The sequence below is a fragment of the Mesorhizobium sp. J8 genome (assembly GCF_016591715.1).
Taxonomy (GTDB): domain Bacteria; phylum Pseudomonadota; class Alphaproteobacteria; order Rhizobiales; family Rhizobiaceae; genus Mesorhizobium.
In genome coordinates this window covers 4,958,774-5,015,334 of record NZ_AP024109.1, presented here as the reverse complement: position 1 = coordinate 5,015,334, position 56,561 = coordinate 4,958,774, and the positions used below count along the sequence as shown (strand labels likewise).

53 protein-coding genes (1 of these 53 cut by a window edge) are annotated in these 56,561 nt (G+C 61.6%); 29 read left to right on the top strand and 24 right to left on the bottom strand.

Features of this window, described 5'->3' with window-relative positions; translation table 11 throughout:
• Positions 1–583: 583 nt before the first annotated feature.
• Positions 584–2,971, top strand: coding sequence for a membrane-bound PQQ-dependent dehydrogenase, glucose/quinate/shikimate family (locus MJ8_RS23960; RefSeq protein ID WP_201411159.1), 2,388 nt, complete (start codon positions 584–586; stop codon positions 2,969–2,971).
• 144 nt (positions 2,972–3,115) lie between these two features.
• On the opposite strand, the gene MJ8_RS32830 is transcribed toward MJ8_RS23960, so the two are convergent.
• From MJ8_RS32830 to MJ8_RS23940, 4 genes are all read right to left on the bottom strand, one after another.
• Positions 3,116–3,268, bottom strand: a complete 153-nt coding sequence (locus tag MJ8_RS32830; RefSeq protein ID WP_412177128.1) for a hypothetical protein — start codon at positions 3,266–3,268, stop codon at positions 3,116–3,118.
• A gap of 148 nt (positions 3,269–3,416) precedes the next feature.
• Complete coding sequence (locus tag MJ8_RS23950) at positions 3,417–3,803, bottom strand: hypothetical protein (RefSeq protein ID WP_201411157.1); 387 nt, start codon at positions 3,801–3,803, stop codon at positions 3,417–3,419.
• A 336-nt stretch (positions 3,804–4,139) separates the two neighbouring features.
• Positions 4,140–4,892 (bottom strand): DUF4336 domain-containing protein, encoded by a 753-nt coding sequence (locus MJ8_RS23945; protein WP_201411156.1) that lies wholly within the window; start codon positions 4,890–4,892, stop codon positions 4,140–4,142.
• A gap of 4 nt (positions 4,893–4,896) precedes the next feature.
• Positions 4,897–5,349 carry a MarR family winged helix-turn-helix transcriptional regulator gene (locus MJ8_RS23940; RefSeq protein ID WP_225248017.1) on the bottom strand — a complete coding sequence of 151 codons (453 nt, stop codon included), beginning with the start codon at positions 5,347–5,349 and terminating at the stop codon, positions 4,897–4,899.
• 160 nt (positions 5,350–5,509) lie between these two features.
• Here MJ8_RS23940 and MJ8_RS23935 point away from each other — a divergent pair, with 160 nt between their 5' ends.
• Positions 5,510–7,351: a chloride channel protein gene (locus MJ8_RS23935; protein WP_201411154.1), complete on the top strand. Its 1,842-nt coding sequence runs from the start codon at positions 5,510–5,512 to the stop codon at positions 7,349–7,351.
• Between the two features lie 608 nt (positions 7,352–7,959).
• Here MJ8_RS23935 and MJ8_RS23930 read toward each other — a convergent pair.
• From MJ8_RS23930 to MJ8_RS32095, 5 genes are all read right to left on the bottom strand, one after another.
• Positions 7,960–9,504, bottom strand: coding sequence for a Do family serine endopeptidase (locus MJ8_RS23930; RefSeq protein ID WP_201411153.1), 1,545 nt, complete (start codon positions 9,502–9,504; stop codon positions 7,960–7,962).
• Positions 9,505–9,708: 204 nt separating this feature from the next.
• Positions 9,709–10,668, bottom strand: a complete 960-nt coding sequence (locus tag MJ8_RS23925) for an ABC transporter permease (RefSeq protein ID WP_201411152.1) — start codon at positions 10,666–10,668, stop codon at positions 9,709–9,711.
• The gene (locus tag MJ8_RS23920; protein WP_201411151.1) at positions 10,652–11,593 is read right to left on the bottom strand and encodes an ABC transporter ATP-binding protein; all 942 of its coding nucleotides are present in this window, start codon (positions 11,591–11,593) and stop codon (positions 10,652–10,654) included. Before MJ8_RS23920 ends, MJ8_RS23925 begins: the two co-directional genes overlap by 17 nt.
• Positions 11,590–12,663, bottom strand: a complete 1,074-nt coding sequence (locus MJ8_RS23915; protein ID WP_225248016.1) for an NEW3 domain-containing protein — start codon at positions 12,661–12,663, stop codon at positions 11,590–11,592. The genes MJ8_RS23920 and MJ8_RS23915 overlap by 4 nt, the downstream gene beginning before the upstream one ends.
• Before the next feature lie 157 nt (positions 12,664–12,820).
• Positions 12,821–13,072, bottom strand: coding sequence for a hypothetical protein (locus tag MJ8_RS32095; RefSeq protein ID WP_210345613.1), 252 nt, complete (start codon positions 13,070–13,072; stop codon positions 12,821–12,823).
• A 367-nt stretch (positions 13,073–13,439) separates the two neighbouring features.
• Here MJ8_RS32095 and MJ8_RS23910 point away from each other — a divergent pair, with 367 nt between their 5' ends.
• On the top strand, positions 13,440–14,024 hold the full coding sequence (locus MJ8_RS23910) for a sigma-70 family RNA polymerase sigma factor (protein WP_201411149.1): 585 nt from the start codon (positions 13,440–13,442) through the stop codon (positions 14,022–14,024).
• A 125-nt stretch (positions 14,025–14,149) separates the two neighbouring features.
• Here the strand turns inward: MJ8_RS23910 and MJ8_RS23905 are convergent, their stop codons facing one another.
• Complete coding sequence (locus MJ8_RS23905; protein ID WP_225248015.1) at positions 14,150–15,028, bottom strand: 3-keto-5-aminohexanoate cleavage protein; 879 nt, start codon at positions 15,026–15,028, stop codon at positions 14,150–14,152.
• A 58-nt stretch (positions 15,029–15,086) separates the two neighbouring features.
• On the opposite strand from MJ8_RS23905, the gene MJ8_RS23900 reads away from it, so the two are divergent.
• The 5 genes from MJ8_RS23900 (at position 15,087) to MJ8_RS32580 (ending at position 21,167) form a co-directional block, all read left to right on the top strand.
• Complete coding sequence (locus MJ8_RS23900) at positions 15,087–15,971, top strand: MurR/RpiR family transcriptional regulator (protein WP_201411148.1); 885 nt, start codon at positions 15,087–15,089, stop codon at positions 15,969–15,971.
• Positions 15,968–17,314, top strand: a complete 1,347-nt coding sequence (locus MJ8_RS23895; protein WP_201411147.1) for an aspartate aminotransferase family protein — start codon at positions 15,968–15,970, stop codon at positions 17,312–17,314. Before MJ8_RS23900 ends, MJ8_RS23895 begins: the two co-directional genes overlap by 4 nt.
• A gap of 62 nt (positions 17,315–17,376) precedes the next feature.
• Positions 17,377–18,327, top strand: coding sequence for a TAXI family TRAP transporter solute-binding subunit (locus MJ8_RS23890; protein ID WP_263649711.1), 951 nt, complete (start codon positions 17,377–17,379; stop codon positions 18,325–18,327).
• A gap of 87 nt (positions 18,328–18,414) precedes the next feature.
• Positions 18,415–21,024 (top strand): TRAP transporter permease, encoded by a 2,610-nt coding sequence (locus tag MJ8_RS23885; RefSeq protein WP_201411145.1) that lies wholly within the window; start codon positions 18,415–18,417, stop codon positions 21,022–21,024.
• A gap of 11 nt (positions 21,025–21,035) precedes the next feature.
• Entirely contained in the window at positions 21,036–21,167 is a 132-nt protein-coding gene (locus MJ8_RS32580; protein WP_263649254.1) for a hypothetical protein, read from the top strand.
• A 198-nt stretch (positions 21,168–21,365) separates the two neighbouring features.
• Here MJ8_RS32580 and MJ8_RS23880 read toward each other — a convergent pair whose 3' ends face one another.
• Positions 21,366–21,746 (bottom strand): EF-hand domain-containing protein, encoded by a 381-nt coding sequence (locus tag MJ8_RS23880; protein WP_225248014.1) that lies wholly within the window; start codon positions 21,744–21,746, stop codon positions 21,366–21,368.
• Between the two features lie 523 nt (positions 21,747–22,269).
• Here MJ8_RS23880 and MJ8_RS23875 point away from each other — a divergent pair.
• Genes MJ8_RS23875 through hxsA form a run of 4 tightly spaced genes read left to right on the top strand, consistent with a single transcriptional unit; the run spans position 22,270 to position 25,605 of the window.
• Positions 22,270–22,545, top strand: a complete 276-nt coding sequence (locus MJ8_RS23875; RefSeq protein ID WP_201411143.1) for a hypothetical protein — start codon at positions 22,270–22,272, stop codon at positions 22,543–22,545.
• On the top strand, positions 22,542–23,951 hold the full coding sequence (gene hxsB, locus MJ8_RS23870; RefSeq protein WP_201411142.1) for a His-Xaa-Ser system radical SAM maturase HxsB: 1,410 nt from the start codon (positions 22,542–22,544) through the stop codon (positions 23,949–23,951). Before MJ8_RS23875 ends, hxsB begins: the two co-directional genes overlap by 4 nt.
• On the top strand, positions 23,948–25,057 hold the full coding sequence (gene hxsC / locus MJ8_RS23865; protein WP_201411141.1) for a His-Xaa-Ser system radical SAM maturase HxsC: 1,110 nt from the start codon (positions 23,948–23,950) through the stop codon (positions 25,055–25,057). The genes hxsB and hxsC overlap by 4 nt, the downstream gene beginning before the upstream one ends.
• Positions 25,054–25,605, top strand: coding sequence for a His-Xaa-Ser repeat protein HxsA (gene hxsA / locus MJ8_RS23860; RefSeq protein WP_201411140.1), 552 nt, complete (start codon positions 25,054–25,056; stop codon positions 25,603–25,605). Before hxsC ends, hxsA begins: the two co-directional genes overlap by 4 nt.
• Positions 25,606–25,684: 79 nt before the next feature.
• On the opposite strand, the gene MJ8_RS23855 is transcribed toward hxsA, so the two are convergent.
• Positions 25,685–25,876 (bottom strand): hypothetical protein, encoded by a 192-nt coding sequence (locus MJ8_RS23855; RefSeq protein ID WP_041005256.1) that lies wholly within the window; start codon positions 25,874–25,876, stop codon positions 25,685–25,687.
• A 227-nt stretch (positions 25,877–26,103) separates the two neighbouring features.
• Here MJ8_RS23855 and MJ8_RS23850 point away from each other — a divergent pair.
• Positions 26,104–27,052, top strand: a protein-coding gene (locus MJ8_RS23850) for an IS630 family transposase (RefSeq protein ID WP_201410559.1) whose coding sequence is annotated in 2 segments (ribosomal slippage) — positions 26,104–26,439 and positions 26,441–27,052 — 948 coding nt in all. Because the reading frame shifts where the segments join, the coding sequence is not laid out codon by codon here.
• Positions 27,053–28,768: 1,716 nt separating this feature from the next.
• On the opposite strand, the gene MJ8_RS23845 is transcribed toward MJ8_RS23850, so the two are convergent.
• On the bottom strand, positions 28,769–29,437 hold the full coding sequence (locus tag MJ8_RS23845) for a DUF1236 domain-containing protein (protein WP_201411139.1): 669 nt from the start codon (positions 29,435–29,437) through the stop codon (positions 28,769–28,771).
• 254 nt (positions 29,438–29,691) lie between these two features.
• On the opposite strand from MJ8_RS23845, the gene MJ8_RS23840 reads away from it, so the two are divergent.
• Positions 29,692–30,042 carry an antitoxin Xre/MbcA/ParS toxin-binding domain-containing protein gene (locus MJ8_RS23840; protein WP_201411138.1) on the top strand — a complete coding sequence of 117 codons (351 nt, stop codon included), beginning with the start codon at positions 29,692–29,694 and terminating at the stop codon, positions 30,040–30,042.
• An 11-nt stretch (positions 30,043–30,053) separates the two neighbouring features.
• Complete coding sequence (locus tag MJ8_RS23835) at positions 30,054–30,548, top strand: RES family NAD+ phosphorylase (RefSeq protein WP_201415568.1); 495 nt, start codon at positions 30,054–30,056, stop codon at positions 30,546–30,548.
• 316 nt (positions 30,549–30,864) lie between these two features.
• On the opposite strand, the gene MJ8_RS23830 is transcribed toward MJ8_RS23835, so the two are convergent.
• Positions 30,865–33,024: an amylo-alpha-1,6-glucosidase gene (locus MJ8_RS23830; protein ID WP_201411137.1), complete on the bottom strand. Its 2,160-nt coding sequence runs from the start codon at positions 33,022–33,024 to the stop codon at positions 30,865–30,867.
• A 948-nt stretch (positions 33,025–33,972) separates the two neighbouring features.
• Positions 33,973–34,158: a DUF3606 domain-containing protein gene (locus MJ8_RS23825; RefSeq protein ID WP_201411136.1), complete on the bottom strand. Its 186-nt coding sequence runs from the start codon at positions 34,156–34,158 to the stop codon at positions 33,973–33,975.
• A 39-nt stretch (positions 34,159–34,197) separates the two neighbouring features.
• Here MJ8_RS23825 and MJ8_RS23820 point away from each other — a divergent pair, with 39 nt between their 5' ends.
• Both MJ8_RS23820 and MJ8_RS32090 read left to right on the top strand, forming a co-directional pair.
• Complete coding sequence (locus MJ8_RS23820; protein WP_225248012.1) at positions 34,198–34,545, top strand: enolase C-terminal domain-like protein; 348 nt, start codon at positions 34,198–34,200, stop codon at positions 34,543–34,545.
• 760 nt (positions 34,546–35,305) lie between these two features.
• Entirely contained in the window at positions 35,306–35,560 is a 255-nt protein-coding gene (locus MJ8_RS32090) for a DUF6894 family protein (protein WP_210345612.1), read from the top strand.
• A 631-nt stretch (positions 35,561–36,191) separates the two neighbouring features.
• Here the strand turns inward: MJ8_RS32090 and MJ8_RS23815 are convergent.
• The 3 genes from MJ8_RS23815 to MJ8_RS23805 all read right to left on the bottom strand — a co-directional run bounded on the left by MJ8_RS23815 (position 36,192) and on the right by MJ8_RS23805 (position 38,573).
• On the bottom strand, positions 36,192–36,629 hold the full coding sequence (locus MJ8_RS23815; protein ID WP_225248011.1) for an EF-hand domain-containing protein: 438 nt from the start codon (positions 36,627–36,629) through the stop codon (positions 36,192–36,194).
• A 706-nt stretch (positions 36,630–37,335) separates the two neighbouring features.
• Positions 37,336–37,611, bottom strand: coding sequence for a hypothetical protein (locus tag MJ8_RS23810; RefSeq protein WP_225248010.1), 276 nt, complete (start codon positions 37,609–37,611; stop codon positions 37,336–37,338).
• Positions 37,612–37,646: 35 nt separating this feature from the next.
• The gene (locus MJ8_RS23805; protein ID WP_201411134.1) at positions 37,647–38,573 is read right to left on the bottom strand and encodes an NAD(P)/FAD-dependent oxidoreductase; all 927 of its coding nucleotides are present in this window, start codon (positions 38,571–38,573) and stop codon (positions 37,647–37,649) included.
• Positions 38,574–39,025: 452 nt separating this feature from the next.
• Between MJ8_RS23805 and MJ8_RS23800 the strand changes: the two genes are divergently transcribed.
• Positions 39,026–40,984, top strand: a complete 1,959-nt coding sequence (locus MJ8_RS23800) for a sensor histidine kinase (protein ID WP_225248329.1) — start codon at positions 39,026–39,028, stop codon at positions 40,982–40,984.
• 216 nt (positions 40,985–41,200) lie between these two features.
• Here MJ8_RS23800 and MJ8_RS23795 read toward each other — a convergent pair whose 3' ends face one another.
• Entirely contained in the window at positions 41,201–41,782 is a 582-nt protein-coding gene (locus tag MJ8_RS23795) for an amino acid synthesis family protein (protein ID WP_201411132.1), read from the bottom strand.
• A gap of 160 nt (positions 41,783–41,942) precedes the next feature.
• Here MJ8_RS23795 and MJ8_RS23790 point away from each other — a divergent pair, with 160 nt between their 5' ends.
• The 9 genes from MJ8_RS23790 (at position 41,943) to MJ8_RS23750 (ending at position 51,195) form a co-directional block, all read left to right on the top strand.
• A complete protein-coding gene (locus MJ8_RS23790) occupies positions 41,943–43,736 on the top strand; it encodes a helix-turn-helix domain-containing protein (RefSeq protein ID WP_201411131.1) in 1,794 nt (597 codons plus the stop codon).
• Positions 43,737–43,892: 156 nt separating this feature from the next.
• On the top strand, positions 43,893–44,870 hold the full coding sequence (locus tag MJ8_RS23785; RefSeq protein WP_201411130.1) for a flavin reductase family protein: 978 nt from the start codon (positions 43,893–43,895) through the stop codon (positions 44,868–44,870).
• Positions 44,871–44,892: 22 nt separating this feature from the next.
• Positions 44,893–46,404, top strand: a complete 1,512-nt coding sequence (locus MJ8_RS23780; protein WP_201411129.1) for an aldehyde dehydrogenase — start codon at positions 44,893–44,895, stop codon at positions 46,402–46,404.
• Between the two features lie 33 nt (positions 46,405–46,437).
• On the top strand, positions 46,438–47,514 hold the full coding sequence (locus MJ8_RS23775) for an LLM class flavin-dependent oxidoreductase (RefSeq protein ID WP_201411128.1): 1,077 nt from the start codon (positions 46,438–46,440) through the stop codon (positions 47,512–47,514).
• Between the two features lie 2 nt (positions 47,515–47,516).
• Complete coding sequence (locus tag MJ8_RS23770; protein WP_201415566.1) at positions 47,517–48,344, top strand: alpha/beta fold hydrolase; 828 nt, start codon at positions 47,517–47,519, stop codon at positions 48,342–48,344.
• A gap of 18 nt (positions 48,345–48,362) precedes the next feature.
• Positions 48,363–48,596: a hypothetical protein gene (locus MJ8_RS23765; protein WP_201411127.1), complete on the top strand. Its 234-nt coding sequence runs from the start codon at positions 48,363–48,365 to the stop codon at positions 48,594–48,596.
• Positions 48,593–49,426, top strand: coding sequence for a transporter substrate-binding domain-containing protein (locus tag MJ8_RS23760; protein WP_201411126.1), 834 nt, complete (start codon positions 48,593–48,595; stop codon positions 49,424–49,426). Before MJ8_RS23765 ends, MJ8_RS23760 begins: the two co-directional genes overlap by 4 nt.
• Before the next feature lie 54 nt (positions 49,427–49,480).
• Positions 49,481–50,455 carry an amino acid ABC transporter permease gene (locus MJ8_RS23755; protein WP_201411125.1) on the top strand — a complete coding sequence of 325 codons (975 nt, stop codon included), beginning with the start codon at positions 49,481–49,483 and terminating at the stop codon, positions 50,453–50,455.
• Positions 50,452–51,195: an amino acid ABC transporter ATP-binding protein gene (locus MJ8_RS23750; protein WP_318528192.1), complete on the top strand. Its 744-nt coding sequence runs from the start codon at positions 50,452–50,454 to the stop codon at positions 51,193–51,195. The genes MJ8_RS23755 and MJ8_RS23750 overlap by 4 nt, the downstream gene beginning before the upstream one ends.
• A 155-nt stretch (positions 51,196–51,350) precedes the next feature.
• Here MJ8_RS23750 and MJ8_RS23745 read toward each other — a convergent pair whose 3' ends face one another.
• Positions 51,351–51,545, bottom strand: a complete 195-nt coding sequence (locus MJ8_RS23745) for a hypothetical protein (RefSeq protein ID WP_201411124.1) — start codon at positions 51,543–51,545, stop codon at positions 51,351–51,353.
• Positions 51,546–52,583: 1,038 nt separating this feature from the next.
• Between MJ8_RS23745 and MJ8_RS23740 the strand changes: the two genes are divergently transcribed.
• Positions 52,584–53,771 (top strand): NADH-quinone oxidoreductase subunit D, encoded by a 1,188-nt coding sequence (locus MJ8_RS23740; RefSeq protein ID WP_201411123.1) that lies wholly within the window; start codon positions 52,584–52,586, stop codon positions 53,769–53,771.
• 199 nt (positions 53,772–53,970) lie between these two features.
• Here the strand turns inward: MJ8_RS23740 and MJ8_RS23735 are convergent, their stop codons facing one another.
• From MJ8_RS23735 to MJ8_RS23720, 4 genes are read right to left on the bottom strand one after another with little or no spacing between them, the layout of a single operon-like run.
• On the bottom strand, positions 53,971–54,453 hold the full coding sequence (locus MJ8_RS23735) for a hypothetical protein (protein WP_201411122.1): 483 nt from the start codon (positions 54,451–54,453) through the stop codon (positions 53,971–53,973).
• Entirely contained in the window at positions 54,428–55,012 is a 585-nt protein-coding gene (locus MJ8_RS23730) for a hypothetical protein (protein WP_201411121.1), read from the bottom strand. The genes MJ8_RS23735 and MJ8_RS23730 overlap by 26 nt, the downstream gene beginning before the upstream one ends.
• Positions 54,979–55,371, bottom strand: coding sequence for a hypothetical protein (locus tag MJ8_RS23725; RefSeq protein ID WP_201411120.1), 393 nt, complete (start codon positions 55,369–55,371; stop codon positions 54,979–54,981). Before MJ8_RS23725 ends, MJ8_RS23730 begins: the two co-directional genes overlap by 34 nt.
• 23 nt (positions 55,372–55,394) lie before the next feature.
• Positions 55,395–55,865 (bottom strand): hypothetical protein, encoded by a 471-nt coding sequence (locus tag MJ8_RS23720; protein WP_201411119.1) that lies wholly within the window; start codon positions 55,863–55,865, stop codon positions 55,395–55,397.
• Between the two features lie 554 nt (positions 55,866–56,419).
• Here MJ8_RS23720 and MJ8_RS23715 point away from each other — a divergent pair.
• A protein-coding gene (locus tag MJ8_RS23715; RefSeq protein ID WP_201411118.1) for an antitoxin Xre/MbcA/ParS toxin-binding domain-containing protein crosses the window boundary here: on the top strand, positions 56,420–56,561 show its 5' end (the start). The gene runs 209 nt beyond the window's last position; the window shows 142 of its 351 coding nt (coding positions 1–142); its start codon is at positions 56,420–56,422; its stop codon lies beyond the right edge, outside the window.

Below are 56,561 nucleotides of genomic sequence, written 5' to 3'. Positions count from 1 at the left end.
GGCCGCAGCGCTGTTCGCCCTCTTGACTGTGTCAGCTCGTCAAAGCGGCACTGGGGCGCGCCGCAAATTTAAAAAGGCTCCCTTGGTCTTGTGAGCCTCGAGCCGGGCGAGTGCGGGGTTGCACGCCACACGGCGAGGTACCCGTGCGCTTGAGCTCGCGGCGGCCCCTAGCCCGGCATTCCCTTTCGAGCCCTTGGCGAACCTGGCGAGGTGCGTTTCGCTCGCCACCGGCAAGAGCAAGGAACCTTATGATGTCGGCGCAGTTTGGGGCAGGGCTGCGAAAGGACGAAACTCGGATCCAACGGCATGCGCTTCAACGGCCTGCGGCCTGGCCCGATCCGAGAGTGCCCCAGACAAAAACGGAGGCAAGTCGGAAGGGACGTGAATCCGATGGCTACCACCGCGCGAGCTCGGGCCCGCCCTGTGCTCGGTGGCTGCTTCGCAGCTAGAAGATCTGCGGTCGGCAGGGACCAGCGATAACCGCAAACCCGCAAGCAGGGACACCACGGTTGGCGGTCCCGCAACCCCTGAGTTCCTGTTCATAGGAGGGCAATTGCGCCAACCGGAAACGATGGAGGTTACGATGCGCGCCCGATTCCTGAGCCTTACCGGGGTGACGGGCCTATTGGTCGCTTTAATTGGCGCCGTGCTTGCGGTGGGCGGTGCTGATCTTGTGTGGCTCGGCGGCACCATCTACTACGTCGTGACCGGGCTCCTCCTGATCGCCTCGGGAGTTTTGATCCTTCTGCAGCGACCGCTCGGGTTTTGGCTCTACGGGGTCGTCCTTGCCTTCACCCTGGTCTGGTCGCTTTACGAAGTCGGCCTCGACGGTTGGGCGTTGCTGCCGCGGCTGGTAGCGCCAGCAGTCTTGGGTCTGTGGATAGCAATGCCCTGGGCCGCCGGACGGCTCAGACTTCGCGCGGCACACCGCTGGATCGGCGCCGGCGTCTGCGTTGCGCTGATCGCGCTCGTGTTCGCCGCCGGTTGGATGACAACCGCCCAACGCTGGCGGCAGAACGGCCAGATCGCATCGGCCTCCGCCGTGAGCAATCCCGACTTCGGGATCGCGCCTGGCGACTGGATGTATTACGGCCGCACGGCTGACGGGCATCGATACTCGCCTCTGACGCAGATCAGCCCCGCCAATGTCAACCAGCTTAAGGTCGCCTGGACTTTTCACACAGGCGACATGCCCCGCCCTGGGGAGAACGCTCATGGCCACGAGTTCAACTTCGAGGCAACGCCGATCAAGGTCGGCGACACCATGTACCTGTGCACGCCGCACCGCGACGTCGTGGCGCTCGACCCCGTGACCGGTGATCAGCGCTGGCGTTTCCACCCGCAGAACGACACCAGGTCCAATATCTATCTCGCCTGCAGAGGCGTCGCGCACGCGACGGTCGGCGCAACAGGGGACACTTGCTCCGAGCGGATCATCTCGACGACAGCCGACGCGCGTTTGTTCGCATTGGATGCGCGGACGGGCCAACTCTGTCCGGATTTCGGCGAGAACGGCTATGTGGACCTGAGGCAGGGCATGGGTGTGGTGCCACCCGGTTTCCACTTCATAACCTCGCAGCCGATGATCGCCCGCGGCAAGATCATCCTCTCCGGCTGGGTTTACGACAATCAGACGGAGGGCGAGCCGTCGGGCGTGATTCGTGCCTTCGATGCCCGGACCGGCAAGCTCGCCTGGGCCTGGGACATGGGTCGCGACGATCCGACCTCGGCCCTCAAGCCCGGCGAAATCTATACACGCGGTACCCCGAACGGCTGGGGCGCGTACACAGCGGACGACAAGCTCGGGTTGGTCTACGTGCCTATGGGCAATGCCACGCCTGACTACTGGGGCGCCAAACGACGGCCGTTCGACGAGAAGTACAGCTCCGCCATCGTGGCGCTCGAGATCGACAGCGGGCGTGAGCGTTGGCACTTCCAGACTGTCCATCACGACGTGTGGGATTTCGATCTGCCGATTGCCGGCAGCCTTGTCGACCTGCCTGACGGCACGCCTGCTATGGTGCAGACCACGAAGCATGGACAGCTGTTCCTGCTCGATCGGCGCGACGGCCATCCGCTCGCCGCCGTTGAGGAGAAGCCGGTGCCGCAGGGCGGCCTGCCCGGCGACAGGCTCTCTCGGACCCAGCCCTATTCCGTGGGAATGCCAAGCCTGACGCCCGCCAGGCTGACGGGTGCAGACACCTGGGGTGTGACCCCGATCGATCAGATGCTGTGCCGCATCAAGCTCGCCGGCAGCCGAAACGACGGGCTCTTTACGCCGCCGACGACGAAAGGCTCCATCCTCTACCCGGCTTTCGACGGCGTGATCGACTGGCAGGGCGGAGCTATCGACCCCGCGCGCCATCTATTCATCGCCAACACCAGCTATATCCCTTTCACCTCCAAAGCGACGCCGCACGATGAGGCAGTGAAGAAGGGACTGATTTACCCTTGGGCCGGGTGGGAGAGCGGCCAGCCTTATCCGCAACCGCCTGAATTTGCCAACGGTCCGCAATATGGCACCCCTTACGAAGTCACCGTGAAGCCCTGGCTCAACGCCCTGGATGCCCCATGCATGCGGCCGCCCTGGGGCAAAATGGTCGCGATCGATCTCTCCACCCGCCAGATTGTCTGGGAGAGGCCCGTCGGAACCACACGCGACATGGGGCTGTTCAAGACCCACTACGACCTGCCGTTGCCGACCGGCATCTTCAACATCGGCGGCTCGTCCATTACCGCAGGCGGGCTGATCTTCGTCGGAGCCTATGCCGACGATTACATCCGCGCGATCGACGAGCGGAATGGCAAGGTCCTGTGGCAGGCGCGGCTCCCGGCTGGCGGGCAGGCGACGCCGGCGGTCTATCAAGGCCGCGACGGTCGCGAATATATAGCGATTGCCGCTGGCGGTCATGGCGGGTTAGGTACGCGCAACGGCGACGCCGTGATTGCGTACGCATTGCCCAGCAAATGAGCGCGTAATCGACACAGGTACGGCAGCAGGCGGCTCCGGTGAGCTCGCCGGCCGCGCCAATCGGGGAGGTGCGCGTAGCGGTCTTGCTGCTCGGGCCTGCACCGCAACTTCACCGGCGTCGTCGGGCAGCTCGGGGAGCAGGAACTACAGCGTTCGAATTTCTAATCTGCCTGCTTTAAGGCGACCAATCGTTTCTGGATCAAATCCGGGGAGCCGCGCAACTTCCCGCCAACTCGCGAGCGGCCTGGCCTCAACAACTGCACTTGCCTGCGCGAGGTTAAGTCCCCCGGCGGCCATGAGCTCGTCAACGGTCGCTGAATTAATATCGACCACCTGTCCGGCGTGATGAGCTTCGCGCGTCTTCGGACCTGCCATTGCCACTGCTTTCGTCGTTACCAACGTGCAACCAATCCACTCATAAGAAGTTCCACGCGCCTCCAACGCACTAATAGTCGGCGCTCAACAGGAGCCTGTAGTGGATCGTTTGCAGGCGGATCAAACCGTCCTGAATGAAGAAGGTGTCGGCACCGTCCGCAGCGTCGAAGCGCGCGGAGGTCGCACGCCAGATAAGCAGAGCGAAGCGCTCACGCACTTGCTTCTTGATCAACTCGAACTTCGCGCCGGGCAGCTGCTCTCTCAACCTTCTTGCCGAGTTCCTGAGCGCGTCATGGCCGCAGTCATTCGAGTTGACTGTAAGGAGAACAACATCGGCGGCGTAGTTGCGCGCCAGATCCTCCTCGAGACGACCTTGCAGCCTCAGCCGGAGATGGTCCTCAAACACCTGTCGGGCCGAACGTGTAGGCAGCTGCGAATTTTTGGGGGAACGGGTCATGCGGAGCCAAACTGGGTCGCTGTGGCAAAGTTCCATCAAAGGGACGGTTCGCTTCCAGGCTCCGCTGAATCAGCTCCGACAGGATCCGGGCGGCTCGCAACTGAGAGCTGCTCTGCGCACGGGGACACTTCGAAATGGCGGACGGAGTGACGCCAATCGCGCAGGGATTGACGGGGCAACCCAGGCACCGGATTCGCATTTGGAAAAAATATGCAGAAGCATCGAGTTTGCAGCACGTGGGCCGCCCCCGCTGAACGATGGTAAGACCCGGATAATTTTTGCCGCTGAAACATCGGAACCGTCGTGATGGTGGCCCCGAAGTTGTTATGGAAGCATTCAGACCCAACGAAAAGCGCGCCTGAGTTCCTTCACCCCGTCTTTCTGGTACCAGCGCCCGTGAGCGATGATGATGCGTTCAGGCCTCCATACAATCATCTGACGAACCGCCTTTCGCAGAGCCTGACCGGACCGGAAGAAAGTCAGTTGCATATCGATGGGAGCCTTGCCGTCGGGATCGGCTGCTCCAGAGAGACGCACAAGCGTACGGAAGAGCCAGCTGTGGATGCGCTTCAGCTCAAAGTTTTCGATGAGATCCGTCAGAATCAGTGTCCGAGACGCGCGGTGGAAGAATACGGCTTCTGTCAGCATGTCGCCTTTGACGACGAGAAGATCGATCTCCTCCGGCCAAGGCGACTGTCGGTCCATCAACGATTGGTCGACGAAAACCGGCCGCTTGGCTCGCTCAGCGAGGCCAGGAACCGCGAGCACGGGCACACTCGGCATTTGGGCCTTCCACTCGGGTATCCACCAATAGTGCAGGGAATTCGGTGCCACCAGGAAACGAATTGGCCCCTGGCTCTCGAGAGCAGAACGAAGTCCGGGCGAGTATTCCACTGGTGAATGAAGGATCAGACCTCCACTGTCCAGTCTGACCACCGTCATACGCGTGCTGAACGGCAGTTTCAGCCCCATCCAGGCGAAGGTGATTTCTGGCCCGTCGACAATCCACAGGTCGGGGGCGACAGGCTTGAGCACGTTGAGCGGCGCGTAAGGCTCTAGCAACGGTTCCGGACTACGCTCGCCGCTCATGATGTCACCGACCCAGACGCCTCAGTTGCCTGAGCGATTCCGCCAGCAACGGTTCCTGCCGCAGCATTTCGTGCAGATGGTCTGTGGCGAGCCGCTCCAGCACTTGGCTGCCTTCGGCCGTCATTGCAACAAGGACGCTACGACGGTCGTCAGGAGATTGCCGGCGTTCCACCAGGCCGACGTTCACCAGGCGATCCACCAGTTGCACCGCTCCGTTCGGCTGCAGGAGCATTTCCCGGGCGAGGTCCCGGATCATGACCGCCCCGCTCGGATGCACCTTGATCACAAGCATTGCCTGATATTGCTGGGAGGTGATGCCGGCTGCGGTCAGCTTGGCTTCGCTGAAGGCGAGAAACCTTCGCATCGCCCCGCGAAAGCCCGCCAATCCTTCATAGACGCTGTCGTCAAGCGGTGCGGCAAAAGCCGGACCGAAGGCCCCGCCGCAACGGGACGCCACAGGGTTTTCATTCGCTAAGTCGCCATGTGCGGGTCGTTTTGGGGGCGCCACTCTTCTCAACCCCATTAAATTATGTCATGCCATGACATATTCGATTGCTGACGAAAAGGCCAGCGTATTTGGCTGAGTTTGTCCGCTGCAGGCTATGGCAAGGAGCGACATGTCTGCGTTGAGTTCAGAAGGTACGACCGGGAAACTTGGGACTAGCTCTCCTGTCGAAACTTTGCCGGGCGATGAAGACAGCCGTCGTCTCCGCCTGCTTACCCTTTCGCTTCTGGCGCTGGGTCTCGGTATCGTCACCGGATTGGGCGCCGTGCTCTTCCGCGATCTGATCGGGCTGCTGCACAATCTTTTTTTCAACGGCACGTTTGTTGTTGCCTACGACGCAAACGTTTTCACCGCACCAAGCCGCTGGGGACCTTTCGTCATCCTGGCGCCGGTGATCGGGGCCGTGGTCGTGACCTTTCTGGTGTCCAACTTCGCGCCGGAGGCCAAGGGCCACGGTGTGCCGGAAGTGATGGACGCGATCTACTACAAGGAAGGGAAGATCCGGCCGATCGTGGCGCTGGTGAAATCGTTGGCCTCAGCCGTCGCCATCGGCTCTGGGTCCTCGGTCGGGCGCGAGGGACCGATCATCCAGATTGGCTCGGCGCTGGGCTCGACGCTTGGGCAGATGATCAGCATGCCGGTTGGCCAAAGGATCGCCTTGGTCGCTTCTGGTGCTGGCGCCGGCATCGCAGCGACGTTCAACACGCCGATCGGCGGCGTGATGTTCGCCATCGAGCTGATGATGCCGGAAGTGAGTGTCAGCACCTTCCTGCCGGTGGCGATCGCGACCGGCGCGGCGACCTTTGTGGGGCGTTGGTTTTTCGGCCAACTGCCGGCTTTTCTTGTGCCTCCGCTACAGGCGCTGCCTGCCGACACCAACGCAATCATGCTGCTGGTCCTTTATGCCGCCCTGGGTGGCCTGGTGGGGGTAGCAGCAGCGGGTTTCATCCGCGGCCTGCATCTGGCCGAAGACTGGTTCGATAAGATTCCCGGCCGCTATACACGCCATGTGATCGGCATGCTGACGCTGGGGGTGCTGATGTATGTCCTTTTCGTCACGCTTGGTCAGTACTATGTCGACGGCGTCGGATACGCCACGATCGAAAGCATTCTGACCGGCCAAATGTCCATCGGCTGGCTGCTGGTCCTACTGTTCGTCTGCAAGGCGGCGGCCACCTCTATCAGCCTTGGCGGGGGGTCGTCCGGCGGCATCTTCTCTCCCTCGCTGTTTATGGGCGCGGCGCTCGGCGGCGGGTTCGCGTCGCTGTTGCAGGCAATCGGTGTTCCCGTCCCCGTCAGCGTTCCGGCCTTCGCCATGGTCGGCATGGGTGCCATGGTCGGCGGCGGTACGGGCGCTGTGATGACCGCCGTCACCATGACATTCGAGATGACGCGACAATACGACATCGTCATGCCGATGATCCTTGCGGTTGCGGCCAGCGTCGGTGTGCGGCGGTTATTGTCCCGCGAGAATATCTACACGCTCAAGCTGGTGCGCCGTGGCCGCGCCATCCCCAAGGCGCTGCACGCCAACATGTTCCTGGTGCGCCATGCTCGGGAGGTCATGGATGCCGATATCATGGTTCTCTCGGCCGAGCGGGGCTTTGACGATTTCCTCCGCGAACACGAAGCGGAGAGCCGCCTGCGCCATGTGGTGGTTACCAGGGGTGACCAGATTTTCGGCGTCCTGCGTGTAAACACGGGCCTTCGGCGTGGTCTTGAAGGCGCTCACACGGGCGTGACCCTCGGCGACATTGCCACCCGCGACTTCACCATCGTGGGCGAAGATACGGTTGTCTCCGACGTCATTGAGCGGATATGGCGCAGGAACGCCTTCATGGCGGTGGTCGTGACCGGACACGGCATCCCACGCGCCGGCGATGTCATCGGCGTCGTCACGCGCGAACATGTCGCCAATTCGGTGGCCGAGGGCGTCCGGATCTATTCGCGATAACAGCCGGTTGGACCTGGGCTGGTCCTGAGAATCGATAGAGGAAAGACGACCCATGACCGAAGAAACCTCTCCGACGGACGAGAAAGCCTTACTGGGGAAGAGTCATTACGGAACCACAAAGTTGTCCTGTGGCCGACACCCACGAACGACTTCTCGAACGCAGGTCTCATGCTCGAGCCGGCGCGTGGGGTTGTGGCAGGCGAAATCAGCGAGCCCGCACCCGAAGTGACGAGCGAGCGCAACAAAGAGCTGGTTCCCGCCGACCGGCGACGCAGAAGCGCGTCTTCCCGGGCTTGAGACCCGCGCGCAGGCTGGTTCTGACGAATGCAGCGGACCCCTCGGGCAATTCAGGGTAGGTGTCAGACGCAGCTTCCGACCCAAAGCCGACGCGCGCCTCCACAACCCAACCCGACTTTGCCCCGTCGGCAGCTGATAGGCTACCAATTAGCTGCCGGTTTCCGAAAATCGAGAGATCTATTCGCAATCCTGAGAGATCTTGCAGGCCACTGGCCACCTGGACGAGCACAGAGCACATCCGGCCCCATGTTTTCCCGGCGGCGGCTCGGGGGTGTTGATACCGCCGCAGGGAAGATCTGAACGCTGATGCCTCAGCCCTTGCCGACCGGCAGCGCGACGAAGCGGTTCGAGTCGTTGCGGGTGATCTGCATCAGCACGGCCTTGCGGCCGGCCTTGGCGGCATCGGTCATCGCTTTGGAGACCTCGTCGGTCGTGTTCACCTCATTCGAATTGATCGAGGTGATGACGTCGCCGGGCTGGATGCCGCGGTCGGCCGCATCGCTGTCGGGATCGACGTCGGTGACCACGAGGCCCTTGCCTTTTTCGGCCTTGGTGACGGTCAGGCCGAGATTGGCAAGCGTGTCGGCTTTGCCCGCCGGCGCCGACTGCTTGCTGTTGTCGTCGTTCGAGGCCTGCTTGTCGCTCGCCGGCAGCGTGCCGAGATCGACCTTGACCGTCTCGTTCTTGCCGTTGCGCCAGACCGTCACGTCGACCGATTTGCCCGGCGCGAACGCACCGATCATGCGGGCGAGCTCCTTCGGCGAGGCGACATCCTTGCCGTCGACCTGGGTGATGACGTCCCCGGCGACGATGCCCGCCTTCTTGCCCGGCCCGCCATCCTGGGCGCTCGAAACCAGCGCGCCCTTGTCCGACTTCAGGCCGAGCGATTCGGCGATATCGGAGGTGACCGGCTGGATTTCGACGCCGAGCCAGCCGCGCTGGACCGAGCCGTTCTTCATCAGATCCTGGACGACCTGCTTGGCGGTCGAGGCCGGGATGTCGAAGGCGATGCCGACGCTGCCGCCCGACGGCGAGAAGATGGCGGTGTTGATGCCGACCACCTGGCCGTTGAGGTTGAAGGTCGGACCGCCCGAATTGCCGCGGTTGACCGGGGCATCGATCTGGATGAAGTCGTCATAGGGGCCGGCGCCGATGTCACGGCCGCGGGCCGAGACGATACCCGCGGTGACGGTGCCGCCGAGGCCGAACGGGTTGCCGACGGCAACCACCCAGTCGCCGATGCGGACCTTGGAATCGTCGGCGAAGTCGACATAGGGAAACTTGGTGCCGCCGCCATCGACCTTGAGCACGGCAAGGTCCGTGCGCGGGTCGGTGCCGATCAGCTTGGCGTCAAGCTCCTTGCCGTCATTGGTGACGACGCTGAAATCGGAGCCTTCCGACACGACGTGATTGTTGGTGACGAGATAGCCGTCCTCGGAGATGAAGAAGCCCGACCCTTGAGCGATCGGACGCGGCTGACCATTGCCATGGTCGCGGTGATTGAAGGGCCGCATGCCGAACTGGCCGCCCTGGTCGCCGAAGCCGCGGAATTCCTTGAAGAAGCGGCGCAGCTGCGGAGGCAGGTTGTCAAAACCCTCCTGAACGTCCGAGCCATCGTCGGCGGTCGGCTGGATCTTGGCCTTGACCTTGACGCTGACCACCGCCGGCGAGACGTGCTCGACGAGATCGGCGAAACTCGGCATCTGCGGGGCTTCGACGCGCACGGCATCGGCCAGCACGGGGGCGGTGCCGGTTGCGAGCATGCCCGCGCCGACCGTGCCGACGACGGCGAGCGAAGCGACGGCGGCCATCAGACGCTTGCGGGTGTTGGAAGATATACTGGGGAAGTTTTTCATGATCTGGTATCCTCTTCAAGATTGTGCCCTGAAGGGCGTCCTGTTTAAGAAGATAGACAGGGGAACATTACAATGTCATTTCCAGTGTATGAATCTTTAGTAATGTTTGCCTGTACAGTACGGGCCTTAAAATGGTCTGGTCGCGGCCGTCCATGCAGGGATCAGAAGCTTCGATCTCAGACAAAGCCCGTTTATCAGCGGCGCCTAAGCTCTAATCTCCTGCCTCTGGAATGAAACGTAGGCGATGGTGAACAGCACCAGAAGTGCTGCGATCATGCCGGCGAGCTGCGGCCAGATGAGGGCGACGCTCAGCGAAAAGGGCAGGGGTGCCCCCATCAGGGCCCCGCTCAACTGATCGGTAAACAGCAGACCGAGCGAACGCGTTGCCGGATTGAGCAGGGCCAGCGTGGTTTCGCCGTAGAGGGTGTTGGGCGAGATGCGGGCGATGGCTTGCCTGATCTCGATCTGATGGACCGCCGTCAAGGGATCGAGCGGGTCGATCGGCGCGACGGCTCCGGCGATCAGCGGCGCCAGCATCGGCCAGAACACCGTAAACAGCAGCCAGGCCGTGAGCGCGCATAGCGCCGAGGTCGCTGGCGATTTGACGATCGTGGAGAAGGCCATCGCTACCGCCAGCCAGACGCCCGCGTAAACAAATGAGGCGAACAGGAACGCAAGGCCGCGGGCGATCTCTTCACCGCTCGGTGGCAGCCCCAACAGGAGCATGCCAAGACCGGTCACCAGCAGCCACAGAGCCAGCAAGCATATGGCGATCACCAACAGTCCGCCCAGGAATTTGCCGGCAAGAAGCGCGTCGCGATAGATCGGCTGTGACAGGACGCGCGACAGCGTGCGGCGGTTGTATTCGCCATTGATGGCATCGAAGCCAAGCGCAATAGCCACCAGAGGCACCAGAAAGCCGAGGAAGAACACGAAGGATGGCAATGGCTGCTGCGCGGTGGTGAACAGGCGCAGGAACAGGAACTGGTCCTCGCCGACTGTGGCCTTGATCTGCCCGATTGCGGCATAGACCGAGCCGATTGCGGTGAGGATGACCAGGATCATCACCAGATGAATGCGAATGCTGTTCATATGATCGGCTGCTTCCTTGAGCGCGATCGTCGACAGGCCGGCAAACGGCGATCCTTCACGCCGCGACGTCATGGTTCTCTCCTTCGAAAAAGCGAACATAGACCTCGTCGAGAGTGGTCTGGCTCATCGTGATGGAATGAAGTGCTCCGCCGGCGCCAATGATGCGGCGCGCGACATCGGCCCGCACGTCGGCGGCGGCGTCGACGCGCCAGCGCTCGTCCTGCAAGCGCGTCAGGCCCGATACGTGCGGCACCCCGGCCAGCACCTTGACCAGATCTGCTTTCTCGATTTCGACTTCGATCCTGAACGTGCCGCCAAGAACATTGGCGGTGAGATCCTCGACCCGGCCGACGAGGCCGACCTGGCCTCTACGAAAAAGGGCCACACGGCCGCAGATCGTCTGCATCATGGCGAGTTGATGAGAGGAAAGCATGAACGTCACGCCCTCGGCCGCCAGCTCGCGGATCAAGTCCAGCAGTTCCTGCGTCGACTGCGGGTCGAGGCCGGAAGTCGGCTCGTCGAGAATGGCGATCTCGGCCTGTTTGACCAGCACTTCTGCCAGCCCGAGCCGCTGGCGCATGCCGCGCGAGAAAGTCGCGACGCGGCGATGGGCGACCTCCGTGAGCCGCACCCTCCCGAGGGCATCGGCAATCCGTCCCTGCGCCTGTTTCGATATCAGGCCCGCAAGCCTTGCTGTGAAGGCCAGATTTTCCCATGCGGTCAGATGATCGTAAAAGCCAATCTGGTCCGGCAGATAACCGACCCGCCGTTTGACGGCCAGCGGCTGGCGCAACGGATCGAGTCCGAGCACAGTGATCGAGCCCGCGGTCGGCTCCGTCAGACCGAGAAGCAAGAGTATGGTGGTGGTCTTTCCCGAGCCATTGGGGCCGAGCAAGCCGAAGACCTCGCCCTTCTCGACGGTGAGATCGATGCCGTCAACCGCCGCAAAACGACCGTAGCGCTTGACAAGGCCCCGTGCTTCGATGACCGGGCTCATCGCCGTCCATACCGCGTTACGGCAAAGGCCAGCATCAACGCAGAGGCGCCGATGACGCCAAGGCCGGTCACGCCCCACATCGTGGATGTGCGCACCGTCACCCGGAAATTGGCGCTATCGGATGCGCCGTCTCCATTGGCGCGGACCGAGACCATGTAGTCGCCAGCGATCGCCTGGGTCGAAGGTGTCATCGAGACGCCGACATCGGCTGTTCCGCCTGGTGCGATCTCCTCGACTTTCTCGGGATTGAAGGTGACTTTCCAGCCAGATGGCGGGCTCGCCGAAAGCTTCAGATCGCGGGCAGGGGCCGACCCGCTGTTCGACAGTGTGAATGTGAAGGTACGCTCCTGACCCGCCGTTGCATCGCCCGAAAGCCGCCCCTGCGGCCCTGAAAGAGAAACGGATGGCCTGCCGGTGATGTCGAGCAGCAGTTTGGTGTCGGCGTTGGCGGCGCCGCCGCTGGCGGCTACGGCCACCGGATACTGGCCCGCCTCGGCGTTGTCGGGCGGCTGGACGCTGACGGACAGCGTTTTCGATTCTCCCGCCTTCAGCGGCAAGCTGGTCAGTTCCTGCGAGCCGTAGCCCTGCTTGAAGGTCACCTGGAAGCCGGGTGGCGCCTTCGACAGTAGATTGACAGTAGAGTCCTCTTGGCCGTCGTTCTTGATGTCGACCTGGAAGTCGAAAGCCGATTTGGCGGTGCCGCGCAACGCTGGCAGCTTTGGCTCCAGCGTCAGCTTCGCAGGCTCGGTCTTAGTGAGCGTCATCGCCATCGGCAATTTCAAAGCCTCTGTAGAAGCCTTGCCGGACACGGCAAAGTTCACGGCCTTGCCGAGGTCGCCCGTCGGAGGCGTCAACTTCAGCGTGAGGCTGACCGTGCCGTCCGACCCGGCAATTGCCGCGGTGACGGGTTTGCCGCCGCCGTCGATCTCCCACTTCCAGCCATCAGGCAGGCCATCGACACCGAGCTCGACGCGTTGCGGCGGCAGACCGCGGTTGGCCAGGTTCAAGGGCACGCTGACGTTCTTCCCTGCCTGGGCCGAGAACTCCGGATAGGGCGTGGTCAGCCACAAGCCGCTCGGCGGCTGAGCAGCCGCACTCGCGGCCGACTGTGCGTATGCCTGGGGTGCGGTTGAAGCGAGACCGATTGCGATCAGGGCTGCTGTGATACAGGGTGTCGGGATCGAAAAGGGCGCGCGAATACCCGCAGGAATCATGGATACCTCCCGCTCATAAATCGAAAATTGTCATTTTCTTGCAAAGCCTTGGAGGCATTTGCAGGGAATAAAAAATGGACCCTTCAATGTGGCACGAGTTGGGCAACTCCAGGCCGACCAGGCCGTGTTCACGGATTTGTTCCTTTTTGTAGTAGCGCGTGATGACGGCGACCAGCTTCTCTCCCGCCGAGAAGGCGGAACTGGTCTTGGAGAGGAACACTGCGCAACGACGAATTGCGGCAACCGCGACCTCACCCTGCGGCAAGTGCGGGCAAACAACGTCTGATCGGTCTGCGCCGGAAGAGCAGCCGCAACCGGCTACGCGGCTTTCGGGCAGGCGCTAGAGGTTTCGGCAAGTCTCGCTCCCGACCGTAACGGGCGCTTCTTTAGAGACAAAAAGTACAAGTTTCGAATATTGAAAAATCCCTCATTCTGCTTCCATATAATTTCCGGAAAAATTGCATAATACCTATAACGACGGATTAATTTCTTTCCGCCCGATCGTCTCAGTCAAACCTGCGCGAAGGCGGTGAAACTTAGGAACGTTCCTCTTTCTCAGGCATTTTCCCTAGTCTGCATCTCATCCACTCCTGTTTGCTGGGTCCGGAAAATTGTCACCTAGAGAGCATAATTTGCCGAACCCTGACGGCGGTGAGATCTCCGTCGTCGATCTTATTCCTGCCTTGCGGGCTTTTGCGCGAACTTTCTGTCGGGTGCCCGACGACGCCGACGATCTCGTCCAGGAGACATTGGCCAAGGGACTTGCCAACCAGGACAAGTTCGAGCCGGGCACGCGCCTGAAGTCCTGGCTGTTTACGATCATGCGCAACACGCATTTTACGCGCATCAAAGCCGCGGCGCGGGAGACGCCCGGGCTGCTCGAATGCGCCTCCAGCCGGCCGATTTCGGAACCGTCCCAGGAGTGGTCCGTCCAAAGCAGGGAAGTGCATCAAGCCATCCAGAAGCTGCCCTCGCAGCAGCGTGAGGTTTTGATGCTGATCGGCGTGCTGGGCGTCAGCTACGAAGAGACCGCGGAGATCTGCGGTTGTGCCATCGGCACGGTCAAAAGCCGCCTTAACCGTGCCCGTGCGGGTGTTCTGGAGTCGCTCGGGGAAAGCTCGCCTCAGGCGCTGATCGAGCGCCGGCGTCAATTTTCAGACGACCATTGGGATACTGGCGCGCAAGACAGCAAGACCGCCGAAACCCACCTGCGCTGACCTTCCCTCATTGGCTTGCCCTCTCTCGTCAAAACCAGGCCCAATTCAGGCCGAGTAGATTGAGCGCCTTCGCTTCGGGAGTGCCCCGTCTTTGCGACCGAAGCAGAGTGGCCCGACAATGCCTTTCAAGGCTGTTCGTCGCCGTCTCCAGCCTCCCAGTCGTGGCGCAACGAGGCGGCGGACCCGATTGAGCGGCCAAATCCCCGCAGCTGCTGCGTCACGGTATGGACCAGAACCGCATTCGATGCCGCCATGGAACCGTCCGGCAGTAGGAGATTGTTTTCGAACCCGACCCGGACGTCTCCACCAAACAATGCTCCCGCGCATACGCAGGCAGCCTCGTCACGGCCGAAGGCGCAGACCATGAACGACCGGAAGCGTGGAATGCCGGGCGAAAGAAACGGCAGCAGATCGTTCGGGGCAGACTGCTGTGACGCCGTATAGCGGCCGAGAACCAAAAGCACGGGAATGTGGTCCCAGGGGATCAGGCCGCGCCGGTGCATGTCGAACAGATACAAAGCCTCGCCGGGCTCATAAAGGATGATCTGCGGCGCTATGCTTTCACGCTTCAGCCAAGCGAGGAACGCCGCAAAGTCTGACTCGGCATCTCTGCCGGGCACAAGCTCACGCAGCGCGAGCGACACCGCCTCGGGCTTGGTCTGTCGCACCACGTCCATCTGCTTTCCGGCCTCGTATGCGCCAAGCGACTCGCTTGTGATCTGCACCACCATCGCATCGCCGACCGCCTGGCGAACGGCAAGAATGGCAGCCCGATAGGCGTCAGGATCGAGAATGTGCTGGCCGTGCCGGTCGCGCACGTGCAGGTGGATCATTGACGCGCCCGCCTCGAGGCATTCGGCCGCCGATCGAGCGAGCTCGGCAGGCGTCATGGGCAAGGCCGGATGGTCGGCCTTGGTGCGCCGGCCGCCATTCGGCGCAACGGCAATGGCAACCGGCCTATCGGAGGATCGGGACATCGTGCCGTGACCAGACAATTGGATCATTACGATAACTTGTGAATCACTTGTTGCAAACAGGATAGAAGCGCGCCAGACTGTCTTGATGGGTCAGGGGCCTTTGACGGAACGCATCATCGCAGAGTTCGACGGCATGTCGACGCAGTTGCAGGCCGCAGCGCGCTACATGCTCGACCATCCCAGCGACGTGGCGCTTCTTTCGATGCGCGAACAGGCGCGGCGGGCAGGCGTGCAGCCGGCCACGATGACGCGTCTCGCCAAGCATCTCGGCTTCGAGGGTTACGACGTCATACGCGATACCTACGCGGCAGCGGTTCGAAGCGGATACCAGGGCTTTGCCGGAAAAGCCGGGATCCAGGTGCTCAGCCAGAAACTCAGGGGCGATCGCGGCCAGGCCGCCGAGATGATGGATGCGCTCGCCGCCCATATCGACCGGCTTTCGAGACCGGAGGTTCTGGATCAGATCGTGGCGGCCGCGAGTTGCCTCTCGTCGGCGCGGCGGATCTATTGCCTCGGCCTGCGCTCCAGCCACCCCGTTGCCTGGCACGTGCACTACGTCCTCTCGCTCGTCGGCAATCGATCGGTGCTGCTCGACGGCGTGGCCGGAACCGGCGCCGATGCGATAGGCCGCGCCACCCCCGACGACGTGCTGCTGGTGGCGAGCGTGCTCCCCTACACGCGCCAGACGGTGGAGATCGCCGAATATGCCGCCAGGCGCGGTGTCCCCCTCGTTGCGATCACGGATAGCGAGGTAGCGCCGCTCGCTCAGATCGCAACGAAGGTCATCCTCGTGCCGACGCAAAGTCCGTCCTTCTTCCACACCATGGCGCCGGCCTTTGCTGTCGCGGAAATCCTAGCTGCGCTCCTTGCCGGCCACGGCGGCGAGCAGGCCTTGGCGGAACTGCGACGTACCGATGAGCATCATGCCGCGCTCAACGTTCACCTCAAACCGCGTCTGGGCAAGAAATGACCCATCTGCTCCACCGCACCGTCAAAGGCTCGCTCCCCCGCGCAGTGGGCGGCAAGGGCATCCGCATATTCGACAGCGACGGCCGCGCTTACATCGACGCATCGGGCGGCGCGGCTGTCTCGTGCCTTGGCCATGGCCATCCAGGTGTCATTGCGGCCATGCGTGATCAGCTCGACCGCATTGCCTATGCGCACACTAGTTTCTTCACCACCGAAATTGCCGAGCGGCTGGCCGACCGCCTCGTTGAAGACGCACCCGCTGGTATCAGCCATGTCTATCTCGTCAGCGGCGGATCGGAGGCTGTCGAGGCCGCGCTGAAGATGGCGCGGCAGTATTTCGTGGAGAAAGGCGAACCGCAGCGCCGCCACGTGATTGCCCGCCGCCAGAGTTATCACGGCAACACGCTCGGCGCGCTCGCAGCAGGGGGCAATGAATGGCGGCGGCGGCAGTTTCAGCCGCTGCTCATCCAAACGCACCATATCGATCCGTGCTTCGCCTATCGCTACCAGCTGCCCGGCGAAAGCAACGCCGACTACGCGGCACGGGCGGCGCAGGCCCTGGAGGACAAGATACTCGAACTCGGCGCCGGCGAGGTCATCGCCTTCGTCGCCGAAACGGTGGTCGGCGCGACTGCCGGAGCCGTGCCGCCGGTGGCTGATTATCTCAAGCGCGTCCGAGCGATTTGCGACCGCTACGGCGTCCTGCTCATCCTGGACGAGGTGATGTGCGGCATGGGCCGCACCGGCACGCTTCACGCATGTGAACAGGAAGGCGTCGCTCCCGATCTCTTGACCATCGCCAAGGGACTCGGCGGAGGCTATCAGCCCATCGGCGCCGTGCTGCTCGGCCGGCATGTCTTCGACTCGTTCGCGAACGGATCCGGCTTCTTTCAGCACGGCCACACCTATATGGGCCATCCGATGGCCGCGGCGGCTGGGCTTGCCGTCCAGGAGGTGATCCGCCGCGACCATCTGCTCGACAACGTCAGGGCGACGGGCCTGCATCTGGAGCGGCGCCTGAGGGAACGTTTCGGCAATCATCATCATGTCGGAGACATTCGTGGCCGCGGCCTGTTCCAGGCGATCGAACTCGTGGCGGATCGTGGTTCGAAGGAGCCTTTCGATCCGGCGCTGAAACTCAACGCGCGCATCAAGCGCGAAGCGATGCACAACGGATTGATGGTTTATCCGATGGGCGGCACGATCGATGGCGCCCGCGGTGACCATGTGCTGCTCGCGCCGCCCTTCATTTCCACCAGCCAGGACATCGACGCCATCGTCGAACGGCTCGGCGATGCCGTCGATGCAGCCTTGCGCGCTCCCGATTTTTCGGAGCGCGCCTGACCAGAGCCCGGCGCAAGGCCGGGGCATCACCAGGAGGAAGTCGAATGCGTCATTTGCTGAAAATGTTGATAGCCGCCGCCACGGCGGGATGTCTGCTGGCGGCCACACCTTCATTTGCGGAGCAGAAATTCGTCACCATCGGTACCGGCGGTGTGACTGGAGTTTATTATGCCGTGGGCGGCGCCATCTGCCGGCTCATGAACAAGGACCGGCAGAAGACAGGCATACGCTGCTCGACCGAATCGACCGGCGGCTCCGTCTTCAACGTCAACGCTATCGCTACCGGCGATCTCGATTTCGGGCTTGCCCAATCAGACGTTCAGTTCCAGGCCTATAACGGCGCCGGCAATTTCGACGGTAAGGCAATCAAGGACCTGCGCGCGGTCTTTTCGGTCCACCCCGAGCCGTTCACCGTGCTGGCGCGTCCGGATGCCGGCGTGAAGGTCTTTGAGGATTTCAAGGGCAAGCGCTTCAACGTCGGCAATCCCGGCTCAGGCACTCGCTCCTCGATGGAAGAGCTGCTGAAACAGATGGGCTGGACGCTGAAGGACTTTTCGCTCGCCGCCGAGCTCAAGGCTGACGAACAGGGCAGCGCACTTTGCGACAACAAGATCGACGGCTTCTTCTACGGCGTTGGGCATCCCTCCGCCGCGATCCAGGATCCGACCACGGCGTGCGGCGCCAAGCTCATTCCGCTGACGGGGCCCGCCGTGGATGCGCTCGTCAAGGCGCATCCTTATTATTCCGTCGCGACCATCCCAGGCGGCATGTATGCCAACAACCCAGATCCCACGACAACGTTCGGCGTGCGCGCCACCGTAGTGACCAGCGCCAAGACCCCGGACGACGTGGTCTACGAAATGGTCAAGGCGGTTTTCGAGAATTTCGACGACTTCAAGAAGCTGCATCCGGCCTTCGCCAATCTCGACCCGAAGGAGATGGTCAAGGCCGGCCTTTCGGCGCCGCTGCATCCGGGCGCCGAGCGTTACTACAAGGAGAAAGGCTGGCTCTGAACCTTCGACATGGAGGGCTGCCTTGGACGGCAGCCCGGCCGCAAACCGAAACGACCAGAATGAAAAAATCCGGTCGAGGGGAGAGCGATGACAGATCAGTTCCGCCAGGCGGATGCGCCTGAAGACGTCGACTTCGACAAGCTCAATGAGATCGTGGCGGAGGCCGATACCGGCGGGCGCAAGCCGACGGGACTCGCCGCGCATCTTGTTATGGCCGTGTCGCTGGCCTGGTCGCTGTTCCAGCTTTGGTACTCCTCGCCGATCCCATACATGCTCGGCTTCGGCGTCGTCAGCGACGGGATCGCGCGCGCGATCCATCTGGCCTTTGCGTTGTTCCTGGCACTCGTCACCTTTCCCGCTTTCAAAAGCTCCTCGCGCAGCCGCGTTCCGCTGCCCGACTGGGTGCTTGCCGTCGCGGGTGCGGCCGCGGCACTTTACCTGGTCATATTCTACAATGAGATCGCCACGCGGCCCGGGCTTCCCACGACAGCGGACCTCGTCATCTCCATCGTCGGCATCGTCGTCCTGATGGAAGCCGCCCGGCGCGCCGTCGGCCCCGCCATCACCATCATTGCCGGGCTGATGCTGATCTACATCTTCGTCGGGCCGTACATGCCGGGCCTGCTGGCGCACAAGGGTGCGACGCTGTCGCGCGCTGCCTCGCAGATGTGGCTCACCTCCGAAGGCGTGTTCGGCGTTGCCCTCGGCGTCTCGACCAATGTCGTTTTCATGTTCGTCCTGTTTGGAACGCTGTTGGAACGAGCGGGGGCAGGTGGCTACTTCATCCTGCTTGCCTTCTCGGTCCTCGGGAAGTACCGCGGCGGCCCCGCCAAGGCCGGCGTCGTGGCCTCTGGCCTGACGGGAATGATTTCAGGATCGTCGATCGCCAATGTCGTCACCACCGGCACCTTCACGATTCCCCTGATGAAGCGTGTCGGCTACACGCCGGTCAAGGCCGGCGCCATCGAATGCGCGGCGGGTGTCAACGGCCAGATCATGCCGCCGGTGATGGGGGCGGCCGCCTTTCTCATCGCCGAATATGTGGGCATTTCCTATGCCGAGGTGGTCAAGCACGCCTTCTTTCCGGCGCTGCTCACCTACGGCTCGCTCTTCTACATCGTCGACATCGAAGCGATGAAGATGGGATTGAAGGGTCTGCCTTCGCGCAGCCGTCATCCCGCCTTGCAAGGCGCCATGCGCTCGCTGATGGGCATATGCGCGTTCGTGATCCTGGCCGGGCTGGTCTACTATGGCATCGGGTGGACGAAGACCGTCTTCGGCAGCGCCGCGACATGGATGATCGTCGCAGCCCTTGTCGTCGTCTATGTCGGCCTTGTCGCCTACAGGGCAAAGCATCCCGACCTGCCCCTGGACAGCCTCAAAGGCGACATTCGAGAAATACCCCATTTCGGTGAGACGGCACGAACGGGCCTGCATTTCCTGCTACCGGTGGTGCTCCTCATCTGGTGCCTGATGGTGGAGGAGCTCTCGCCTGGCCTCTCCGCTTTCTGGGGTTCGGCAGCGCTGATGGCGCTGGTCGTCACGCAGCGCCCGCTGACGGCGTTCTTCCGCAAGGAGCGCCGCCTGGCGCCGCGTTGGCAGGAAGGCCTTGTCGATCTGGTCGAGGGGCTATCGGCCGCCGCGCGCAACATGACCACGGTCGGCATCGCCACTGCAACCGCCGGCATCATTGTCGGCACAGTGCTCCTAACCGGCGTCGGGCTGGTGATGACAGAGCTTGTCGAATTCATCTCGGCCGGCAGCTTCATGGTCATGCTGCTGTTCGCCGCCGTTATCTGCCTCATTCTGGGCATGGGCATGCCGACCACGGCCAGCTATGTCGTCGTCGCGACACTGATGGCTCCGGTGATGGTCGATCTCGCCGCACAAAACGACCTGGCCGTGCCGTTGGTGGCCGTGCACCTCTTCGTCTTCTATTTCGGGCTGATGGCCGACGTGACGCCTCCGGTCGGTCTTGCAGCGTACGCGGCAGCCGCGATTTCCGGCGCCGATCCGGTGAAGACCGGCTTTCAGGGATTCAAGTACGAAATCAGGACGGGGCTGTTGCCGTTCATCTTCATCTTCAACAACGGCCTGCTTATGATCGACCTGCAGGGACCGCTGGATTTTGTCCTCGTCGTAGGCACATCCGCACTTGCAATGATCGCCTTCGTTGCAGCGACGCAGAACTGGTTCCTTGTTCGAAATCGGTGGTACGAGGCCATAGCCCTCTTGCTGATCTGCTTCACGCTGTTCCGGCCCGGCTACTGGCTCGATCTGGTCGATGAGCCCTTTGTTGAAAAACCGGTGTCGCAGTTGAACCGGACTGTTGATGCGACGCCGGCGGGGCAGGCGGTTCGCCTAAGGTTGAAGACGGTCAACATCAATGGGGACGAGATCGAAAAGCTGGTCAGGCTCGATCTCGCCGAAGGCAAGAATGCCACGGAGCGGCTGGAGCGCGCAGGACTGAGCGTCAGTGAGCTGGGTGATACCATGACGGTCGGCATCGTGCGGCTCGGGAGCCAGGCGGCGAAGTTCGGGCTGCAGCCCGGTGACGAAATCACCGGGGTGATGGTGCCAAACGACCGTCCATCGCGCTACTGGTTCGTGCTTCCCGCGCTTTGCCTGTTCGGTCTGGTTTTCTGGCTACAGAGACGCCGAAAGCAGGCCGGCTTGCCAATTGGCGCCGCTCCCTGAGGCGTTGCCATGTGCTTTATTCCAATGGCCATTACCTCAACGACGCCGTGCGCGACAGCGCAACGAACCTGCGAGATTTTCTCGATAGCGTCGCCCAGGTCAGCAGCTTCGATCACGGCAAATCCGGCGATCGGCAGGCCTGACGGCACCGTCCTGCGTTGTCACACCTGATCTATCCGGATTACGCCCCTGCACTGGCCTTGACGTGCGATCGGGCGTTGGGAGGTGTCCTTTCGCGGGTTTCCACGTGAAGCTCAGGCGAGGACCAACTCGGGCATGACGAGATTGGCACGACTACTCCCCCGCGAAGAGCCGTCTCGGCCTGGTCGCCGTCAGATCTCCTACTGCATGTCTTCGCCGTCAGAGCCGTGCAAGAAGGACTGGATCTCGTCCATGTCGACCTTCCCGTCGCCATTCTGGTCGATTGCAGAGAAGATGCGCCCAACAGCATCCTGAACCTCGTTCTCGGACAACGATCCGTCGCCATTGGTGTCCAAGAACGCGAACATCAGTCGCATTCCGGCCCCGCGCATCATCATACGCGGGCCATGGTGTCCAGCCATCCTGTGCTCGCCGGACGGTCCGCCATAACGGCTTTTATGCCAGGGGGCGCCATTACGATCTGCGCTGTCCTGAGCATTGTCATCCTCGTCTTGACGATTGTTGGCCACCTCAGAGCTTCGATCCTGCTGCATCCGCTCCTGGATGGCCTGGTCAATCATCCGGCGGATCATTTCACGCGTTGGGCCTCCCGCTTGCCCGTTCACATCCGGCAACTGTCCGGCGCCAGGCTGTTCGGTCGCCGGGGTAGGGGCAGGGGTTCCGTTCGTCTGGGCGAGAGCAGGGAACGTAGCGAAAACAAGAACGGCGGCCGCAGCCGTCGTGCAGCGAGGGAATCTCATGACATGCTCCATTTGGTTGGCCGTGGTCTGCCTCAAGCGCATTGGGCTGCCCAAACTGGCGGTGTGCTCGATTGTTCCGGCCGGTGTTCTTCGGCAACAGGGCATGAAGGGCGGGTTGGGCAAACACGGGCAGAGCGATCGAGATCCGGAGCGTCAGGTAGCTCGTTGTGACGTCCTCGTTTGGAACGCTGATACTTGAAACGGGTGTTATAGCGGACCTTGCAAGTACGGGCTGGAGCCGGGAATTCGAAAACGCCGCAAGTGAAATCGGCTCTGAAAGCGTCTCTCAAATATCCCGTTGATTGTTTATTCCGACCCGCGCATTATCTCCACGGGTGGGGACATGACGAAATTGCCAGACGCTACTGATGTCGACGTTGTGGTGGAGATTCCGCTACAGTTCGGGAAATATGCCGATGCCGCGATGCTTCGGCTGCGGGTACTTTACCCCGCTTGCCGCATCGCGAGGCAAGACGGTGAAATCTCAGTAAGGTCATCCGGCTGCATTGCCGAAGATCAGTTTCGCAAAGATGTTCTGCACTTCCTCTATCGCGAGAAAATCTATACGGAAACTCTGACGATGCGCCAGGCGCTCGTCGCCGCGGTCACCACGTCATGAACGTCTGGCCGCTGAAGTTCCGCGACATGCCGGACGGTTCGGTATTGTTCTGCGACGATGCGGGCGGATTTTTCAAGTCGAGCCACGGCTTCCTGGATCGCTACGCCGCCGGTAGCCTGACTACCGTCGACGAAAGCTTTCTAAGGGAAGGCAATCACGGTTTCGATCGCGAGTTCGATCTCCCCTGGACATCGTTCGCCTACAGGTGGGCGCGGCGGCAGGCGAGGCCGACGAGAATGAACTACGTCATCCTCGTGCCGACGCTTAGGTGCAATCTTGCTTGCGGTTACTGCCAGGTCTCCCGGGTTGCCGAGACGGCTCGCGGCTTCGACTGGTCGGTCGAGACCCTTGACGGCGTCCTTTCGTTCCTTGGCCGGTTGGACGGTCCGGATGTCAAGATCGAATTCCAGGGTGGCGAGCCCTTGCTTCGGATCGATCTCCTGGAGGCGGTTCGGGATTTCTGCCGCGGAAGGTTTCCGCAATCTCAATTCGTCGTCTGCACGAACCTGCAGGCACTGGACGAGCGTTCATGGGCTTTCCTGGAGGCGGATGACACATTCATCAGTACGTCGCTGGACGGAGACCGGACCACGCATGAGCGTCAGCGGACCCACGGCAGTGCGGCCACCGATGTTTTCCTTCGGAATCTCGAGGCGGCCGTTTCCCGCTATCCGGAAGGGAAGATCTCGGCCCTGCCCACGGTGGATGTAGCCGACCCGCCGGATTTCAACGCGCTGCTGGACAATTACGAGCGCTATGGAATCCGGTCCGTGTATCTGCGCCCGATGAACTATCAAGGGTTCGCGCGCAAGATTCAGCAAGGCGACAACGTCCTCGCGCGCTGGAATCGTCTCCATTCCGAGTTCATCGACCTCCTCATCGCCCGCAACCGTCGGACCGGACGCTTCATGGAAGAGTACTACTTCAGCCAGTGCCTGAAGCGTGTGCTGCGGTTCGATGCCGACAACCACGTCGACATACGCAACCCGAACTTCTTCGCCTCCGACTATGTCGTGATAGATCACGATGGCCGTTTCTATCCGACTGACGAAGCCCGGATGCTGTCCAGGATCGGCCGCATCGATCTCAGCATTGGTGACATCGGAACTGGCATCGACCGGGCGAAGGTCGACCTTCTCAATTCGGCGGCATTCAACCACTTCGATCCGGATTGCATCCACTGCGCCTTCCAGCCGTTCTGCGGCACTGACGCGATCGACGACATCTCCCGGTATGGCCGGATTGACGTTCCGCGGCCTGACACATGGTTCTGCGGCCGCCACTTGTCGCTCTTCGACAAGGTCTTCGAGGTCCTCTACCGAAATGACGAGCCGGCGCGCGCTTCCCTGGCCGCCTGGCTCGGGCTCGGCCGCTGGGACGACAGCATGGCGCCCAGACACCAATGATACCCTTGCGCATCAAGGTGGAGGCAAACGCTGACCAGCCTTTTGTGGTCCGGCTTCGCTCGCTTGAGGCCGATGGCCGCGAACCGAAGACTGGGCAAGTGAGCCCTTTCGACGTGGTGCTGGACCGCATCGGTCCGGAAGGCGCCCACTATGTCGGCGAGGGCGGTCCGATACGAATTCTTGGCATCGATCCTGCCAAGGTCGATGGAGACGTGCTGCTCGTGAACCCGCGACGCGGAACCGCGGATCGCCTCATCCGCAGTTCCTCGCGACACAACACGTTCCTTGTGACGGAGCGCTGCGACCAGGTCTGCCTGATGTGCTCCCAGCCGCCGAAGAGACACCACGTCGACCTGTTCCCATATTTCGAAACCGCGGCGTTGCTGGCTCCTGAAGGCGCGACGATCGGCATTTCCGGCGGTGAGCCAACCCTTTTCAAGGGACAGCTTTTCGATTTCTTGCAACGGGTCTTGTTCGCACGTCCGGACCTTTCTTTTCATGTCCTGACGAACGGCCAACATTTCGGCGAAGGTGACCGGGAAGTGATGAGCCGCATCGATCGCGGCAGGGTGGTGTGGGGTATACCCCTCTATTCCCGCGATGCCGCCGTCCATGACGAGATCGTCGCGAAGGCCGGCGCGCACGAGCAGCTGTTGGAGAATCTCGCGCTCATGTGCCGCCTGGGCGCCCAGGTAGAGCTCCGCACCGTGCTAATGCGTCCGAATGCGGACGGGCTGCCTAAACTCGCAAGCTTCATCGCCGCCACTTTGCCGTTCATCCGGACCTGGGCGATCATGCAGATGGAGAACATCGGCTTCGGCCGCATGAACTGGAAGACGCTCTTCTACGACAATTCGGAAGGCTTCGACGTCGTCGGCCGTTCGATCGATCTCGTGCGGAGCCGGGGAATAGATGCCTGGCTTTACAATTTCCCGCTCTGCACCGTACCGGAGCCATACCGCAGTCTGGCACCCGCGACGATCTCTGACTGGAAACGTGCCTACCGAGATGAGTGCAGTGGATGCTCGGTGAAGGCTCGGTGCGGGGGATTTTTCGAGTGGCATCCAGCGAACCACGGATATAGCAAACTGGGGGCTATCCAATGAAGAAGCGGCTTTTCGCGATACCTTCGCTGCTCGCGGCGGGATTCTTGCCAGCCAATGCGCAGGCGCTGCCGACCAAGACATTGGACGGCGATTCCGGAAAGACGAAATCACTCTTCGACATCTTCAAGCTCGACCACCTGTATACGCTTGCCGGACATCGAAGCCACAGCAGTCACAGCAGCCATAGCTCGCACTCGAGCCATAGGTCGTCGACGGGCGGGTATTCCTACGTCCCGCCGGCGCCGAGCGAACCGGCACCGTTGTATAGTGCCCCTTCGACGCCGACGCCGAGCTACCAGGCACCGGCGATCGCCCCGACGCCTGCGCCGCTCAAGACGCTCCCGGGCAATGCCTACAAGTTCAAGGAGATCGTCCAGGAGGTCCAGTTCGCCCTACTCGCATTCGGCTACTACAGCGGCGAGATAGACGGCGAGATGAATCCTGAATTGAGAGCCGGGCTGTTGCGCATGCAGGCGGACTACTCCCTCAAGGTCACCGGGACGATCACGCCGGAGACGCTGACTGCGCTGAGGATTGAAGCGCGCTAGGTCCCCGCACGTTGCAGAGTCAGTCTGCATGCGCCCGGGCGGACTGGTGGTGAGGATAGGAATTCCGTTCCCTGAGCCGTCAATCCTCGGCCAGTGGCCCGATCCGGGCGACCTCAGCCCTTGCCCCAGCCGCAATGAGCTTCGCCTCCCGCATCAGCGAATTCCAATTCAGGCCGATCAGGAGAGCAAGTTCGTGCGCTTGCGCCTCGGTAATGCCGGTTTGTTCAACGAGCCTTTTGATGAGCGATGTCGCCTGGTTCTCATCTGACATTGGCTGGCTCCCTCCAGCCCCCGGTCTGCCGCAACATCTGAACCTTGGATCTGGTTCCGCAAAAAAATTGATGGAAAAGAAAAAGCCCGACAGGGAGCTGCCGGGCTTGAGCTTGGGCTTGCAGCGGCGGGGACTAGAGCGTTTCATAGCTTGATTGAATCGGAGGGGATTCCCGCTCGGCCTGATTTGTGATTCAAGATGCTGGCTGGATAGGAGGCCAGCATCTGATGGTTCGACCTCTTTCCGATGATTTACGCGAGCGGGTTGTTGCGGCGGTTTTGAGTGGCGAGAGCCGCCGGTCGGCCGCCAAGCGGTTCGGTATCGCAAATTCGACAGCCGTGAAATTGTTGCAGCGTCATCAGGCAACCGGCTCGGTGGCGCCGGGCAAGATGGGTGGCCACCGTAAGCGGGTTCTGGAACCGCATCGAGCCTTCATCGTGGAGCGGATCAACCAGACCTCTGATCTGTCGCTACATCGGCTGAAGGACGAGTTGGCCGCGCGCGGGGTCAAGGTCTCGCACAATGCGGTGTGGCAGTTCCTGCGCCGCGAAGGGCTAAGCTTCAAAAAAAACGCTGTTCGCCCTTGAGCAGGCACGTGCCGATATTGCCCGTCGGCGCCAGCGATGGCGATCCTGGCAGGCCGGCCTCGATCCCCAATGCCTGGTCTTCATCGATGAGACCTGGATCAAGACCAACATGGCTCCCCTGCGCGGCTGGGGGCCGAAGGGCAAGCGGCTGCGCGGCCTGGCTCCACATGGTCATTGGCGCACGCTGACTTTCCTCGGCGCGCTGCGCTGTGATCGGCTCGCGGCACCTTGCGTCTTCGACGGACCGATCAACGGTCAATGCTTCCGCGCCTATGTCGAGCAGCAGCTCATCACCGTGCTGAAGCCCGGCGACATCGTCATCATGGACAACCTGGGCAGCCATAAGTCGGCGGCCATCAGGCAGATGATCAAAGCCGCTGGCGCCAGGCTCTGGTACCTGCCGCCCTACTCACCGGACCTCAATCCGATCGAGCAGGCCTTCGCCAAGATCAAGCACTGGATGCGCCAGGCGCAGAAACGCACCGTCGAGGACACTTGGCGACACATCGGCCACCTCGTCGAAGCCATCGAGGCAGCCGAATGCAAGAACTACTTCGAAAACGCCGGATACGCTTCCGTCAAAACATGAAAGACTCTAGACGCGGGGGCGCTGGGGTGCCGCAGCAATGAGACTGATTGTCATGCTATCGGAGGGTGATTGGCAATCATCATCAAATCGGATGAGGGCCGAATCGTCTACCCTGCGACTCGACCCTCACAGCCCGCAGCACCGTTCCAAGGAGTTTAGGGACACCTAAGCGCGCGCCGGCTGGTGGTCAGGATAGGAATTCCGTCGGTAGGACGTCAACAGAGAGGCCTAGCCGACCACAAACTGTTCCAATCTGGAACGAATTCACGGCGTGGCGATTTAGAAGATGCAGTCGATCCGCCGAGGTGTAGCTGCTCTCTCCGTCGCAGAAAAGCCCGTCGCGTGCGCTCATTAGCTGCGGCGGGTTTTGCTTTTTGCTGAGCCGAACCGGATTCAGTTCCTACGAGTTTGCGTCCAACTGCCGAAAGGTCTGCGCGGACTGGTCAAGCGTGGACCTTGTGCAGCCGCATCCAGCAGGACGGTCTCATGGGGGGAACTCGCCCGAAAGGGATGTTCCCAGAGGGAATTTCGCTGGGAGAACGTCCACCAGACTAAACTCCACTCTAAACCAAGCACCTGCCGTTGGGTCAAGGGCCGCGGGAAATCAACGAAGGTCTGTGTGAAGCGGACGAGGGCCGAATCGTGTTGACAACCCGACCCTCCGAGCCCGCGGCTCCGTCAAGGAGGGCACCCCCAGTGGCGAGCTGGCGGGAGGATAGCAGATTATGCATGAAGAGAAAGCGGGCCGGCCGCTAGGGCAACGACCGGCCCTCTTTCATGAAAGCCTCGCAGCAGAACCCCGGAGAGACGAGGGTAGGTGAGGGACAAAGCCGACTGCAGGCTCTGTGTTAACCATAGCAGGCATTAGCTGGTACTGATAATCAACTCTTTTGAGAACGGAACGTGACCGGGAGGACCGCGCGGGGACATCGGGTGGGAGGTTGGCGGCTGGCTGGGGCCGCTTCTGCTTCTATCGTCTTGCCGCTCACAAAGCGCGGCCTGCCGGGGCGCGGGTTTGCGGTCGATCTGGCGACTTTGGCTGTGCCCGCGGTCGTAGCGACGCTGTCGACAGCTTCTTCCTAGCCTTGTGAAGCCCTATTTCGTGCGCGGCATCGCCGCGACCGGCATCACAAGGGGATGACGATGGCCGAATATCGAGATCGCCGGCGGCCGTCCGCGCCGCGGGCTCTCCACGCAAGGCGGATCGATCTGGCGGCCGGAGATCTCGGCGAAGCCTGACAGCCGCTGCGCCTGCCGCCGGAAGGTTCGGATTGCGACGCGGCTTAAGGCCGGCTCTTTTCCAGCCTCTCGTGTCGCCAGAAGTCCAACCCCCCCCCTTGGGAGGAGCAGTACCCGCATGTCGACAATTTAGCCCGGCGACTGGGTCGTCGAGGACCACCTGGCCGAGGCATCGCTGTCACTCGAATTTCCAGAGACAGCGTTATCGCTATTGCTCACCACAAATCTCTCGAATGCGAGGCATGAGCTTCGAGGCGATCCTCGGCCCAGCGAGCGCACGGTGCCGCTCGGCTGACACCGGCCTGCCGGATCCCGCAACTCGAGGCCCGAAGCGCTTGATTTCAGGGAGCGGAGAACGCTGCCATCCCGTTGGCAATAAGCAGGCTTGGGACGGCGGCGCCTCCAGCGTCTAGCGGGCGGCTCGGGGTCGAGACCGCTCCCGTGCTGTCACACTATTTTGCTTGCCGATTGGCACGTTCAGCCTTCCACATAAACGATGCGCCGCGTCGACGGCTCAACCAGCACCGGTCGGTTGTTCACATAGACATAGCGGTACCGGTAGTTTGGGATCTTCTGCAGGGCTACCGTCGCAGGCAGCGTCGTGCCGGTCACTACCTTGCCTTGGAGGTAAACAGGCTTGACCCGGTGCTCGCTGATGTAAGTGCGCACCTGTTCGGGGGGAGTGATCACGGTGCCAGCCGCACCGCCGCCGACGATGCCCGCCGCGCCGCCCACAGCAGCGCCAACTGGACCACCGATGATGGCGCCGGCGATCGCTCCGGTGGCGCCGCCGGCGACGGCTCCGGCATTCGCCTGATTGCGAGGCGGTTTCACGACCGCGATGCCGGAATTGGCAGGCCGCTCGGTCAAGACGACCCGGTTGCCGCCGAAATTCGCCGTGACGTAATCGGAATAGACCCAGCCTTGACCGCCGGCCTCGGCGATGGTGCACCATTTCGAATTTTGCAGGCAGCCGTTCAGTGTGGCCGTCTGGCCCGCCCGCAGCACCCCAATCACCGGATATTGAGAGCCCGGACCAGCGCGAACGTTAAGGTTTGTAGCGGCGGACACGGGAGTGTCGGCAAAAGCTGCGCCAGACAGGGCGACAAGCGCGCCTGCCACTGCAGGTAACAAAAGCCTTCTCATGATCTGTCTCCATTTCATGGTTCCCTTCAGAGCCAAAAACGACGAAGAGCCGTGTGCGTTCCGCTGGCGAATGCTGCAACGACCGGATGCCATCAGCATGGCTTCACGCACCGCCGCGCGGGGAAGCATAGCCCGTTGAAGTCCGACCGCTGGAACAAACCATCGTCCCGGCAGAAGCCGGGCAGCACTTGAAACGCCAGCAAAACTGGCGCTATATAGCGTCATGGTTTTCGGCACTGTACGGAGGTGCTGCGATGGGTCTGGCACAATATGTGGATGACGGGTTGTTCGCACCCAAGAAGATTGCGCACGCTTTCCGCACTACGAGCGAGGAGATCGCGCGTACCGCTGGTCTGGGCAAAGACGCGGTCCAGCGCCGGGAGCGGGTGCGCTCAGACAAGACGCAGCGCCGCCTGCGCGAAATGGTAGAAATCGTGAACAAGGTCGAGCCGCGATTTGGCTCCGCGCTCATATCCTATGCCTGGTATCGGTCCGAGCCGCTGCCGGGATTTTCGGGGCGGACGGCTATGCAACTCGTTCGGGAGGGCCGCGCCAACGAGGTCCTCGACTTCATCGACGCGGTCGATGCGGGGATTTACGCCTGACGGTCGGCGCCATCACCTATTCGGGCCGGCTCTACCGCGCGCTTAATCCGGTATATGCCCGCGAGCCAATGTCGGGACGCGGTGCCGAACTCTATGGAGGGCGTTTCAACCCAAAGGGAATGCCGGCGCTGTATGCATCTACCTCCGTCCTGACAGCTTTGCGCGAAGCCAACCAGGTTGGCGATCTGCAGCCGACGACGCTGGTCGCTTATCGTGCCGAGATCGAGGGCGTCTTCGATGCGCGCGACGGCACTGCTCTTGTAGCAATGGGTCTCGATGCGACCGTTCTCGCCGACCCGACATGGCGCGATCAGATGAGAGACCATGGCGAGGCGCATACGCAGCGATTTGCCCGTGAGCTGGTCGCGCAAGGCTATAATGGCCTGCTCGTGCCGAGCTTCGCCAAAGGCGCGGCAATCGGCGACTTGAATCTCGTTCTGTGGCGATGGGGTCACGCTGCTCCATCTAGGCTCGAGCTGATCGACGACGAGCACCGGCTCGGTTGATCCAGCTGGCCGCTGCCCGCGTTGGCGCGGCGGCGCCGCGGCACCTGGAGCCTGCGTGTTGTGGCTTGCCTGGAAAGCCATCCTTTGCCAGCTCGGCGTCCAGTATCCGTTCGGAAAGCACCTTCTACAGATCGTCCGGCAACCGGTTCTTAGCAAACAGATCCTGCGGACGGTCGCCCCGCAAGCAAACGGTCCAGAAGGGCGCCCCTTCTAAGCGTTGCGCAACGCAGTTCAAGCTGTGGATAGAGCTTGTCTCGGCGCCAGATGGCATTTTCCTATTTAGCCTCAGGCTCCCTCAATTCGCCGGGAGTCCGGCTCACGTCAAGTGGTCGCAACTTGCACAGCTCCGCTCCACCACCAACGTGGGGTCGCCAGCTGTGACCTTCCACTGCGTGACGGAATTCTCCAGACAGAATTGAATGTCGAGCCGGTGCTTTCCGAAGCGCATGTTTTTCAGCCTGAGGTCGGGCATCCAATCTGGCAACTTGGGGTCGAGGTAGAGCTTGCCGTTGGGCGCGTCCGGCTGGAAGCCGATGATTGCCTGTAGAAATGCAAAGCAGGAACCCGCAGCCCAGGCCTGGGGCACGTTGGCCCTCTTATACTGCACTGGAAATGTCGTCGGCGTTCGCGATGATCCTGCGTAAAGCTCGGGCATCCGATGTTGCATGAAATAGCTCGCCGCTCCGCTGACGTCGCCGGCGATGCGGGTGGCTTCTTCAGAGAAACCGTACCGTCGGAAGCCCAGTGCGATCAAACCGTTGTCGTGCGGCCAGACAGAGCCATTCTGATAGGAATTCGGATTATAGGCGGGATGACGGTCTGAAAGCGTGCGAATGCCCCAGCCGCTCCACATGTCTGGCTCCATCAGCCTCTTTACCACCTTCGCCGCTCGTTCCCGAGGGACGATGCCCGACCAGAGACAATGGCCAGGATTGGAAGCGATGCTCAAAACCGGCTTCTTGTCTCCATCCAGCGCGAAAGCATAAAACCCGAGAGCCTCGTCCCAGAAAACGTCGTTGAAACGGTCGAACAGCCTCTTGGCCTTGGTTCTCAGCTTGCCGGCCCGACCGTGGTCCCCTTTGACGTCATAGATTTCAGCCATGCGTTGCCATGCGTCGTAGACATAACCTTGCAACTCGCAGAGGGCTTTCGGTCCCTTGACAGGGGTACCATCCGGGTAGACCACTGCATCGGCCGCATCTTTCCAACTCTGGTTCTCGTACCCGAGCTTCGAGCGCGTTTCGTATTCCTGAAACCCATCCCCATCCCGATCGCCGTAGCGGTCGATCCAGTCGAGGCATCTCTCGGCAGTTTCCAAATGCCGATCAATCAGACCGGCGTCGCCCGTACAGCGCCAGGCATTGTGGAGGACGATCAAATAAAGAGGGGTTGCGTCGGCGGTGCCGTAGTAAGGGGTGTGGGGAATGAGATGGAAATGCGCAAGCTCTCCTATCCGAAGCTCGTGCATGATCTTTCCGGGCTCCGCATCGCGGTAGTCGTCGCGAGACGTGGCTTGAGATCGACCCAACACGTCCAGCGCGCCGCGAGCAAAGTCCGGATACACCAGGGCATTCTGCAACGAGGCGATCAGGTTGTCGCGGCCGAACAGACCCATGAACCAGGGCAAACCCGCAGCCGGAACATACTCCAATTCATCGGTCCCCTCGATCGGAAGGCGCAGTGCCGCCATGTCCTCGATCGCCTGGACATAGAACTGTCGAAACTCGTCGTTCGAACTACTGAGCTTGCACGCGTTCCGGCCCCAGTCCATCACTTGTTTGGCGGTCTTCGATTTTAGGGATCGGTCAACGCAAGTGCGAGGAGCATGAGACGTCGTACGATCCTTTCCGAAGTCATATAGAAGGCATGCATGCCAGGTTGCGCCTGGTTCAATCTTGATGTCGAAGCTGATCCGCCCGTTGGCGTAGACAGGCTTCGTGAGCGTTTTTCGAATGGCAATCGCGATTTCGCGCCGAAAATCTTGGTTGACGTAAGACGTCCGAAGCCGCGAATGCCGGTCGTCCCATTCGGTCACGATCCTGCCGCGACGCACTATCGTGCCGGCCTTGACCTCGAAGAGATCGGCGAAATCGCTCCGGATCCCGAGCTCCAGGTTGAACTGGATAGTGTCACGACCATAGTTCACAAGGTCCAGATCCTCGTGCAGTCCTCCCTGGTCAATGGCCCGGCCGATTATCAGCCCAAGGTCGCTGGCCGGTACCGGCCCGGCCTCGGTCACGAAGGCGCGATTAACGAGGTAAATCTTGGCTGCGAAATGGGCGATGTTTCCGGAGTTGAGCAAATCCCAGCTTTCGCCGTTTGCGAACAATTGCCAACTGGATACGAGCCTGGTGTCGGAGGCGTACAGGCCTTGATGGGTGGGCCATTCGATCTGGCCGTCCTGCTCTGTCACCAAAAAGTTGATACCGTGATTGATGGCCAGGCGCGGCGGACCGATCGCAATCTTAAGGCTCATTACAAGGTGCACAATTGGAGTTGACGGGTAAGTATCTGGCGCGTCTCTGGTACCCGGCAAGCCGAGCCTGTTTGAAGGTCGGGCTGATCATTAAGCCCCGCGTGGAGCGCAACCGGAAGCGATCGGCAGCAACGGCCATGTGCGGATCGATGGTGACGATGCGATTGAAGCTGCATGCGCGGATCGCTGTCGGCCTTGCATCGAGCAATCGATTTCCAATCTTGGAGACGGAGTCGGTACTGTCGGGAGCGGATATCCGAATCGCCGATTGCTTCCCGCACGACGGCATCATCCCTATCGGGGTTCCGACGCAGGCTAGCTCACTTATTAGTTGCCTGCAGACTCAGACCTTTCGATCCTGAAGTGAACGGAGTACTGCGCCTCTATCTCGGCCATTGAGAAAACTTGGCTTCTGCCTGGAAGCGGGCATGGCAGGTGAGGTGCTGGAGGCCGTCATGCGTCTGAAGCAGACGATGCGAAGTGGATCCGCGTCCGTATTGCTACGGTTCGGCATCCAGCCAGCTTCAACGTTTGGTTCGGCGCCGACCACTTATTGGACCCGGATATAGGCGGTCCCTGCATCGAAGCGAGCCGCTCGTTCTGATCTCAGACGGTTGAATTCCCTTCCGAGAAAGGGTTGCACTTGGTTTGTCCGAACGGAGCAACAGCACTTGGACGAGGTGCATAGTATCACCGCTGTGCTCCGGATCTGAGAGGATTACCTTTGAGGACAGTGCGGCCACCCGGGCGAGGCACAGAATACGGGCGACGCTCGCCCGTATTCTCACAATTAGCTCGCCGCCTTTTCAGCTCCCCGACGCGACGTTACTCCCTCAAAATCCGAAATACCGGCCAAGGCAATCGCTTCTTGGTAGTGCCGCCAGGTCCGGCCTCGCCCGACTCGCAGCGCACCGTCACCACTTCGAAGGACCAAGCTAGCAAGCCTGGTCATCCTCGAAGCTTCCTCGCTTCTCGTTCCAGGGTCTTTCGGTCGTTGCCATGCTCTTTGATGAGAGCGCGAACCTGTTCGGGGCTGACCCGGTGCTGCTTGGCGAAATAGCGAACCTCAAAATCCTCGTCGGCTGAAACGCGGTCGCGGTCCCGGAAATCTCGCTTTGTCTTGTCGTCGGCCATGGCTGTTCCTCCTGGTGAAAAAACAGTGACAGCGCTCGAATGTTCCGGGGCGCTTGTTCAGCAATCGCTCACGTAGCGGAAACCGTCGTGCCATGTCGAGGAGTTCAGCATGCCTTCGCCTGGTCGAAGCTCTCCTACATCCAGCCCGACGCCTTGAACTGTGGCGGTATCACAGGCTGGTTGCGGGTGGCCGAGCTTTCCCGCAAAACCGGAATTCCGGTGTGCAGGAACTGCATGCAGGAACTGCATGTCAGGTTGGTCGCGGGCCAACCCAACGCCCGTTGGGTAGACACGCACAGCTTCGACATCGATCTGTCACGTCCCCCTCAGCTTGCAGGAGCGGCTGGCAGTCGCCCCGGACGAACCAGGCGTTGGCGGCCCCTTTGACTGGGGGAAGCTGGATCGGTTTGAGGAGAGGGTCTAAACCAAGACCAACGCGCTCCGCAGTGGCGATGATACCGGCGTGCGTTGACGTGCGCTGCTTTCACGTTGGCCCATGCTTTCAATGCCGCGGAGACAAAGCAGCATAGGTTGGGTCCGTTGGCCCAAATTCGATCTCAAGGTTAACGCGGCGGAAGGTATACCTGGTAAGTGTTCCTTCAACCGCGCCTGCTATATCGAGGTGGCGGCTCCGGCTGGGTGCGGGGGGTGAATGGGCCGAAGCCGCCTGCGCGGCTATCGAGCATTATGGGCCGCGCTGTTCTAATTTGGGACAGCGCGGTCTATAATTAGTTAACGCTAATCAGGCGGCGAGCTTTGGATGCTGACCATCAGCAGGGTAGCCCAAATCCGCGTCGCGATGCCACGGCCAAAATAGAATTCGCGGCTTTACTCTTTGGAACATCCCGGCGCCGCAAATATTAGGATGCCCTAACGTTGTGGGGCATGGCGATGAGGTACATCGCTATCAGGGATCCGAACGACGAGTGGCTGGTCTACGACCGAGCAACTGATCTGCCGGCAGAAGCGAATGACATATCGTTGATTGGGCTCTCACAAGCGGAAGCCGAGCGCTTGGCTGATGGGGCCAATGCGCAACTGCTCGTATTGCGTAAGCTATCAGCTGTTTCGGGAGCCTTCGTCCCTCAGCCTGTTGCGGTCCCTCAAATTTAAATGCGGTAGCATCCGACGTAGCCACAATGGCTGGATGCCACGGTACCTTTTCGAAGTTTCCCGAAACGGGCAGCGTTTTGCCGACGCCCAGGTTGAACTGGACAGCCCGGGCGACATGCAACGAGAAGCGCTTAAGACGCTGCACGACATCGCCGCCGACGAGATGGCTGAGAACGAACTCGATGAGACCTTGACGATCTCGGTGTATGATGAAGCCGGCAGGGCGGTATATTCTGCAACTCTCACTGTCTCACAGTCGTTTCCGCTTTTGCACCTGTCTGTCCGGTAAGAGGCATCGGACATCGAGGTCTTCGTCGGCCAACCATTTTTGGGTGCTTTATCAAAAGATAATTGCCGAAGACGCTTAATCCGTCAGATCGGCACGATGTGCATTAGCGATGTTGAAAACGACAGCACTCTGGCGTGTGCCACCTGTCATGGCGGGGCCAAGATATTCATCTGCGGCTGGTGGGATGCGTCGGCAGGCACCTGCTGCCCGGCTGGAACCCACAGAAAAGGGTGTCCCGGCAAGACGGTAGATTGTGGCCACTGTCGGAAAGAGGTACGCCACAGACCTTATTTGAAGTGGGTAGCGGGTTAAGGGGCGCCGGATTCTTTGTGCCAGCCACGACTTAGGGCACACTGGCTGGCCGCGACAGAACTCCCAGCCGGTTCCGCGATGGCGAGCTCGCGAGCGCGCGCCGGGACGCGACCGGCATCGACGGGCCCTGGAGATCGGGAGCCTCGCAGCACTGGTAAACTTCTGAAATCCCCGCGAGAGCGATCGAGAGGGCTTAGCTTCATGGACGAGTGCCGGCATGGCCGCGTGATCATCGGTTGGAAAGGCTAAGTATCTCCACCCAGACGATGGGAGATTGGCACGCCTGCCTCGCTACGGGCCGCCGTCTTGGCTTGGTGGCCTATTGGTGCATGTCTTCGCCGCCGTAACCGTGGAAGAAGGACTGGATCTCATCCATGTCGACCTTCCCATCGCCATTCTGGTCGATTGCAGAGAAGATGCGCCCGACTGCATCCTGAACCTCGTTCTCGGACAACGATCCGTCGCCATTGGTGTCCAAGAACGCGAACATCAGTCGCAGTCCGGCGCCGCGCATCATCATACGCGGGCCATGGTGTCCAGCCATCCTGTGCTCGCCGGACGGTCCGCCATAATGGTTTTTATGCCACGGGGCGCCATGACGATCTGCGCTGTCCTGAGCGTTGTCATCCTCGTCTTGACGATTGTTGGCCACGTCAGAGCTTCTATCCTGCTGCATCCGCTCCTGGAGGGCCTGGTCAATCATCTGGCGGATCATTTCACGCGTTGGGCCGCCCGCTTGCCCGTTCGCATCCGGCACCTGTCCGGCGCCAGGCTGTTCGGTCGCCGGCGTAGGGGCAGGGGTTCCGTTTGTCTGGGCGAGAGCAGGGAAAGTCGCGAACATAAGAACGGCGGCCGCAGTCGTTGTGAAGCGAGGGGGTCTCATGGTGTCCTCCATTGGGTTGGACGTGGGCAGCCTTACGCTGATCGAGACGGCCAAACTTGACGTCTCCTCGATTGTTCCGACCAGTATCCCAGGCTCACGAGGAAGTTACGCAAGCCGACTTCTGGACGGTGCCTCAACTCCTTTGGTGAGACGATAGATAAGGGCAGCAATGTGAGAATTGAGCTGGTAGTCGGGCAAGAGAGCGCACGCACCACCTTCCGGTTGAGGGCAAAAATTGGACCTTATTTGAGACCAGTTTCATCCGCCCACTTCGATCCAGGCGCCACAAGAACTTCGTGGGGTCGAGCTTGTAAGGGGGAGCAAATGGGCGGTGCGCGTGAGCTCCCATGGCAAGACCTCGCTTTTCCCTTTGACGCGAGAACTACGCGCGTTCGTATGCTGACGGACAGGCCTTCTGGCTAGGTGCGCAGGTAACGGAGTTGAAGCGGACGGCATAAGGGCTTCTGGTCCGCTGAAGACCCCGGCCGCAAGTTGTTGAATGAGCAAGTCGCGAGCCGCTCCTGCGCCAGCTTCGTCACAGAATTGTGTTGGCCGGAGCTGTCGACTGGTCCGCCGGGTGCTAGATCAGCGTGATCGGCATATAGCGGATAATCACCTTCTCCTGCCGGAAACGCCGCTCGAGTGCCGCGCGGCGGTCACGCCATTCGAGCAGGTCGATCTCCTCGGTCATGACTTCGAAGATGACGATCTTGTCGGCGTTTGACTCGGCGCCCTTTCTCCACAAACCGTCGGCAGGAGCCTGCAGATAGGCGGTAACGCCGTCGAAGCGGCTCGCCAGCTCTTCCTTTACCCTTTCGAAGTCTTCTTGGCCGAAAGGCTGGCCGTCATTGTCCATGCAGGGAAGCAGTATCTGAACAAGGTGCATGGCGATCAATGACGAAAGCTGTGGCTGGTCTCTGCAAGGTGATTGTGAATGTCCGTGGCCGCGATCGCCGCGTGACCGAACGCCACAGCGATCTGGTTGATTTCGTTCACCACATCACCGGCGGCATAGAGACCGGGCACAAGGGTTCGCTGATGTGCGTCCACAATGAGATAGCCCGGGTCGTCGCACGTCGCCCCGAGGTCGGTTCCAAACTTAGCTCCTGTCTTGCATCCCATCGCTGGATAGACCGAATCGAATGTGGAGGTCGTTCCGTCGGAGAGAAGGACGACGGCGTATTCACCAAGGGGGCGGAGCGAGTTGGGAATGCAAGCCGCAAACCGGATTCCGGCTTCCGGGACTGTAGGGCACCCATCAATTCCACGCTGCCCGTCAGTCGCAAGTACGGTGACGTCGTGGGTGTAGATTCGCATGAACAGCGCCTTCTTCGCAGCCTCTTTCGCGGGGCCCATTACTGCGACACGTTTATCCGTGACCTCGTAGCCATCGCAGATCGGGCAAAGGCGCATGGTCCCCGCCCTGATCATATCAGTAGCCAGTGGGATGTCAGGAAGTGTATCGACCACACCCGTCGCCAGCAGCACCGCACGGGCCCGAACAGTCGTTGGACCGGTAGCAACAAACTCGGTACCGTCGCGGTGAATATCTTGGACTGCTTCGTCCCTAAGCTCCGCCCCGCTCAGCGAGGCCTGTTGCCGCAAACGACTTAGCAGGTCGGCCCCGGATATTCCGTTCGGGAAGCCGGGACAGTTTCGAGTGATCGGGATCAATCTCGCACGGCTTTCACCGGCATCGAAAAGAACCACCCGCCGGCGAAAGCGGCCAAGATAAGTCGCGGCTGCGAGCCCAGCAGGGCCACCTCCAACTATCAAGCAGTCGATTTGCTCGCAGCGACGATGTCCGTGTTCCGCCATGTTCAATCCCGACGATGATGCTTCGAACCCCTAAGAGCCGGTGGTGACAGCCTGCAGCCTTGCTGAATCGGGACGGCTAAGAACCGCCTTGTTCTTCGCACCGACTAAAAGGAAACGCCTTCGAGGCGAGAGGCCGCTCCCCGACTTGTGCATATGGAGTGCAAATTTTGATGTTAGTCTGAGCATAAAGGATGCAGTCCTGCGTGGTGCCGTTTGTACATTTTAAAGCGCCGGCCGCCATTTGGTTCAGGAAACATTCCACAAATCACGCCGCTGCTTGCCTCAATCGCGCGCGATTGGCGCCCTCGACGCCGCGAACGCGGCGCTTCGCGCTGGCTGCTCGCACTTGTCGTTGGCGCGCGTGGGATTAAGCTACCTTTGGGGGTGGACAGGGGACAAGATTGTCTCGTCGATCAGCACGGGCCCATCTGCTTGGACTAATCGCGGCAGCAGTGTTGCCCGTCTGGCTTTTTGCTGCCTATCTGCTTGTCACGTACGCACTGCATGAAAGCTCACGGATCGAGCAGGAAGCCCTGCGGATCGCGCGACAGGTGTCGTTGGTGGTCGACGGCGAACTCTCTAATCTCAAGACGGTTCTTGACGGCCTCTCCAGGTCGCCCGCTCTCGCCAGCGGAGACTTGCTCGCCTTTGCCAGGGACGCGCGCCGCATTGTCCAGGCGACTGACGAGGTAATCACACTACGGAATCTCGACGGCCGCCAGTTGGCAAGCACCGGATCTGAGCTGGCCTCCGATATGTCTTCGAGAACGCCGCTCACAATTGCCGAACGCGACCAGTTGAAGCTCGCCGGAGTTCTCGTCGGCAGCGTGTTCGCCGGACACGGTAAAAACGAGTATCGCGTCGCAGTCACCACGCCGGTGTCGGGCGTCAACGGCGAACAGTTGTTCCTTTCGGTATCGGTTCCTACCGAACGCATTCGTCTTGTCATGCTGCCAGCGGTCCCGGAGGGGTGGACTGTCGGCGTCGGGGACCGCGAGGGAAAATATGTCGCCAGATCCAAAATGCATGACCAGGTCACCGGCAGGCCCGGTTTGCCCGAATACATAGCCAAGGTCGTGGGCCGCGCCGGTACCTTCCAATCTCGGAGTTTCGATGGGAACAAATTGCTCGCTGGATACTACCGCTCGCCCTATTCTGGCTGGTTCTACACCGCCAACATTCCTCTACGCCAGCTCCATGCGCCGCTCTGGTGGTCCTTCGTGCAGATTGGAGCGATCGGTCTTTCAGCACTGCTTTTCTCGCTCGCTCTGGCCTACTTCGTCGGCCGCAGGTTTACCAAGGCCACCGCAGATCTCGTCGGACGAGCCCATGCGCTCGGCAGCGGCCGGGCCGTGCAGCCGGTCCTTACCTCGGTCGCAGAATTCGACACGATTGGGCAGGCCATGATCATGGCAGAGCATGCAATTGCGGAGCGCACGCGCGAGTTGGAAACGGTTTTAGAGACGGTTCCCGCTGCAGTCTGGTTTACCTATGACCCACAGGCGCGCCAGGTCATCCGCAACCGGTTTGCTGCGGAACTCATGGGACTGTCGCCTCAGGATCACAGGCCATTCGGAAAACCGGATCTGGTGATCGATACTCTCGCTTACAAAAACGGCCAAACCATCAGCCGGGAGGACCGCCCGCTTAGTAGAGCGATGCGAGGCGAGGAGACCACCAACGAGGAATTTGCATACACCCTCCCATCCGGGGCGCAGCGATATTTGCTGTCCAGCGCGCGGCCCATCCGCAGCGAGGACGGCACGGTCGTGGGCGCTGTGCAGATCAGTCTGGACATATCGGACCGCAAACGAGCGGAGGAACAGCGCCAGTTGCTCGTCAATGAACTAAACCACAGGGTCAAGAACACCCTAGCCGTGGTTCAGGCCATAGCTGCCCAAACCATGCGCAGCGCCAGCAGCCTGGCACAGGCGGGTCAGGCGCTTTCAAACCGACTTGTGTCTCTGGCCAAAGCGCACGACATCTTGACCCGCGAGAACTGGAGCGGCGCCAGCCTAAGCGCTCTGATTGCCGCCGTCGTTGAGCCGCATGCATCCCTCGATCGCTTCGAGCTCAGCGGCGAACAAGTCTGGCTTCCACCGGATACCACGCTCTCCTTCTCCTTGGCGCTTCATGAACTGACGACAAACGCGATCAAGTACGGCGCACTCTCCAATTCAACGGGATCGATCGCGATCAATTGGAAGCTGGAAAACGCTGAAGGCGACCGGCTTCTTCAGCTCGATTGGCGTGAGAATGGCGGTCCACCTGTCAGCCCTGGCAAGAGTGGATTTGGTACGCAGCTGCTCCAACGGGTTTTTGATGGAAAAAACGCTGGTGGAGCGAAGATCAGCTACGATTCGACTGGTCTGCGTTGCACGTTCCGAGTGAACTTGAGCGAGGAAAGATAGCGTCGTCCCACATATTCACGGAACAACTTCCGGTCAGGCCTTGGCTCCACTGGGCTATGCGCAAGGATGGGTAGTGGTGCGGTTCTAGTCGTTGAAGACGAAAAATGATTTTGATCAATCTGGAGGCCGCGCTTGAAGAAGCGGGCCTCGAGGCCGTTGGGGCAAATAACCATCTGCTACGGGCGGGGGCAAAACCCCGTCGACGCCTCCTGCGGGTTACGTGCGGGCTTCTTGCTCCATCTCTTTCATGTCCTCAAAGCGATCCGCAATCCGCGGATGGAGCCGACCACCATCCGCGGCGCCGATGGCAACAACAATCTCATCCGCGGCTGGCCCGTCGGCAATCTGGAAATTGGCAGTGATGAAATGCGAGCGGCGTCCGTTCTCGCTCTTGTGCATCATCGGCAGCGACAGCAGGGCTCCCGGCGCATTGCGCGTGTTGCAGAATTCGAGATAGGTCGTGCCCCCGACAGCATCGCGAAAGACATTGCCGAACCGCAGCGTGTGGATCATAGCCGAGGCATGCTCGATCTCGCCGGCCACACCTACGGCCGCGGCCTTGCCGTAGCTCTCTATGCGCTCTGCGGGCATAAGCTCGACGAGGCGGCGCGTAAGCTCATGGCCGAGCCGGGGCGCTATGGCCAGGATCTCGGGCCGCAGGTTCTCGACGAAGCCGCGCCCGGCCCACGGATTACCCAGGACGGCGGCGACCACGATCGACGTTACCGGCCTGGCGCCGGCCTTGCCGCCCTCGATGTGCACTTCCTCGATGAAGGTGCAGACTTTTCGCAATTCCATGATTTCAGCCCCGATGGTGGAAGCTCAGCCTAGTGAGGCTCACGGGGCAGGTATTCCTCCGGTTCGTAGGAAGAATCGGCGTGCACCCCGCTTGGAAGCGGTGTAGCGTTGCCGTATCCGCGACGGCTAAATCGACCCTTCGCGAGGCGGAATACCGGGCGTGAACCACGAATCGCAAATTCTCTCTTTGCGGGACGCTGCCAGCCTCATCAATTCGGGTGGCGATCTCCAATCGGTGCTGCGCGACCTCGTGCTGGCCGCCTGCCGCCATGCCAAGTGGACGCTCGGCTCAATCATGAGCATCGATGCTCCGCATGGCCATGCCTATGTCATCGTGCGCCACGATCCGACGCTCATCCAGCGCACCTTGCCGGACCGTTGGGAACTCGCCACCAGTCCTTCTATCGTCGCGCTCAACCGCAACGAGCCCGTCTATATCAGGGACGCTCGGGTGTCCGAGGAGTTTCCGGGCTATCGCCGGGAGGCGTTCGAGCGCGACTACCGCAGCGTGCTTGTCATGCCGATGAATTGCTTCGACGAGGACGGCCGGCCGATGGTGCTGACCGTCGTCTCGCGCGAGATCACCGAGGTGAGCGCCGAGGATATTGCTTTCATAGGCATGATCGTCCATCTGGGCGAGATCGCGGTGGAGAAGCAGCACCGCCTGCGCCAGGAAAAGCTGGCCGGCGAGCGCCTGCAGCGGGTCCTGGCTGCGCACACCTCGCTTCTGCAGCAGGCCTTGTCGGAAGGATCGGTGGCCGGGCTCGCTGACAAGGTTGGCCAGCTTTTGCCATATCCCGTCGTGGTTATTGATTTTCACGCCAATCTGGTCGTGGCGGGCCGCTCGCCGAGCGAGGTGCATTTCGATGCCGCGGCCTGGCAACAAGCCGTCGCCGGCGTGCTGAGCCGGCAGATCATCAAGGTCGCTCGCGGCGCCTTGGCAGCGCGTCAGAACGAGACGCTGTTCGTCGACGACGGCAAACACCGGCTAAGGTTTTCCGTACACCTCGAGCCGCTGACCATCGACGATGAAGTGGTTGGCGCGTTGATGATTTTTCCGACGCCGCAGCAATCCGGCCAGCTCGACCAGATGCTGCTGGACAGCGCCAAATTCGCGCTCAGCGTGCAGATGCTGCGCAGCTTCGTGCGCTTCCGCTTCGAGACCAGGTCGCTGACCGAGCTCTTCCTGGAAGTCGTCGAGCGCCGCTGGCGCGACGAGACCGATATCGTCAATCGCGCCCGTCGATTGGGGGTCAACCTGACCACGCCGCAAAAACTGATCGTCATCGACCATGCCGACAATGCCAAGGAGGGCGGGGGCGGTCTTGCCGGTCCACACCATGTATTGGTCCGGCTTCTGGAACAGGCAGGCGTGGCGGGCACGGTCATTGCCATCGAAGGCGGGCTTGTCTGTCTGGTTGCGGACGATGCCGGGCGGGATATCCGTCTCGGGAAGCTGCCGAACAAAATCGCCGCAGAGCTTGGCCACTATTTCCACGGTGAGCCGGCGGTGCTGGTTTCCGAGACGTGCAGCGTGCTGACCGACTACCCGACCGCGTGGGAACGCTGCCGCCGGATGATCCAGATCGGCCGCTCCTTCGGACGCACCGGCGTCCTGGCCGGCCAGGATTTTGGTCCGCTGCCGATGCTGGTCGCCGCAGCCGATGTGCCAGATGTGCGCAACTTCGTCGACAGAAGCGTCGGCGCGCTGATCGCGCATGACCGTGAGCACGGCACGCCCTATCTGGACACGCTGTTTGCCTATCTGCGCGAAGGCTGCCGCAGTCAGGCCTGCGCCGACGCCATTGGGCTTCATGTCACCACCTTGCGCTATCGCCTGTCGCGCATAGAGGAATTGTTTGGAATCAAGCTCGACACGCCTGAACAGCGTTTCGCGGTCGAGCTGGCAATCCGTCTCAGCGGCATCATAGACAGCCGCGTGGCGACCGCCTGATAGGACCGTCGGTCCCACCATTGCTGCAGCCAGGTCACATCGCGCTTCCGATTGCTCGGATGGGCAGCAGCGCGCCGCGAACTCTTTCCTACAGATCGGAGGAAGAACGGGCGCCGGCTCCTGCCTAGCTTCCATCCAACGATGTGGAGGAAAGCGATGGCGAACGCAGTGGCACAAAGGACGATCGACCCGATCGCCCTGCGTCGTGCCTTCGGGACCTTCGTCACCGGTGTCACCGTCATCACCACGCGCGACAGCGACGGCAATCCGCGCGGCATGACCGCTAATTCCTTCACCTCCGTCTCGCTCGACCCGCCGCTGCTTCTGGTCTGCGTCGGCAAGTCGGCGGCGAGCTTTCCGGCCTTCAACGAAGCGCAGTCCTTCGCGGTCAATTTCCTGCACGAGGGGCAGGCCGATGTTTCGTCGGTGTTCGCCTCGAAGGTGGCGGACAAGTTCCAGTCGGTCAATCACGACCGCGCCCATACCGGCGCGCCGATCCTCACCGACAGCCTGACCTGGTTCGACTGCACCGTTCACAACCGCATCGAGGCCGGCGACCACGTTATCCTGATCGGCCGGGTGCAGGCCTTCGGCACCAGCCCGTCGGCGCCGCTCGGCTTTTGCCGCGGCCGCTACGCCAGCGTGAAGGATCCGCTGCCGACCGGCTGGCTCGCCTCGCAGGACATGATCATCGGCTATCTGGTCGAAGCGGGGAACCGCATCCTGCTGCGCAGCGACGGCAAGGGCGGCTTTGTCCTACCGACAGCGCGGCGGCGCAAGGCGGACAGCAGACTGGTGCTGGACGGGGGCGAGGCGCTGAGCCTCGTCCCTGAAAACACCTTCCTCTATTCAGTGTTCGACGTCGCCGACAGCGATCCGGGCTACCTGATCTACCGCGCCGAACTCAGCCGCGAGAGTGCTGGAGCCGCGCTGCCGGACGGCCATGCCTTCTTTGCCGTCGACGCGCTGCCCTACGAGCAGATCGCTACCCATGAGCTGCGCGCCATGCTGCGCCGCTATGCGCGCGAGCGGCAGGACAAGCGCTTCGGCATCTACATGGACACCGGCGACGGCGGACGCGTCGCTATGATCGACGGGCAGTCGCAATCATGGACGCAGGCCGCGTCCGAATGACGATCCACGCAGGACAGACAGCATGAAAACGACGGTCGCATCGCTCGAAGGCTCGCGCCAGGAACTGTTCATCAACGGCGCGTTCGTGGCGCCGACAAGCGGGCAATATATCGACAGTTTCGACCCGACCACCGGCAGGCCCTGGTACCGGTTTGCCGAGGCCGGCGCCGAGGATGTCGGCGCGGCTGTCGAGGCTGCGCGCGCGGCCTTCGCCGATCCGGCCTGGCGGCGCATGACCCAGACCGATCGCGGCAAGCTGGTGAGCCGGTTGGCAGAACTGGTCCGGGAGAACGCCGACGAGCTGGCGCTGATCGAGACGCGCGACAATGGCAAGCTGCTCAAGGAAATGCGCGCGCAGATGCGCGCCATGCCCGACAGCTACACCTACTTCGCCGGTATGGCCGACAAGCTGCTCGGCGACACGATCCCCGTCAACAAACTCGACATGCTGAACTTCAACTTGCGCGAGCCCATCGGGGTCGTCGGCATGATCACGCCCTGGAATTCTCCGCTGATGCTGCTCACCGGCACGCTGGCGCCGTGCCTGGCGCTGGGCAACACGGTGGTCGTCAAGCCGTCGGAGCATGCTTCGGCCTCGACGCTGGCGCTGGCGGAGTTGATCATGGAGGCCGGCTTCCCCGCCGGCGTCGTCAATGTCGTCACCGGTACGGGTGCTGCTGCGGGCGATGCGCTGACCCGCCATCCAGGCATCGCCAAATTCGTCTTCACCGGCTCGACCGGAACCGGGCGGCGCATCGCCGCCAATGCCGCGCAGAACCTCGTTCCCTGCTCGATGGAGCTTGGCGGCAAATCCCCTCACGTTGTGTTCGGCGACGTCGATATCGAGCATGCCGTGAACGGCGTTGTGTCCGGTGTCTTCGCGGCCGCGGGCCAGACATGCGTCGCCGGCTCGCGTTGCTTCGTTGAGGCAAGCGCCTATGAGCATTTCCTAGAGGCGCTGGTCGAGCGCACGAGGCGGGTGCGGGTCGGGCTGCCTATGCGGGAGGACACCGATATCGGCCCGCTGGCGCTGGCTGAGCAGCTCGCGAAGGTGGAAACCTATGTCGCTTCTGGTGTGCGCCAGGGCGCGCGGATCGCGGCCGGCGGCCGGCGGCCGCAGGCGGACGAGCTGGCTGGCGGCTGGTATTTCGAGCCGACTGTGATGACCGATGCCGCCAACGGCATGGAGTTCATGCAGGAGGAGCTGTTCGGTCCCGTCGTCGGCGTCATCCCGTTCTCGTCCGAGGACGAGATGATCCGGCTCGCCAATGACACACGCTACGGACTCGCCTCAGGAATCTGGACCCGCGACATCAACCGCGCGCTGCGCTTCGCGAAGAACGTCGAGGCCGGCACGGTGTGGATAAACACCTATCGCGCCTCCTCCTTCATGTCCGCCAATGGCGGCTTCAAGGAGAGCGGCTACGGGCGGCGCGGCGGCTTTGACGCCATGGAGGAGTTCTCGCGGCTCAAAAACGTCGTCATCGACTATTCGGGCGCCATGCAGGACCCGTTCGTCATCCGCCTTCGCTGATCAAGAACCCGACGCAACGACCGGGAGACCGACATGAGATTCGCCGTATCGCTGACCATGGAACGCTTCTCGCCCGACATCCCGATGGCGAGGGTGAAGAGCAATCTGCTCGAGCTCGCGCGCATGGCCGACGAGGGCGGGTTCGAGACACTGTGGACGGCGGAGCACCACACCATCGAATGCACAATCTCGCCCAACCCGCTGATGACGCTGACTTGGCTTGCGCAGCACACCGAGCAAATAAGGCTAGGCACGTCGACGCTGGTCGCGCCCTATTGGAGCCCGATCCGGCTGGCGGGGGAGGCAGCGCTCTGCGATCACCTGACCGGTGGGCGGCTGGAGTTCGGCATCGCGCGCGGTTCCTATCAGTATGAGTTCGACCGCATGGCCGGCGGCATGCCGCAGCAGGAAGGCGTCGCCTATCTGAAGGAGCTGGTGCCGGCAGTGAAGAGACTGTGGGCAGGGGACTATGCCCATGAGGGGCACTATTGGAGGTTTCCTCTGGCTGCCGGCGTGCCGAAGCCGCTGCAGATGCCGCACCCGCCGATCTGGGTGGCCGCGCGCGACCCTGGCACCTTTGACTGGGCGGTCGGCATAGGCGCTTCGATCCTGTCGACGCCTTTGTCGGCCCCACCCGCCGAGATCGCCGTGCTCGGCGAGAAATTCCGCAAGGCCGTCGCCGATCATCCGGAGGTGCCGCGGCCGCGCCTGATGATGCAGCGGCGGACCTGCGTCTATGATCGGGAGCAGGATTGGGAGGTCGCGGTCGGCCATGCGATCGACTACGGCCGCGCCTTCGAGAACCTGTTCCAGAATATCGGCACCGTGCACAATGGCTTTCCCGAGGCGGTGCCCTACGAAAGCGTGAAGGGCAAGGACAACTACGACCCGCAAAACATCCGCCGCAACCTCATGTTCGGTACGCCGGACGAGGTGATCGAAAAGCTGCTCGACTATGAGGCCGCGGGTGTCGACCAGTACTGCCTCGGCCTGACCTTTAATCTGCCGTTCGAGCTGCAGAAGAAGACGATCAAACTTTGGATTGACGAGGTGATGCCGGTCTTTGCCGCGCGCGAGCGCGACAGGGCGCGCCAGGCGGCGAGGGCATGATGATGGCACGTTGCGGCCAACTCGATGTCGAAGGCGTGCTGCTCAACTGGCGCCTGGATGGCCAAGGTGGCATGCCGCTGGTCTGCATCCACGGCGTCGGCTCCTATCTCGAAGCTTGGAACGGGGTGGCCGATCGGCTGAAGGATCGCTTCGCCGTCCTTAGCTTCGATTTGCGTGGCCATGGCCGCTCCAGCCGGGTCAAGGGTCGTTACGAGATCGACGATTTCGTCGGCGAAACGCTGGCGCTGGCCGATCATCTCGGGTTTTCCACCTTCCATCTGGCCGGCTTTTCCCTGGGCGGCCTGATCGCGCAGCGCCTTGCGCTGACGAATGCCGAGCGGCTGCAGAAACTGGTGCTGTTGTCGACGGTTGCTGGCCGCACCCTGGAGGAGCGAAATGCGGTGCGCGGCCGGCTGGCCGCGCTAATGGCAAGCGATGCCTCGGCGCATCACGCAGCCTCCCTGTCGCGCTGGCTGACGGAGGATTTTCTGGAGAGAAACCCTGAGATTATCGCGGAGCTGCGCCGGCGCGACGCCGAGAACGACCGTGATTGCTACGCCGCCGCCTACCGGGTTCTCGCCGAAACCGATTTCGGCGGCATTCTCGACCGCATCACTTGTCCAACGCTGATCGTGACCGGTGAGGCCGACCAGGGGTCCAGCCCGCGCATGGCGCGGCTGATGCACGAACAGATACAAGACTCCGAGCTCGCCATCCTGCCCGGGCTTCGCCACTCGATCCTGATCGAGGCGCCGGCGCTTGTCGCTGAAACGATGGCCGGCTTCCTGCTCAGCGCGGGCCGCGGGAGAGGAGCCGTCGCGCATGGGTAGCGAGCGGGAAGGGCCGGCTTGCCAAGCGGCACCTGGCCGAAAACAACCCGAAGCTTTCCGCGTGAGCGAGGGAATGACGACGGCAAATATCCCGCGCAGGAACGGAAGACCGGACCGGCCAGGGCACCGCTTAATGCCGCCAGCCCCCAGCAGGACGCCGACCTCGTCGCCAAGGAATTGCGAGATCATGACCGGCTGAATGGCCATGACCGCATGGGACTGAACAAACAACAAGGGAACAGACGAAAATGACATTCTGGAGCAGACGACAGCTGACGATGGCCGCACTCGCGCTTGCGCTTGGTGCCTATCCCGCCCATACCGGCGCGGTGCTCGACCGGGTGACCGCCGCGGGCACGCTCAAGGTGGCGACCGACGCCAATTGGGCGCCGCAATCCTTCATGAACGCCAACAACGAGCTGGACGGCTTCGACGTGGATGTCGCCAAGGAAATCGGCAAGCGTCTCGGCGTCAAGGTCGAGTTCGTCACGCCCGGCTGGGACATCATCACTGCGGGCAACTGGGCTGGCCGCTGGGACATGCATGTCGGCTCGATGACGCCGACCAAGAAGCGGGCCGAGATTTTCGATTTTCCGGCGGTGTACTATTACACGCCGGCGGCGGTCGCGGTGCACAAGGACAGCAAGGCTAAGGCGCTCGCCGATCTCGACGGTAAGGTGGTCGGCGCTACCAGCACCTCTACCTTCGAAGCCTATGCCAAGAAGGACCTGACGCTCGACGCCGCCGGGGCGCCGCCATTCGAATACAAGCTCAATCCGAAGGAAGTCCATTCCTATGAGAATTCCACGACGGCCTTCGACGACCTTCGCCTCGGCGACGGTGTGCGCCTGGACGCGGTGGTGTCGTCGCTGCCGTCGATCCTGGATGCCATAAAGGCAGGTTATCCGATCAAGCAGTTGGGCGAACCGGTGTTCTACGAGCCGCTGGCCATCGCCATCGAGCATGGCGATTCGGAACTGTCGGCCAAGATCGCCGACGCCGTGAAGGCGATGAAGGCCGACGGCACGCTGAGCAAGCTCTCGGAGAAATGGTACGGCCAGGACTACTCTAAGACGAACTAATCTGTCCAAGGCGGCCTGCCATCTTGCAGGCCGCCGAACCGCCGGTGCTCAAAAATGCTCTACCCGGATACCGTCGAGGCCGAAGTCCTCGTTCACAAGCCCTGGTTCGTGGCGACGATGTTCGGCGTCGTCCTGCTGGTCTTCATGGCGTTCAACATGTCCGGCACCGGATTCGCCGAACTCCTGCGCCCGGTTATCGGCGAGCCGTCAACGAGCGGCCTCTACGGGCGCTTTGCCGTAGGTTTCGCCATCGCGGTGATCTTCACGCTGAACGTCGTCCTGATCGGCTTCGCACCGCTCAAGCTGCAGATCGGCATCGTATGGTTGGAGCTGCTGCTTCTGTTCATCGCCTTCTTCCAGACATTCCACCTCAGCCTGCCTTTCATCCGCGAGAAGCTGCCATTCCTGATCAGCCAGGGCGTCGTCACCACGCTTTATGTCTCGGCTATCTCCATCGTCATCGCTTCGGTCATCGCGGTGGCGGGCGCGGTCGCGAAGCTCTCCAACAACGGATTCGCTTATGCCATCGCCAGCTTCTACACCTCGTTCTTCCGGGGCCTGCCGCTGTTGATGCAGGTTTATCTGATCTATCTCGGGCTGCCGCAGCTCGGCTTTGTCATCAATGCCGTGCCGGCCGGCATCCTGGCGCTGTCGCTGTGTTACGGCGCCTACATGACCGAGATCTTCCGCTCCGGCATTCAGAGCATCGATCGCGGCCAGTGGGAGGCCTCGCGCTCCATGGGGTTCGGCTTTACCCTGACCATGCGCCGCATCATCCTGCCGCAGGCATTGCCGGTCATCATTCCGCCGACCGGTAACCAGTTCATCTCGATGCTGAAGGATTCCTCGCTGGTCTCCGTCATCGGTGTGTGGGAGCTGATGTTCCTGGCGCGCACGCTCGGACAGAAGACCTTCCAGCATATGGAAATGCTGATCTCGGCTGCCGTCATCTACTGGGTGCTGTCGATCTGCCTCGAGCTGATCCAGTCCCGCATCGAACGGCACTATGCCAGGAGCAAGGTGCGATGAGCGCTCAGGTTATCATTAAGGCCCGAGCCGTTTCCAAATGGTACGGCCAGTTCCATGCGCTGAAGGATATCAACCTGACGGTCCGCAAGGGCGAACGCATCGTCATCTGCGGGCCTTCCGGTTCGGGCAAGTCGACGCTGATCCGCTGCTTCAACCGCCTCGAGGCGCATCAGGAGGGCGAGATCGTCGTCAACGGCGTCGCGCTGCATGGCAGGATGAGCAATATCGCCGCGGTGCGCTCCAACATTGGCATGGTCTTTCAGCATTTCAATTTGTTTCCTCATATGACGGTACTGATGAACTGTATGGCCGGACCGATGTGGGTCAAAGGTGTCTCGGCCACGGAAGCGCGCAAGACCGCCCTCCAGTTCCTGGAGCGGGTCCGGATTCCCGAGCAGGCCAACAAGTTCCCTGTCCAGCTTTCCGGCGGCCAGCAGCAACGCGTGGCTATCGCCCGCAGCCTGTGCATGAAGCCCGATGTCATGCTGTTCGACGAGCCGACCTCCGCGCTCGACCCGGAAATGGTCTCCGAGGTGCTGGAGACGATGACGGAGCTGGCGCGCGATGGCATGACGATGGTGTGCGTGACGCATGAAATGGGGTTTGCCCGCGCCGTGGCCGACCGCGTCATTTTCATGGACGCCGGACAGATCGTAGAGGAGGGCACGCCTGACACCTTTTTCGGTAACCCGCGCCACGATCGAACGAAGTTGTTTCTGAGCCAGATCTTGAAGCATTAGACGATCCAGCAGAAAGCCGGCCCGTGGTCGCAAGAAGCCTCCTGCCATCGTCGCGGGCGTTCGGCGCCGCCGTCGGTTGATCCCCATCAACGCCGAACAGCCTTGGACGCCCATCGGCTCTGTCAGGAAGCTTTTTCACGGGGACAACCCCTCCGTCACCCTTTGAAAGCGAACCGAAACACGGCGGCGTCGGCCTCATCGGTAACTCGCACCCACTCCATTTCTTCGCGCCTTTGTTGGACCTCGCGGCCAGTTCCAATTTTGGCGGCATCCAGTGGTGTCTCGGCTATGACCATTTGACTTCCTGTCACCGCTTCACCGGCCATAGTCTCCACCACAAAGCTTTTCATATACTGCGCTCCCGTCGGTCATCGACCAACGATGATCGCGAAGCCTTGTTCCGGGCTCTCAGGCAGTATGCGCCCGGCGCGCCGCGGTAGGTGAATAGTCGGTTACTACGACAGGTGATCGACTGCGGAGTTCGGCGCTCCAGTGCTTCAAGTGGTGCCCGTGATTCCAGGAACGCTGATGCCGCAGAAGGCAATCAGGCGCGCTCATATGACGGACGAACGAACTGCGCCATTGCTGATGTAGAGCGCCGCGCCAGCCTCAAGTGACCTCTGCATCCTGTTTACGAAAAGGTGCCCTTGGCGTCAGCACATCGCCGTTGGTCGGCGGCTGCCTATTCTGGGAAAGTTATGGAGGTCAAGGTCCGTCCGGAGTCGATGGGCGAACGGTCAACGCCTACGGTTCTTCATTTCGTTTGCCTTGACCCGATCCATAACTGTCCGCAAGTGCTCGGGTAGCCATCCTTCCGAGCGAAAAATCGGGAGCGCGCGCAAGCGGTGCCGCATTTAGCTTGTGGACTGCTCTCGCACAACGCGTGCAACCTGTTCCGAGCGCTTGCTTCGGTGCATGGTTTCCGGGGCAGAACTTGGCGCTATCTGAAGGTTCTCGACTGTGTGCAGACTGCGAGAAAAACGGCCTGAACTCAGGACCATCGGATAGCCTTACTTGCTAATAGTGAGTTCAACCCGAAGATACTTGCCTTCGGGAGTCTTCCTCGGCCGTCCCCTGCGACTTTCGTAAGAGCCCGCAGCCAAGGGAGCGTGCTGCGGGCTCCTGTCGGCTTGATGCAAGCCCGACCGCGACGACAACTGCCTGGCCATCAGACGCGTCGCCGCCTGCAAACCACTGCTTGGCTCAAAGGTTCCAGGCGACAAAGGTCCCGCCGACGGAAGCCGACGGGCCCGTCACTTTCCTACTTAGGGGGGGGTAAACTATGGGCCCGGAGATGTCCGTGACGATCATGGTGCGCAGCGCATGCGAGCTTGGGAACATCAGCGTGATTTCCGGGTTCGGCGCCCGCCACTCGGAGTAAAACTATCATGGCCGAGGCCGCCGTAAGGAATTTCAACATCAATTTCGGCCCGCAGCATCCGGCGGCGCACGGTGTGCTTCGTCTTGTGCTCGAGCTCGACGGCGAGGTGGTCGAGCGCGTCGACCCTCACATAGGCCTGCTCCACCGCGGCACCGAGAAGCTCATTGAATACAAGACCTATCTCCAAGCCCTGCCTTACTTCGACCGCCTCGATTATGTGGCGCCGATGTGCCAGGAGCATGCCTGGTGCCTGGCAATCGAAAAACTCACGGGTTTGACCGTGCCGCGGCGCGGGCAATTGATACGTGTTCTCTACAGTGAGATATCGCGCATCCTTTCCCACCTTCTGAACGTCACCACACAGGCGCTGGATATCGGTGCGCTGACGCCACCCCTGTGGGGCTTCATAGAGCGCGAGAAGCTGATGGTTTTCTACGAGCGGGCCTCAGGCTCTCGCATGCACGCCGCCTATTTCCGACCCGGCGGAGTCCACCAGGACCTGCCGCCGGATCTCGTAGAGGATATCGGCAAGTGGATCGATCCGTTTCTGAAGTCCCTTGCTGACCTCGATCGGCTGCTTACCGACAACCGAATCTTCAAGCTTCGCAACGTCGACATCGGCCAGATCTCTGAGACTGACGCTTGGGGGTGGGGCTTCTCAGGCGTGATGGTGCGCGGCTCAGGCGCCGCGTGGGATTTGCGCAAGGCGCAACCCTATGAATGCTACTCGGAAATGGACTTCGACATTCCGGTGGGCAAGAATGGCGACTGCTACGACCGTTATCTCGTGCGCATGGAAGAGATGCGTCAGTCGGCCAAAATCATGCGCCAATGTGTCGATCTGCTGGTGAAGGAAGGCCCCGGGCCAATCTCCAATCCGGACGGAAAGATCGTGCCGCCCAATCGTGCCGCGATGAAGCGCTCGATGGAAGCGCTGATCCATCATTTCAAACTCTACACGGAAGGTTTTCGCGTGCCCGCCGGGGAGGTCTATGCAGCGGTCGAAGCGCCCAAAGGCGAGTTCGGCGTTTATCTGGTCGCGGACGGGACCAATAAGCCTTACCGTTGCAAGCTGCGGGCGCCGAGCTTCGCGCACCTGCAGGCGATGGATCTGCTCTGCCGCGGTCACCTGCTTGCGGATGTCACAGCTGTCCTCGGATCTATCGACATCGTGCTGGGAGACGTCGACAGATAGGCTGCGCGGCTGCCGGCCATTGAAGTGAGACACTGCAGCATTAGTCGGCGTAGCTGGCTCCGCTCTCCTCTTCTGCCACAGCCTCATCCAATACTGATTGTTGGGTTCGGCCCGCAGAAGCCTGAAGGGGGCCTCCGGACATCATGGTGGCCTTCGCCAGCAGGACGCGGTTATGTCTGCTCGCCCGTGCCCGGCAGTATCATTCACACCGGACGATGACCTCGGCCTGATAACTGCCCGCCGGGAAGATACCGGGGGATTTCGTGGCGGTCAGATCGACCTGGATCGTATGGGTCCCGTTGGTCAGCTTTTGCGGCGAGCTGCCCGGAATGTCCACGCCTGAGCCGTCGAGCCGGAAGACGGTGGCGAAAGTGACGTCGGTGTCGCCGCCGCTCGGCGCCGAGCTGAAGGCGATCGGCGCCGGTGCGGATACGGAATAGCAGTCCAACAGGTTGAGGACCGTGCACAGAAGCGAGCTTGCGGTGATGGTGGCACCGGCGCTCGATCCGCCCGCCTGCTTGGAGCCGAAGATGTTGATTGCGGGGTTCGGTTTCATCGTTCCCGATGCGCCGATCATGATCGTGCAGGTGCCGACGATCGCCGCCTGCGCCGGGAGGCAGAGACCGGCAACTGCTGCCAGCGCCAACAGCGCAGGGCTATTTCCGCTTCTTTTTCTTTTCACTGCCGGTCGTGCCTCTGATGGTCCAGCCTTCGTTGGCCCATGCCTCTGATTTGACTTGGGCAGCGCTGGCTTGGACAGAGCTGACGTGGCCCGCGCTGGCTTGCGGTGCGGCGCCCTGGGGCGGGGAAGCGGCCACACTCCCCGTCGTCTGGCCGTCGGCGCCGACGCCCATTTTGAGGAGCTTCAATTCAAGCTGCAGGCGCTCGACTTCCAGCTCATAGAGGCGGCTGCAATCGACGCGTTTCGGCGTCCGCCCGATCGGAATCACCACGCGGCCATAAGTGGCGATGTCGCCGTTGGCCTGGTTGCTGTTGTTGTTGCCGCGGATGACGCCGAGGTCGAGATAGGCGCCGCTGCCGGAAACGGCCGAGCGGCAGGTCGTGCCGTCGCTGGCATGAACCTCGTCCTGGCCCTGGGGCAAGCTGACGCCGGGCAGGCTGAAACCGGTCTGGTTCTGGTTGAGGTTCAGGATATCCTCGGCAAGCCCCTGACTGACGACAGCCAGGGCGGGCAGCAAGGACAAGGTCAGAACCTGCGATGCCCGAAGAACTTTCCGCATATCTGTGCCCTTATTTGGGTCTGCTCGCTTGGAAAGGGGATACTCTCGGCACAGATACGCACCTTACGCTCGTTCGCGCCGTCGAACGGCACGACCACCAGGACAGGGCGCGACGCCTGGCCGGCAAGAAGGAAGGCGGCCGGCGTGATCCTCGCCGCGACGGGCTGGAAATCCTGGTCGTAGACATGGACCTCGACGCGGATGCGCTGGTTGTACGGGTTGCCTGGAAAGACGCGGACGGCGAAAGCATCTGTGAAGGATCGCACCTCGCCCCGCATAGGCGTCATCGACTGGCCGGTCGCCGCGACTGGAGACAGCGCGGCGATCAGGCCTGCCGCCAGAATTGCAATTCTTCTCAAGGACCGCTCCTTTCGCGTAAGGGCTATTCGCAGCGCAGCGTCACCGTTGCCTGGTAGTTGCCGGCGGAGAACCGGTTCGTGCCACTCTTGGTGCCGGCGAGATTGACCGCCACCGTCGATGTGCCCGGCACAGTCAGCGCGGTCGCGGTGCCGGTTTCGGCAATCGTCTGCGCGCCCGAAGTGGCGAAGGTGGGCGTCCATGTCGTTGCCGTCGTGTCCGATGCCGGCACGGTCGTCGTGGTCACAGGGTCCACGCTGAGCGTGACGCCGCCTGTCGTATCGACCTGAGCGCTACCTGCCGAGCCGCCGGCGTTGTGCGAGCTCAGCGACTGAAGATTGCTGCTCACGGTCATCGTGCCGTTGGAGTTGATCGTGATGGTGCAGGTCGCGGTGACCGTGCCGTTGAACAGCACGTTTCCGGTGGCGGCCGACGCCGTCTGGCCGGCGCAGGCGGCCAGCAGACTCGCAACCGTGGCGGCACGAACGAACTTCATTGAGCCCCTCTTTCGAGCCGTATGATGCGGCTCAAGTCGGGTTATCTTTCATTTGTCGTGGTTAATTTAGCGTTAACTGAAACAATATCAGAGAGCAACTTGAAAGAAACCGACGATAACCACAGGTTGTCGCCGGTTGCATGCCAGAGATAAACCGATCCGTTCGTTTGATTTATATCAATTTATATTTGCATATACGGTTTTTCGAATTGGCGGGCCAAAAAATCGATTGTTTCGTGATGCCACTCCCTGCTTCCCGGCCGAGGATGGCGCGTTTGCGTGTCAGGCCACTCGCCGACAGGCTCTCGACGCGGCGGATTATTGGAACTCAACAAACGTGGCGCATTTCGGAGAAGCCAGCCCGAGAACTGATCGAGTTGATCGGCACCGAGGGGCATGACTTGTGAAGCGCACTTCCTAAAGGCGGGCACTGCGCGACCTAGAGATCTGTCCCTTGCTGGGCGTTGCGAGCCAGAAATGAGCAGCTCTTGAAATGCCGGCAATGCTGACGCCATATTGCGTCATATTTCCTGGCAGCGCATGGAGGTGCTGCAATGGGCCTGGCACGATATGCGGATGACGGGTTGTTCGCACCCAAGAAGATTGCAGACGCTTTCCGCACCACGAGCGAGGAGATTGCGCGCACCGCTGGTCTGGGCAAAGACGCGGTCCAGCGGCGGGAGCGGGTGCGCTCAG

What these genes read in the sequence shown, in the direction of transcription:
- MJ8_RS23960 (WP_201411159.1), top strand. Translation starts at nt 584, where the DNA reads ATGCGCGCCCGATTCCTGAGCCTTACCGGGGTGACGGGCCTATTGGTC.
- MJ8_RS32830 (WP_412177128.1), bottom strand. Translation starts at nt 3,268, where the DNA reads ATGGCCGCCGGGGGACTTAACCTCGCGCAGGCAAGTGCAGTTGTTGAG.
- MJ8_RS23950 (WP_201411157.1), bottom strand. Translation starts at nt 3,803, where the DNA reads ATGACCCGTTCCCCCAAAAATTCGCAGCTGCCTACACGTTCGGCCCGA.
- MJ8_RS23945 (WP_201411156.1), bottom strand. Translation starts at nt 4,892, where the DNA reads ATGAGCGGCGAGCGTAGTCCGGAACCGTTGCTAGAGCCTTACGCGCCG.
- MJ8_RS23935 (WP_201411154.1), top strand. Translation starts at nt 5,510, where the DNA reads ATGTCTGCGTTGAGTTCAGAAGGTACGACCGGGAAACTTGGGACTAGC.
- MJ8_RS23930 (WP_201411153.1), bottom strand. Translation starts at nt 9,504, where the DNA reads ATGAAAAACTTCCCCAGTATATCTTCCAACACCCGCAAGCGTCTGATG.
- MJ8_RS23925 (WP_201411152.1), bottom strand. Translation starts at nt 10,668, where the DNA reads ATGACGTCGCGGCGTGAAGGATCGCCGTTTGCCGGCCTGTCGACGATC.
- MJ8_RS23920 (WP_201411151.1), bottom strand. Translation starts at nt 11,593, where the DNA reads ATGAGCCCGGTCATCGAAGCACGGGGCCTTGTCAAGCGCTACGGTCGT.
- MJ8_RS23905 (WP_225248015.1), bottom strand. Translation starts at nt 15,028, where the DNA reads ATGATCCAATTGTCTGGTCACGGCACGATGTCCCGATCCTCCGATAGG.
- MJ8_RS23900 (WP_201411148.1), top strand. Translation starts at nt 15,087, where the DNA reads ATGGGTCAGGGGCCTTTGACGGAACGCATCATCGCAGAGTTCGACGGC.
- MJ8_RS23895 (WP_201411147.1), top strand. Translation starts at nt 15,968, where the DNA reads ATGACCCATCTGCTCCACCGCACCGTCAAAGGCTCGCTCCCCCGCGCA.
- MJ8_RS23890 (WP_263649711.1), top strand. Translation starts at nt 17,377, where the DNA reads ATGTTGATAGCCGCCGCCACGGCGGGATGTCTGCTGGCGGCCACACCT.
- MJ8_RS23885 (WP_201411145.1), top strand. Translation starts at nt 18,415, where the DNA reads ATGACAGATCAGTTCCGCCAGGCGGATGCGCCTGAAGACGTCGACTTC.
- MJ8_RS23880 (WP_225248014.1), bottom strand. Translation starts at nt 21,746, where the DNA reads ATGATTGACCAGGCCATCCAGGAGCGGATGCAGCAGGATCGAAGCTCT.
- MJ8_RS23875 (WP_201411143.1), top strand. Translation starts at nt 22,270, where the DNA reads ATGACGAAATTGCCAGACGCTACTGATGTCGACGTTGTGGTGGAGATT.
- hxsB (WP_201411142.1), top strand. Translation starts at nt 22,542, where the DNA reads ATGAACGTCTGGCCGCTGAAGTTCCGCGACATGCCGGACGGTTCGGTA.
- hxsC (WP_201411141.1), top strand. Translation starts at nt 23,948, where the DNA reads ATGATACCCTTGCGCATCAAGGTGGAGGCAAACGCTGACCAGCCTTTT.
- hxsA (WP_201411140.1), top strand. Translation starts at nt 25,054, where the DNA reads ATGAAGAAGCGGCTTTTCGCGATACCTTCGCTGCTCGCGGCGGGATTC.
- MJ8_RS23855 (WP_041005256.1), bottom strand. Translation starts at nt 25,876, where the DNA reads ATGTCAGATGAGAACCAGGCGACATCGCTCATCAAAAGGCTCGTTGAA.
- MJ8_RS23845 (WP_201411139.1), bottom strand. Translation starts at nt 29,437, where the DNA reads ATGAGAAGGCTTTTGTTACCTGCAGTGGCAGGCGCGCTTGTCGCCCTG.
- MJ8_RS23840 (WP_201411138.1), top strand. Translation starts at nt 29,692, where the DNA reads ATGGGTCTGGCACAATATGTGGATGACGGGTTGTTCGCACCCAAGAAG.
- MJ8_RS23830 (WP_201411137.1), bottom strand. Translation starts at nt 33,024, where the DNA reads ATGAGCCTTAAGATTGCGATCGGTCCGCCGCGCCTGGCCATCAATCAC.
- MJ8_RS23825 (WP_201411136.1), bottom strand. Translation starts at nt 34,158, where the DNA reads ATGGCCGACGACAAGACAAAGCGAGATTTCCGGGACCGCGACCGCGTT.
- MJ8_RS23820 (WP_225248012.1), top strand. Translation starts at nt 34,198, where the DNA reads ATGTTCCGGGGCGCTTGTTCAGCAATCGCTCACGTAGCGGAAACCGTC.
- MJ8_RS32090 (WP_210345612.1), top strand. Translation starts at nt 35,306, where the DNA reads ATGCCACGGTACCTTTTCGAAGTTTCCCGAAACGGGCAGCGTTTTGCC.
- MJ8_RS23810 (WP_225248010.1), bottom strand. Translation starts at nt 37,611, where the DNA reads ATGGACAATGACGGCCAGCCTTTCGGCCAAGAAGACTTCGAAAGGGTA.
- MJ8_RS23805 (WP_201411134.1), bottom strand. Translation starts at nt 38,573, where the DNA reads ATGGCGGAACACGGACATCGTCGCTGCGAGCAAATCGACTGCTTGATA.
- MJ8_RS23795 (WP_201411132.1), bottom strand. Translation starts at nt 41,782, where the DNA reads ATGGAATTGCGAAAAGTCTGCACCTTCATCGAGGAAGTGCACATCGAG.
- MJ8_RS23785 (WP_201411130.1), top strand. Translation starts at nt 43,893, where the DNA reads ATGGCGAACGCAGTGGCACAAAGGACGATCGACCCGATCGCCCTGCGT.
- MJ8_RS23780 (WP_201411129.1), top strand. Translation starts at nt 44,893, where the DNA reads ATGAAAACGACGGTCGCATCGCTCGAAGGCTCGCGCCAGGAACTGTTC.
- MJ8_RS23775 (WP_201411128.1), top strand. Translation starts at nt 46,438, where the DNA reads ATGAGATTCGCCGTATCGCTGACCATGGAACGCTTCTCGCCCGACATC.
- MJ8_RS23770 (WP_201415566.1), top strand. Translation starts at nt 47,517, where the DNA reads ATGGCACGTTGCGGCCAACTCGATGTCGAAGGCGTGCTGCTCAACTGG.
- MJ8_RS23760 (WP_201411126.1), top strand. Translation starts at nt 48,593, where the DNA reads ATGACATTCTGGAGCAGACGACAGCTGACGATGGCCGCACTCGCGCTT.
- MJ8_RS23755 (WP_201411125.1), top strand. Translation starts at nt 49,481, where the DNA reads ATGCTCTACCCGGATACCGTCGAGGCCGAAGTCCTCGTTCACAAGCCC.
- MJ8_RS23750 (WP_318528192.1), top strand. Translation starts at nt 50,452, where the DNA reads ATGAGCGCTCAGGTTATCATTAAGGCCCGAGCCGTTTCCAAATGGTAC.
- MJ8_RS23745 (WP_201411124.1), bottom strand. Translation starts at nt 51,545, where the DNA reads ATGAAAAGCTTTGTGGTGGAGACTATGGCCGGTGAAGCGGTGACAGGA.
- MJ8_RS23740 (WP_201411123.1), top strand. Translation starts at nt 52,584, where the DNA reads ATGGCCGAGGCCGCCGTAAGGAATTTCAACATCAATTTCGGCCCGCAG.
- MJ8_RS23730 (WP_201411121.1), bottom strand. Translation starts at nt 55,012, where the DNA reads ATGCGGAAAGTTCTTCGGGCATCGCAGGTTCTGACCTTGTCCTTGCTG.
- MJ8_RS23720 (WP_201411119.1), bottom strand. Translation starts at nt 55,865, where the DNA reads ATGAAGTTCGTTCGTGCCGCCACGGTTGCGAGTCTGCTGGCCGCCTGC.